The sequence below is a fragment of the Frigoribacterium sp. MEB024 genome, assembly GCF_000878135.1.
GTDB lineage: Bacteria > Actinomycetota > Actinomycetes > Actinomycetales > Microbacteriaceae > Frigoribacterium.
The window spans coordinates 173,015-230,685 of record NZ_JXQZ01000001.1; the positions used below are offsets into that span (position 1 = coordinate 173,015).

Below are 57,671 nucleotides of genomic sequence, written 5' to 3' on the forward strand. Positions count from 1 at the left end.
CGTCGGTCTCGCTCGAGCCGGGCGTCAAGCCCGCGTCCGTGATCTGGGCCTCGAGCTGGTCGAGTCCACTCGTGACCTGTCCGACCACGGTGTAACCGCCCGTCGAGCCGTCGAGGGTCGTGTCGCCGTAAGTGATGAAGATCTGCGTCGACTGCGAGTAGGGGTCGGTGCTGCGGGCCATGGCGATCGTCCCGGTCGGGTAGACGCCGTCCGAGGGGACGTTCTCGAGGGGGCCGAAGGTGAAGCCCGCGTCGCCCGTCCCGTCGCCGTTGGCGGAGCCGCACTGGATGAACTTCGCCGTCGCGGCATCGCTCATGCGGTGACAGGTCGTGCCCGTGTAGAAGCCCTTCTGGATGAGGTCGATGACGACGCTCGCCGCCTGGGGGGCCTTCGCCCCGTCCAGTTCGATCCCGAGGTCGACGCCGTCGTTGAGCGTCAGGCCGCCGGTCCAGGTGCGGCCCTCGGCGATCGACTCGCCGGGCACGTCGCCGACGTTCTCGCCTGCGGCGGGCGTCGAGGCGGCGCTGGGGGCGTCCGAAGGAGCCGCCACGGGCGCACCGGGCCCGCTCGTCGACCAGAAGACCTGCGACACGGCCGCGAGTCCCACCACGACCACGACGGCCGTCACGGCCAGGACGTTGTCCCGACGACGCCGAGCCACCTGCGTGGCGTGCACCTGTTGGCGAGCGGTGTACCTGCGGAGCCGGTCTCGGTTCTCACGGTCCGGATTCTTGCTCGGTGCCACGGGTCCTCCAGCTCGGTGATGTCCAGCCTGCACTGTATCGGAGGGCCGGTCTAGCATGGGTCACCATGAGCCCGCTCCCGCAGAGCTCGACCCCCCTCGCGGTCCGCATGCGTCCCACCACCCTCGACGAGGTCGCAGGCCAACGACACCTGCTGCGTCCTGGTTCGCCTCTGGTCACCTTGGCTTCCGACACGGGTGCCGACCAAGGTGCGGTCTCCGTCATCCTCTGGGGTCCGCCGGGCACGGGCAAGACCACGCTCGCGCAAGCCATCGCCCGCAGCTCGGGGCGACAGTTCATCGAGCTGTCCGCCGTGACGGCCGGCGTCAAGGACGTCCGTCAGGTGATGGAGAAGGCACTGTCGAACCGTGACCTCTACGGCACGACGACGGTGCTCTTCCTCGACGAGATCCACCGCTTCACCAAGGCGCAACAGGACGCCCTGCTGCCGGGCGTCGAGAACGGCTGGGTCATCCTCATCGCCGCCACGACCGAGAACCCCTCGTTCTCGGTCATCACGCCGTTGCTGTCCCGGTCGCTGCTGCTGACGCTCGAACAGCTCAGCGACGACGACCTGGCCCAGTTGGTGCAACGAGCGGTCGTCGACCCCCGCGGTCTCGACGGAGCCGTCCGGCTCGACGACGAGGCCCTGGCCACGATCGTCCGGCTGGCCTCGGGCGACGCACGACGTGCGCTCACGGCGCTCGAGGCGTCCGCCCAGTCGGCGTGGGCGACGAAGCTCGAGGCCGACGCCGTGCCGACCGCCTCGCCCGACGACGCGGCCGACGCCGACTTCGACCCCGACGCCGAGTACGACGAGAGCGATCCCGACGACGCCCGCCCCGCGATCACGTCCGAGATCGTCGCCCAGTCGGTCGACCGGGCACTGCTGCGGTACGACCGCAACGGCGACGAGCACTACGACGTCATCAGCGCCTTCATCAAGTCGATCCGGGGCTCCGACGTCGACGCGGCACTCCATTACCTCGCCCGGATGATCGAGGCCGGCGAGGACCCGCGCTTCATCTGTCGGCGGATCATCGTGTCGGCCGGCGAGGACATCGGCATGGCGGATCCCCACGCGCTGACCGTGGCGGTCTCGGCCGCCACCGCCGTGCAGATGATCGGCATGCCCGAGGGGCGCATACCCATGGCCGAGGCCGTGGTCTACCTGGCGACCGCCCCCAAGTCGAACCGGTCCTACTCCGCGCTCGACGCCGCCATCGCCGACGTCCGGGCCGGCAAGGCGGGCCGCGTGCCCAAGCACCTGCGCGACGCCCATTACCCCGGGGCCCGACGCCTCGGGCACGGGAAGGGCTACCGGTACGCCCACGACTCCGAGTTCGGGGTGGTCGAGCAGCAGTACCTCCCTGACGAACTCGTCGGACACGAGTACTACGACCCCACCGCCAACGGCAACGAGCGCGACGTGGCGGCGCGCCTCGAGAAGCTGCGCCGGATCACGCGGGGGCACTGACGGCACGATCGAACACCCGCTCGCATCGGTGCCCGGGCTCCTGTATGCTCGGGGGGTTGCCTGTTCTCGGGCGTCGACGCGCGGCTGCTGACGACGACCCGATCAAGGTGCGACGACCTGTAGCCGGTCGCCACCGCGGCACTCACCCCTCTTGTTACGCCGCCCGGCGCTCGCGCGCTGGGGCGGTCCATGACGAACGACCGACAAGAAAAAGGAACAAGTGTCCACCAAGTCACGTACCCGCAGCAAGACCCGTCTCTCGCGTGCCCTCGGCATCGCGCTGACCCCGAAGGCCGCTCGCTACCTCGAGAAGCGTCCCTACGCTCCCGGTGAGCACGGCCGCACCAAGCGCAAGACCGACAGCGACTACGCCGTCCGCCTGCGTGAGAAGCAGCGCCTGCGCGCCCAGTACGGCATCCGCGAGGCCCAGCTCAAGATCGTCTTCAACGAGGCCCGCAAGGCCTCGGGCCTGACCGGTGAGAACCTGGTCGAGCTCCTCGAGACCCGTCTCGACGCCCTCGTCCTGCGTGCCGGCTTCGCCCGCACGACGGCCCAGGCCCGTCAGATGGTCGTGCACCGTCACATCCTCGTCGACGGCAAGCTCGTCGACCGTCCCTCGTTCCGCGTCAAGCCGGGTCAGATGATCCACGTGAAAGAGCGCAGCGAGAAGACCGAGCCCTTCCAGGTCGCCGCGGCCGGCGGTCACGTCGACCTGCTGCCCAAGGTGCCCGGCTACCTCGAGGTCGAGATCGACAAGCTGCAGGCCCGCCTCGTGCGTCGCCCGAAGCGCGTCGAGGTCCCGGTGACCTGCGAGGTCCAGCTCGTCGTCGAGTACTACGCCGCGCGCTAGAACTCGTCACATCCGTCAGGAGCGGGCCACGGTCGTGGCCCGCTCCTTTCGTGTTCCCGGGGCCGGGTAAGCTGACGTGTCGTCGCGCTCGCACGTCGCGGCACCAGCCCCAAGAGGAGTCCCCGTGAAGAGCCTGTTCCTGCTCGCCGTCGGTGTCGTCGGCGGCTTCGCCGTCGCCCACCAGTTCAACAAGACACCCCGGGGTCGGCAGTTCTTCGGCGGTCTCGACGGCAACGTGAAGTCGTTCCGCGCCGCCGTGGTCGACGGCTACAAGGCCCGCGAGGCCGAACTGCGCACCGACCGCGACGAGTCCTGAGCGCCCGTCCGCGCCTCCTCGTCCTGACACACGACCCACCCACCCCCGGGAGAACCATGCAGACCGCCGAAATCCGCCGCCGTTGGCTCGACTACTTCGGCGATCGGGGCCACACCGTCGTCCCGTCCGCGTCCCTGGTCAGCGACGACCCGAGCCTCCTCTTCACCGTCGCGGGCATGGTCCCGTTCATCCCGTACCTCACCGGGCTCGTCCCGACGCCGTACCCGCGCGCCACGAGCGTCCAGAAGTGCATCCGCACCAACGACATCGAAGAGGTCGGCAAGACGCCGCGACACGGCACGTTCTTCCAGATGAACGGCAACTTCTCGTTCGGCGACTACTTCAAAGAAGAGGCGATCGGCTACGCCTGGGAGCTCTTGACCTCGAGCGAGGGCGACGGCGGCCTCGCGTTCTCGCCCGACGACCTGTGGGTGACGGTGTACGAAGAGGACGACGAGGCCATCGCCCTGTGGAAGAAGGTCGCCGGACTGCCCGACGAGCGCATCCAACGCCTCGGCAAGGACTCGAACTACTGGCACACCGGTCAGCCCGGACCCGCGGGGCCGTGCTCCGAGATCTTCTTCGACCGTGGACCCGCCTACGGCGCGGACGGCGGCCCCGCGACCGACGACGACCGCTACGTCGAGATCTGGAACCTCGTGTTCATGCAGTACCAGATCGAGAACGTGCGCTCGAAGGTCGACTTCGACATCGTCCGCGAGCTGCCGAACAAGAACATCGACACCGGCATGGGTCTCGAGCGCGTCGCCTTCCTCAAGCAGGGCGTCGACAACATGTACGAGATCGACCAGGTGCGCCCGGTCCTCGACAAGGCCGCCGAGCTGTCGGGACGGCGCTACGGCGCCGTCCACGACGACGACGTCCGCATGCGGGTCATCGCCGACCACGTCCGCAGCTCGCTCATGCTGATGTCCGACGGGGTCCGCCCGTCCAACGAAGGCCGCGGCTACATCCTCCGCCGCCTCCTGCGACGCACGGTCCGCTCGATGCGTCTCCTCGGCGTCGACGGCCCCACCTTCCCCGCGCTCTTCCCGGAGTCCCGCGACGCGATGAAGGCGGCCTATCCCGAGGTCGAGACGGACTACGAGCGCATCTCACGCCTGGCCTACGCCGAGGAAGAGACCTTCCTGCGCACCCTGGCCGCAGGGACGAACATCCTCGACATCGCCGTCGACGACACCAAGCAACGCGCTTCGGCCGGTACGACCCCGCAGCTGCAGGGCGACACGGCGTTCCTGCTGCACGACACCTTCGGGTTCCCCATCGACCTCACCCTCGAGATCGCGGAAGAAAGCGGCCTGACGGTCGACCGCGAGGCGTTCGACCGACTCATGTCCGAGCAGCGCGCCCGGGCGAAGGCCGACGCCAAGTCGCGGAAGGTGGCCCTGGCCGACCTGAGCGTCTACAGCGCGTTCCGCGCCCAGGGCGAGACGGTCTTCACGGGCTACGACGAGCTCGACACCGAGACCCGCGTGCTCGGCCTGATCGTCGACGGGGCCGACGTCGACCGAGCCGTGGCGGGCGACATCGCCGAGGTGATCCTCGCCGAGACCTCGCTGTACGCCGAGTCGGGCGGCCAGGAAGCCGACTCGGGCCGCATCGTCGGCGTGGGCTTCGACCTCGAGGTCCTCGACGTGCAGAAGCCGGTCAAGGGTCTCATCAGCCACCGCGTCCAGGTCACCTCCGGCGAGGTGGGGGTCGGCGACACGGCGACCAGCGTGGTCGACCCCGCCTACCGCCGGGGCGCGACACAGGCTCACTCCGCGACGCACCTGATCCACGCCGCACTCCGAGAGGTGCTCGGCCCCGAGGCGCACCAGGCCGGGTCCTACAACAAGGCCGGCTACATGCGGCTCGACTTCAACTGGAACCAGGCCCTGAGCCCGCAGACACGGTCCGAGATCGAGGAGATCGCCAACAACGCGATCCGCGACGACCTGCAGGTCGTCACCCGCGAGATGCCCCTCGACGATGCCCGCGCCCTGGGTGCCATGGCGCTGTTCGGCGAGAAGTACGGCGAGACCGTCCGCATGGTCGACATCGGCGGTCCGTGGTCGCGCGAGCTCTGCGCGGGCACCCACGTCTCGACCAGCTCGCAGGTCGGCCTCATCAACCTCGTCAGCGAGACCTCGGTGGGGTCGACCAACCGTCGCGTCGAGTCGCTCGTCGGCATGGACGCGTTCCGTGACTTCGCCGCCGAGCGTGCCCTCGTGTCCCAGTTGACCGCGTCGCTGAAGACACCGCGCGATCAGCTGGCCGATCGCGTCGGCGATCTCGTCACGAGCCTCCGCACGGCCGAGAAGAAGATCGCCGAGTTCGAATCCGCCCGCCTCGCCACGCGCGTCCCGTCGTTGGCCGAGACGGCGACCTCGATCGGCGACCTCACCGTCGTCGCCGAGTCGGTCGGGTCGCTCGGCTCGACCGACGACCTGCGGTCGCTCGCCCTGTCGGTGCGCGAACGCCTCGGCGCCTCCGGCGCGGTGGTCGTCGCCCTGGCAGCTGACGTCGCGGGCAAGCCCGCCGTGATCGTGGCCACCACCGACGGTGCGCGGAAGGCCGGAGTGAAAGCCGGCCGTCTCGCCAAGGGGGCCGCCTCGGCTCTCGGCGGCGGCGGCGGCGGCAAGGACGACCTCGCTCAGGGGGGCGGATCCGACGTCTCGGCGATTCCCACCGCCTTGGCCGGCATCGTCGCCGAACTCGGGGCCTGAGGGCTGCCGTGCGCCGCGGCGTCCGCATCGGCATCGACGTGGGCAAGGCCCGGGTCGGAGTCGCTCGCACCGACCCCGACGGTCTGCTCGCCACCCCGGTCGAGACGCTCGCGCGTTCCGCCGACGGTGTGGCCGACATCGGTGCCGTCCGCGACCTGGTCTCCGAACTCGATGCGCTCGAGGTGATCGTCGGACTGCCCATCGCCCTCTCGGGTCGCGACACGGCGTCGACGCAGGACGCGAGGGACTACGCCGCGGCGATCGCGCGGACCGTCACGGTGCCCGTCCGTCTCGTCGACGAGCGGCTCTCGACGGTCAGCGCCCAGGGTGCCCTCCGGGCCTCGGGCCGGAAGGGCAAGAGCCAACGGTCCGTGATCGACCAAGTGGCCGCTGTTATCATCGTCCAGCACGCGCTCGACCTCGAGCGCTCGAGCGGTCAGCCGCCCGGGCGGACGGTCGACGTGACCCGAGAGACGGGCGGCGACGTTGCCGTACCCGCCACCGACGAAAGACAGTGATTCGTGGCCGACGAACCCGATTGGGACGACATCTTCGCGTCCCAACCCCAGAACGACAGCCCCGCCGACACCTCCGGACGCCGCCGGCGCGAGTCCGTCGACGGACGACCGGGTGACGGCGACGGGACGCCACTCCGCCGCAGCACGCACGTCGACCCCCCTGGGCTGTCCCGCCGAGAACAGCGTGAGCGTGAACGCCAGGCCGAGCCCGTCGTCGTTCCACGCTCGGACGATGACCGGGATCGCTCCCGCGCACGGGCGATCCGCGAACCGCGCGAACGACGGTCCAAGAAGGGCCCGATCATCCTCGCATCGGTCCTCGTGCTCGTCCTGGCCGGAGGCACCGCCGGCGTCGCCGCCGCCTGGGGACAGGTGCAGCCCCTCATCGCCAAGTTCACGGGTGATGACGAACCCGCCGACTACGCCGGCAGCGGCAACGGCACGTCCGTCGAGTTCGCCATCGTTTCCGGGCAGGTCGGCTCCGACATCGCGCAGAACCTCGCGGACGCCGGCATCACGCAGAGCTACGAGTCGGCCTACTCGCTCCTGTTGTCCGACCCGTCGATGACCTTCCAGCCGGGCACGTACACCCTGCAGCAGCAGATGAGCGCGCAGTCGGCCCTCGACGCACTGCAGGACAGCGCCAACCGCATCACCAACAAGGTCGTCATCCCCGAGGGAACGGCTGCGGCGGACGTCTACGAACTCCTCGCCACCGCGACGTCGATCCCGATCGCCGACGTCCAGGCCGCGGCCGCGGACTACACGACGTTCGGCCTGCCCGTGGAGGCCACGAGCCTCGAGGGGTGGCTCTTCCCGGCGACCTACGAACTCGACCCGGGCAAGACGGCCCACGACTACCTGCAGGACATGGTGACGACCATGACCCAACACCTGCAGTCCGCCGGTGCACAACCGGCCGACTATCAGAAGACGATCGTCTTCGCGTCTCTCATCCAGAAAGAGGCCGGACTCGCCGACGACTACCCCAAGGTCGCGCGGGTGTTCCAGAACCGTCTCGACCAGGGCATGCTCCTGCAGTCGGACGCCACGGTCGCCTACGGCACCGGCAACACCCATCGGGTCACCACGACCGACGAAGAGCGGGGCGACGCGAACAACGCGTACAACACCTACGTCCACGAAGGTCTGCCCGTCGGGCCCATCTCGAATCCGGGCGACCTCGCCCTGAACGCGGCACTGAAACCGGCTGACGGCTCGTGGCTGTACTTCGTCACGGTCAACCTCGACACGGGCGAGACGGCCTTCTCGACCACGTACGCCGAGCACCAGGCCGCGGTGAAGCAGTGGCAGGCCTGGATGCGGGAACACCCCGAGTACCAGTGACCGAGCACGAGCCGGCTGCCGAGGACGCGAGCGCGTCCTGAGGGGCCGTCGACCGCCAGACGGTCGGTCGGCCCTTCTCTCTGTGGGAAGATCGACACCATGCTTCGTTGGTTGACCGCTGGAGAATCTCACGGGCCCGAGCTCGTCGCCGTCCTCGAGGGCTTGCCGGCCGGTGTGCCGGTCTCGCTCGACGCGATCCGTGCCGACCTCGCCCGCCGCAAGCTGGGTTACGGTCGCGGCTCCCGCATGAAGTTCGAGCAAGACGAACTGAACATCTCGGGCGGCGTCCGCCACGGCCTGACGATGGGCAGCCCCGTCGCCCTGCGCATCGGCAACACCGAGTGGCCGAAGTGGGTCGAGGTGATGAGCCCCGAGCCCGTCGAGGTGAGCGACGCCTCCAGAGGGCGAAGCGCGCCCCTCACCCGACCCCGCCCCGGCCACGCCGACCTGGTCGGCATGCAGAAGTACGACTTCGACGAGGCGCGGCCGATCCTCGAACGTGCGAGCGCCCGCGAGACGGCGGCCCGCGTCGCCCTCGGAGCCGTCGCCCGGTCCTTCCTCGCCGAGCTCGGCATCGAGCTCGTGAGCCACACGCTGTCCATCGGCCCCGTGCGCGTGCCCGACGGCAGCCCGGTGCCCGTGCCCTCGGACGTCGACCGTCTCGATGACGACCCCCTGCGCTGCTTCGACGAGGGCACCAGCGCCCTCATGGTCGACGAGGTCGAGGCCGCCAAGAAAGACGGTGACACCCTGGGCGGCGTCGTCGAGGTGCTCGCCTACGGCGTGCCGCCGGGGCTGGGGTCGCACGTCCAGTGGGACCGTCGTCTCGACTCGCAGTTGGCCGCCGCGTTGATGGGCATCCAAGCGATCAAGGGCGTCGAGGTCGGAGACGGCTTCGAGACCACCCGTAGGCGCGGCTCGGTCGCCCACGACGAGCTCCACCGCACGGGTGGGGTCATCTCGCGCGACACCGATCGCGCCGGAGGCACCGAGGGGGGCATGAGCACGGGCACCGTCCTCCGCGTGCGTGCGGGCATGAAGCCGATCGCCACGGTTCCCCGGGCCCTGGCCACGATCGACGTCACGAGCGGCGAAGAGAGCAAGGCGCACCACCAGCGCTCCGACGTCTGCGCGGTCCCGGCCGCCGGCGTCGTCGCCGAGTCGATGGTGGCCCTCGTCCTCGCGAACTCGATCCTCGAGAAGTTCGGCGGCGACTCCCTCGGCGAGACGGCTCGCAACCTGCGGGGCTACCTCGACGCGATCCCCGAGAACCTGCGGACTCAGCCGGCGTCCGCCGCCGAGTGACGACCACGCGACCGATCGTCCTGGTCGGGCCGATGGGAGCGGGCAAGACGAGCATCGGCAAGAAGCTGTCCCGTCGCCTGGGCGTGCCGTTCGTCGACAGCGACCGTCTCATCGTGCGGCGGCACGGACCCATCGCCGATCTGTTCGACCGCCACGGCGAGGCGCACTTCCGGTCGCTCGAACACGAGGCCGTGGTCGAGGCCCTGGCCGGTGACGGGGTGGTGTCGCTGGGCGGGGGAGCCGTCCTCGACGAACGCACGCGCGCCTCCTTGTCCGGGTTGCCCGTCGTCCTGCTCACGGTGACGGCCGAGGCCGTCGAGTCCCGGCTGGCCGGCAGCGCCCGGCCACTGCTGCAACGAGGGGGCATCGGCGCCTGGCGCGCCATCGCCGCCGAGCGTGATCCCGTCTACCGGGCGCTGGCGTCCGTCGTGTTCGACACGTCCCACCGGCCCGTCTCGACCGTCGTCGACGACATCGAGACCTGGCTCGACTCCGAGAGAGGCACCGCATGACCGACGAGACCGACACCACGACCATCCACGTCGGGGGAGACGCCCCCTACGACGTCCTGATCGGTCGGGGGCTCACCGGCCACCTTCCGGGCGTCCTCCACCCGCAGACCAAGAAGGTGCTGATCGTCCACGCGCCCACGCTGGGCCGCAAGGCGGGCGAGGTGCGCGACTCCCTGGTGGCGGCCGGCTACGAGGCGCTCATCGCCGAGGTGCCCGACGCAGAGGACGCCAAGCGCGTCGAGGTCGCCGCCTTCTGCTGGCAGGTGCTGGGTCAGGCCGACTTCACCCGCACCGACGCCGTCATCGGTCTCGGTGGCGGGGCCATCACCGACCTGGCCGGCTTCGTCGCGGGCACCTGGCTCCGCGGCGTCCCGCTGGTGCAGATGCCGACCAGCGTGCTGGGCCTCGTCGACGCGAGCGTCGGCGGCAAGACCGGCGTCAACACGGCCGAGGGGAAGAACCTCGTCGGCGTCTTCCACCCGCCGGTCGCCGTGCTGGCCGACCTCGACCACCTCGACACGTTGTCGAAGAACGAGATCCTCGCCGGCTTCGCCGAGGTCGTGAAGGTCGGGTTCATCGCCGAACCCGAGATCCTCGACATCGTCGAGGCCGACGTCGACCGGGCGACCGACCCGACGACGCCCGAGTTCCGCCGGGTGGTCGAGCTGGCCGTCGGGCTCAAGGCCCGCGTAGTCGGAGAAGACCTGACCGAGCAGGGTCTCCGCGAGATCCTCAACTACGGTCACACCCTCGGCCACGCCGTCGAGCACGCCGAGCGCTACCAGTGGCGCCACGGGGCCGCGGTCTCGGTGGGCATGGTCTTCGCCGCCGAGCTGGCCCGTCTGACCGGACGCCTGTCGGACGAGGCGGTCGACCGTCACCGGCGCATCCTCGAGTCGCTGACCCTGCCGGTCTCGTACCCCCTGGGCCGTTGGAACACCCTGCTGGCCACGATGCAGCGTGACAAGAAGGCCCGCGCGGGCCTGTTGCGGTTCATCGTCCTCGACGAGATCGGTCGACCGACCGTGCTGCAGGGGCCCGACCAGAGCCTGCTCTTCGCGGCCTACCAAGAGATCGGTTCGTAGCCCTTCGGCCCGTCAGGGCGTCCGCTACACTCGACGATGGCCGATTCCGGCCCACCTCCCACCACCCCGAACGGATCACTCGCGCATGGCGACTACCAACGACATCAAGAACGGTGCCGTCCTCAACCTCGACGGCCAACTCTGGAACGTCATCGAGTTCCAGCACGTCAAGCCGGGCAAGGGTGGAGCGTTCGTCCGCACCAAGATGAAGAACGTCATGTCGGGCAAGGTCGTCGACAAGACGTTCAACGCCGGCACCAAGATCGACTTCGCCAACGTCGACCGTCGCGAGTACACGTACCTCTACGCCGAGGCCGACGGCTACGTGTTCATGGACACGAGCGACTACGACCAGATCAACGTGCCCGCCACGATCGTCGGCGACGCGAAGAACTTCATGCTCGAGAACCAGAACGTCCAGATGGCGTTGCACGACGGCGACCCGCTGTACATCGAGTTGCCCGCCTCGGTCATCCTCGAGGTCACCTACACCGAGCCCGGCCTCCAAGGAGACCGGTCGACCGGCGGCACCAAGCCCGCCACCGTCGAGACCGGCTACGAGATCCAGGTGCCTCTCTTCCTCGAGACCGGCACCAAGGTCAAGGTCGACACGCGCGACGGCGGCTACCTCGGCCGCGTCAACGACTAGTCGGTGAGCGCACGCACCAAGGCGCGCAAGCGCGCCCTCGACGTCCTGTACGTCGCCGACATCCGTCAGATCAGCATGACCGACGCTCTGGTCGCCGAGACCCAGCGGGCCCTCGACCAGCCCGAGCGCGGGTCGAGCTGGGGCTACGCGCGCGACATCGTGCAGGGCGTCATCGACCACCGCGACGAGATCGACGAACTGATCGAGACGTACTCGCAGGGCTGGACCCTCGCGCGCATGCCCACCCTCGACCGCGGCATCATCCGCATCGGCATCTGGGAGCTCCGTCACAACGACGAGATCCCCGACGCCGTCGCGATCAGCGAGGCCGTCGAACTCGCACAGACGCTCAGCACCGATGACTCGGCCTCGTTCGTCAACGGTCTGCTCGGCCGCATCGCGACCGCCGACTGACGGTCGGAGGCTCGACCCGGTCGACCGATCGTCACCGGTCGACTCGTCGGTCGCGCGTCGGACCGATAAGGTGGAGCCACCCACAACGACATCCTTTAAGTTCCGTCCCGAGAGGCGGGGAAGGAGGTCCGATTGAGCACACGTACCGTGCTGAGTCAGGCTGACATCGCGCGTGCCCTCACGCGCATCTCGCACGAGATCCTCGAGTCCAACAAGGGTGCCGACGATCTGGTCGTCCTGGGCATCCCGACGCGTGGAGTCGTCCTCGCCGATCGGCTCGCCGCGACCCTGTCGTCGATCTCGGGCAGCACCGTTCCCGTGGGGTCCGTCGACGTGACGATGTACCGCGACGATCTCCGGCGCCAGCCCACCAGGTCGCCCCGCCCCACCTCGGTGCCCTCCGGCGGCATCGACGGCAAGACCGTCGTCCTCGTCGACGACGTCCTCTACTCGGGCCGCACCATCCGTGCCGCGCTGGACGCCCTGAGCTCGATCGGTCGACCGCGGGCCGTCCGCCTCGCGGTCCTCGTCGATCGGGGCCACCGAGAACTGCCCATCCGCGCCGACTTCGTGGGCAAGAACCTGCCCACCTCGACCGTCGAGCGCATCTTCGTGCGACTGCACGGCGTCGACGACGACGAGCTCGTTGCCATCGACGACGACACGACCGCAGGAGGCGCGGGTTCCGCCTCGGCGCCCGTCACCACCCCGGGTGCGAACCGATGAGGCACCTGCTCAGCACCTCCGACCTCTCGCGCGACGAGTCCATCCGCGTCCTCGACGTCGCGGAGGACATGGCCGACGTGGCCACCCGCGAGGTGCGCAAGCTGCCGACGCTGCGCGGCATCACGGTCGTCAACCTGTTCTACGAGGACAGCACCCGCACGCGCATCTCGTTCGAGGCCGCCGCCAAGCGGCTCAGCGCGGACGTCATCAACTTCGCCGCCAAGGGGTCGAGCGTCTCCAAGGGCGAGTCCCTGAAGGACACGGCCCAGACCCTCGCCGCCATGGGGGCCGACGGCATCGTGATCCGCCACCCGTCGAGCGGCGCCCCTCGTGTGCTGGCCGACAGCGGCTGGGTGGACGCGGGCATCGTCAACGCCGGCGACGGCACCCACGAACACCCCACGCAGGCCTTGCTCGACGCGTTCACGATCCGCCGTCGCGTCCACGGGGCGGCGAGCCGTGGGCGCGACCTCGACGGCGTCGAGGTGATGATCGTGGGCGACATCCTGCACTCGCGTGTGGCCCGCTCCAACGCCTGGTTGCTGCGGACGCTCGGGGCCCACGTCACGGTGGTCGCGCCTCCCACGCTGATCCCGGTCGACGTCAGCCGCTTCGGCGTCGACGTCCGCTACGACCTCGACGAGGCCCTGGCCGAGGTGAGACCGGACGTCGTCATGATGCTGCGCATCCAACAGGAACGCATGAACGACGCGTTCTTCCCCAATCCACGCGAGTACGCCCGGTCCTGGGGCCTGGGCGCGATGCGGTTCCGGTCGCTGCCCGAGTCGACCCTCGTCATGCACCCCGGCCCGATGAACCGCGGTCTCGAGATCAGCGACGAGGCCGCCGACTCGCCGCGGTCGACCGTCCGCGAGCAGGTCACGAACGGCGTGGCCGTCCGCATGGCCGTGCTCTACCTCACCCTGGCCGGCGACCGAGAGGACGCATCGTGACCACCACCCACCTCATCCGGGGCGCCGAGACCGTCGACGGCAACAAGACCGACGTCGTCGTCCGCGACGGTGTCGTCGTCGAGCTCGGCTCCGGGCTGACCTGCGCGGGCGCGACGGTCACCGACGCCGACGGCCTGCTCCTGCTGCCCGGCCTCGTCGATCTGCACACCCACCTGCGCGAGCCCGGGGGCGAGGGCAGCGAGACCGTCCTGACCGGGTCGCGCGCCGCGGCCGCCGGCGGGTACACCGCCGTCAACGCCATGGCGAACTCGTCGCCCGTGGCCGACACCGCGGGGGTCGTCGAGCAGGTGCAGGCGCTGGGGGAGCGCGCGGGCTTCGTGACCGTCCGCCCGATCGGCGCGGTCAGCCAGGGGCTGAAGGGCACCCACCTCTCCGAGATCGGCGCCATGGCCCGATCTCGCGCCGCCGTGCGGGTCTTCTCCGACGACGGGTCCTGCGTCGCCGACCCGTTGCTGATGCGTCGGGCCCTCGAATACATCAAGGGGTTCGGGGGAGTCCTCGCCCAGCACGCCCAAGAGCCCCGGCTGACGGAGGGCGCGCAGATGAACGAGGGTGCCCTGTCGGCCGAACTGGGCCTGGGCGGCTGGCCCGCGGTCGCCGAGGAGGCGATCATCGCCCGCGACGTCCTGCTCGCCGACCACGTCGGCGCCCGACTGCACGTCTGCCACGTGTCGACGGCGGGCAGCGTCGAGGTCATCCGCTGGGCAAAGTCGCGCGGCATCGAGGTCACGGCCGAGGTGACGCCGCACCACCTGCTGCTGACCGAGGACCTCGTGTCGGGTTACGACTCGCGGTACAAGGTCAACCCGCCGCTCCGCCGCTCGGAGGACGTCGACGCGCTGCGTGCCGCCCTGGCCGACGGGACGATCGACATCGTGGCGACCGACCACGCCCCGCACACCTCCGAGGCGAAGTGCTGCGAGTGGGACGCCGCCGCCAACGGCATGGTCGGTCTCGAGTCCGCCCTCTCGGTCGTACACCACACCATGGTCGACACGGGTCTGATCGGCTGGGCCGACGTGGCCAGGGTGATGTCGATCACCCCGGCCGCCATCGGCCAGGTGACCGGGCACGGTCGTCCCCTGGCCGTGGGCGAGCCCGCCGAGCTCACGCTCTACGATCGAGAGGTGACCCGCACGTTCTCGACCGAGCACCTCGCGGGCAAGAGCCGCAACTCGCCCTACCTCGGACGGGTCCTGCCCGGTCAGGTGCGGGCGACCTTCCACCAGGGCTACGCGACCGTGGTCGACGGTCGCGTCGTCGACAGCGACGACGTCGCCCACGCGGCCCGACTCGTCGACAGCGCCGCCGCCCTCGCCGCCTCCGAGGGGGCGTCCGCCCGATGAGCCAGTGGATCATCGCCTCGCTCATCCTCGTCGGCGTCGGGCTGCTGATCGGGCTGATGGCCCGGTCCTGGCGGGCCCGCGGGCGCCGTCAGTCCGACATCCCCGCCCCCGACCTCGCGACCGACGACCTGTCGGACCCGTTCGTGGCGGTCGATGCCCTCTACGTCGCGACGTCACGAGGCGGCGACCCGCTCGACCGCGTCGTGGTCCACGGCCTCGGGTTCCGCGGTCGGGCGATCGTGTCCGTCCACGCCGAGGGCGTGCGCCTCGAGATCGCGGGCGAACCCGCCGTGCTGATCCGCACCTCCTCGTTGCGAGGCGTCGACCGCGCGACCTGGACCATCGACCGTGTCGTCGAGCGCGACGGCCTCGTCCTCGTCGGCTGGCGCCTCGGCGACGTCGACCTCGACACCTACCTGCGCATCACCGACGATCCGAGCCCCGTCGTCGCCGCGATCCGCACCCTCGTCCCCACGGCCCCCGGGGCCGGCACCACCAAGGAGAAGACCATTGACTGACGCCTCCACCACCGACAGGGCCGTGCTGGTCCTCGCCGACGGCACCCGGTACACGGGTCGCGCCTACGGCGCCGTCGGACGCACCCTCGGCGAGGTCGTCTTCGCGACCGGCATGACCGGCTACCAGGAGACCCTCACCGACCCCTCGTACGCCGGCCAGATCGTGGTCATGACCGCCCCGCACATCGGCAACACGGGAGTGAACGACACCGACCCCGAGTCGCGCCGCATCTGGGTCGCCGGGTACGTCGTCCGAGACGCGAGCCGCGTGGTCTCGAACCACCGCGCACAGGGCAGCCTCGACGACCAGCTCGTCGCCGACGGCATCGTCGGCATCCGCGGCATCGACACCCGCGCCGTCACCCGCCGTCTGCGCGAGGTAGGCTCGATGAAGGGCGGGATCTTCAGCGGGCCCGACGCCGGGCTCGACCCCGACGAGCAGCTCGCCCTGGTCACCGCCGGGGCCGACATGCGCGGCCTCAACCTCTCGAGTCAGGTGTCGACGGTCGAGCCCTACGTGCTGCAGGCCGAGGGCGATCGCATCGGATCCGTCGCCGTCCTCGACCTGGGCGTGAAGACCTCGACGCTGCGCTACCTCGCGCAGCGCGGCTTCGAGGTCCACGTCCTGCCGCAGTCCACCACCCTCGACGAGCTCCGCGCCCTCGCCCCCGACGCCCTCTTCTACTCGAACGGCCCCGGTGACCCGGCGGCGAGCGACTCGCAGGTCGAACTCCTCCAGGGTGCCCTGCGCGACGGTCTGCCGTACTTCGGCATCTGCTTCGGCAACCAGCTGTTCGGCCGGGCCCTGGGCTTCGGCACGTACAAGCTGCCCTTCGGTCACCGCGGCATCAACCAGCCGGTGCTCGACAAGACGACGAACAAGGTCGAGATCACCAGCCAGAACCACGGGTTCGCGGTCGACGCGCCCATCGACGGCGTCCTCGACTCGCCGGCCGGCTTCGGCCGGGTGGAGGTCAGCCACTACAGCCTGAACGACCAGGTCGTCGAAGGCCTCCGCGCCCTCGACATCCCCGCGTTCTCGGTGCAGTACCACCCCGAGGCCGCCGCGGGCCCCCACGACAGCAACCACCTCTTCGACCGCTTCCGCGAGGCGGTCGTCGCCCGCACGAACGGCCAGGCCGTCGACTTCGGCTCCGACATCGAAAGCAGCAACTGATGCCCAAGCGTGACGACATCAACTCCGTCCTCGTGATCGGCTCCGGGCCGATCGTCATCGGCCAGGCGGCCGAGTTCGACTACTCGGGCACCCAGGCCTGCCGCGTGCTGCGCGAAGAGGGGGTGCGCGTCATCCTCGTGAACCCGAACCCTGCCACGATCATGACCGACCCCGACTTCGCCGACGCGACGTACATCGAGCCCATCACGTCCGAGGTGCTCGAGGCCATCATCGTGAAGGAGCGCCCCGACGCGATCCTGCCCACCCTCGGCGGGCAGACGGCCCTCAACGCCGCCATCGCCCTCGACGAAGAAGGCATCCTCGCCAAGCACGGCGTCGAGTTGATCGGCGCCAAGGTCGAGGCCATCCAGAAGGGCGAGGACCGCCAGCTCTTCAAGAAGCTCGTGCTCGAGTCCGGTGCCGACGTCGCCAAGTCGTACATCGCCACGACGGTCGACCAGGCCGTCGAGTACGCCGAAGACCTCGGGTACCCACTGGTCATCCGCCCCTCGTTCACGATGGGCGGGCTCGGGTCGGGATTCGCCTACACCCGTGACGAACTGGTCCGCATGGTCACCGACGGCCTGCACCAGAGCCCCACCACCGAGGTCCTCCTCGAAGAGAGCATCCTGGGCTGGAAAGAGTACGAACTCGAGATGATGCGCGACACGGCCGACAACACGGTCGTGGTCTGCTCGATCGAGAACGTCGACCCGGTGGGCGTCCACACCGGCGACTCGATCACCGTCGCGCCGGCGCTCACCCTGACCGACCGCGAGTACCAGAACCTGCGCGACATCAGCATCGACATCATCCGTCGCGTCGGTGTCGACACCGGTGGCTGCAACATCCAGTTCGCGGTGGACCCCGCCGATGGTCGCGTCATCGTCATCGAGATGAACCCCCGCGTGTCGCGCTCCAGCGCCCTCGCGTCGAAGGCCACGGGATTCCCGATCGCCAAGATCGCGGCGAAGCTGGCCCTCGGGTACCGTCTCGACGAGATCCCGAACGACATCACCAAGGTGACCCCCGCCTCCTTCGAACCGACGCTCGACTACGTCGTCGTCAAGGTGCCCCGGTTCGCGTTCGAGAAGTTCCCGGCGGCCGACACGACGCTCACCACGACGATGAAGAGCGTGGGCGAGGCCATGGCCCTCGGCCGCAACTTCACCCAGGCGCTGCAGAAGTCGCTCCGGTCGCTCGAGAAGCGCGGGTCGAGCTTCCACTGGCAGGGTGAAACCGGAGACCAGGAGGCGCTGCTCGCGTTGTCGGCGACGCCCACCGACGGCCGCATCGTCACCGTGCAGCAGGCCCTTCGGGCCGGTGCCACCGCCGAGCAGGTCTTCGACGCCACGAAGATCGACCCCTGGTTCATCGACCAGATCGTGTTGATCAACGAGGTCGCCGAGCAGGTCGCCGCGGCGGCCGAGCTCGACGCCGACACCCTCGTGCTCGCCAAGGACCACGGCTTCAGCGACGACCAGATCGGCCAGTTGCGTGGCCTCTCCGAGCAGCAGGTGCGCGATCACCGCCACGCGCTCGATGTCCGTCCCGTCTTCAAGACCGTCGACACCTGCGCGGGGGAGTTCCCCGCCCTGACGCCGTACCACTACTCGAGCTACGACACCGAGACCGAGGTCGTGGCCAGCGACCGCCGCAAGGTGATCATCCTCGGCTCGGGGCCGAACCGCATCGGTCAGGGCGTCGAGTTCGACTACTCGTGCGTCCACGCGAGCTTCGCCCTGAGCGACGCCGGCTTCGAGACGATCATGATCAACTGCAATCCCGAGACGGTCTCGACCGACTACGACACGAGCGACCGGTTGTACTTCGAGCCGCTCACCCTCGAGGACGTGCTCGAGGTCGTCCACGCCGAGAGCGCCAGCGGCGAGCTCGTCGGCGTCGTCGTGCAACTCGGCGGCCAGACCGCCCTCGGCCTGTCCAAGGGGCTCGAAGCGGCCGGCGTGCCCATCCTCGGCACGACACCCGACGCGATCGACTCGGCCGAAGAACGAGGCCTCTTCCAGGGCATCCTCGACGCCGCCGGCCTGCTCGCACCGCGCAACGGCACGGCGACCGACTACGACAGCGCGGTCGCCGTCGCCGAAGAGATCGGCTACCCGGTGCTGGTGCGCCCGTCGTACGTCCTCGGGGGCCGCGGCATGGAGATCGTCTACGACAGCCCGTCGCTCGCCGACTACTTCGAGCGGGTCGCGGACCAGGCCATCATCGGCCCCGAGGCGCCCTTGCTGGTCGACCGGTTCCTGGACGACGCCGTCGAGATCGACGTCGACGCGCTCTACGACGGCACCGAGCTCTACGTCGGCGGCATCATGGAGCACATCGAGGAGGCCGGCATCCACTCCGGCGACTCCAGCTGCACCCTGCCGCCCGTCACGCTCGGGAAGGGCGAGATCGACCGTGTCCGCGACGCGACCCTCGCGATCGCGAAGGGCATCGGCGTGTCCGGTCTGCTGAACGTGCAGTTCGCGATCGCGGCCGGCGTGCTCTACGTCATCGAGGCCAACCCCCGGGCGAGCCGGACGGTGCCCTTCGTCTCGAAGGCACTCGGCATCCCGCTGGCGAAGGCGGCTTCGCTGATCATGGTCGGGCACAGCGTGCGCGATCTCGTCGAGACCGGCCTGCTCCCCGTTCAGGACGGCTCGGACGTCCCCCTCGACTCGCCGATCTCGGTGAAGGAAGCCGTGCTGCCGTTCAAGCGGTTCCGTACGAAAGAGGGGCAGGTCGTCGACAGCGTCCTCAGCCCCGAGATGCGCTCGACCGGAGAGGTGATGGGCATCGACCGCGACTTCCCCCGGGCGTTCGCGAAGAGCCAGACGGCCGCCTACGGCGGGCTCCCGACGTCGGGCACCGTCTTCGTCAGCGTCGCCGACCGTGACAAGCGGGCGATCGTGTTGCCGGTGCTGCGCCTCCAGCAGCTCGGGTTCCGCATCCTGGCGACCGAGGGGACGGCCACCGTCCTCGTGCGCAACGGCATCCACGCCGACACGGTCGACAAGTTCAGCGCCGGGGGCCACTCGGTCGTCGACCTGATCAACGCCGACGAGGTCGACATCGTCATCAACACCCCGAGCGGGTCGAGCGCCCGGGCCGACGGCTACGAGATCCGTGCGGCGACCGTGGCGGCCGACAAGGCGCTCTTCACGACCATCGCGCAGCTCGGAGCCGCCGTCGCCTCGATCGAGGCCGTGCAGAGCGACCTCGAGGTCACGAGCCTCCAAGACTACGGTCTCGCCCGGGCGGCCCGACGGTGAGCTCGTCGTTCGGCGACCGGCTCGCGGCGGCGTTCGCCGCGACCGGTCCGCTCTGCGTCGGCATCGACCCCCACCCCTACCTCCTGGACCAGTGGGGCCTCTCGTCGGACGCCTCGGGCGTGCGCGAGTTCGGCCTGCGCGTCGTCGACGGCCTCGTCGGCTCGGCGTCGGTCGTCAAGCCGCAGGTCGCGTTCTTCGAACGCTGGGGCTCCGCGGGGTTCGCGGCCCTCGAGGACGTCCTCGAGGCCGGACGCGAGCGGGGCCTGCTGCAGATCGGTGACGCCAAGCGGGGCGACATCGGCTCGACGATGGACGGCTACGGTGACGCCTGGTTCGACGAGTCGTCGCCGTTGCGGGTCGACGCGCTGACCGTCTCGCCCTATCTCGGCTTCGATTCCCTGACCGGGCTGGTCACCCGCGCGCGGGCCGTCGGCGCCGGCGTGTTCGTGCTGGCCGCGACGTCCAACGTCGAGGCGCTGGCGACGCAGACGGCCATCCGGACCGACGTCCACGGCGCGGAGGGGACCGTCGCGAGCGGTATCGTCGACGACGTGCTCCTTGACAACCAGACGGCGGGCGACGCCCCGTTCGGCAGCGTCGGCCTCGTGCTCGGCGCGACCGTCGACCTCGACGACTACGGCATCGACGCCGCCCGGCTGACGACGACGCCGGTGCTCGCCCCGGGGTTCGGTCACCAGGGTGCGACCTACGCCGACCTTCCGCGACTCTTCGGACCCGCCGCCGGCGCCGTGCTGGTCTCCGCCTCCCGCGCCCTCCTCTCGGCGGGCCCGGCAGGGTTTCCGGACGCGGTCCGCCGAGATGCCGACGAGGTGCGTTCGTGCCTCGTCTGACCCCGCCTCCCGTCGACCGTGCCGCGGCTGCCCGCGCCGCCGTGGCGGCACGGCGAGGCCGCGCCGCCGTCAAGAACGCCGTCGCTTCGCGGACGCGCAGCGCCCTCGACGTCGCCGAGGCCGCCTGGGCCGGCGAACCCACGAGTCCCGAGGGGTCGCTCCGGGTCCGAGAGCTGCTCACCAGCATCCCCGGCATCGGACCGACCCGCGTCGCCCGCATCATGACCGACCTCGGAATCGCCGAGTCGAAACGGGTCGGGGGGCTCGGGGTCAGGCAACGCCGCATCCTCGGCGACTGGCTCGCCGTCCGCGAGGCCAAGGGGCGCCTGCGGTCCCGTCTGGTCGTCCTGGCCGGTCCCACGGCCGTGGGCAAGGGCACCGTCTCGACCTACATCCGCGAGAACTACCCCGACGTGCATCTCAGCGTGTCCGCGACGACACGAGCCCCACGACCCGGCGAGGTCGACGGGGTGCACTACTACTTCGTGGACGACGCCGAGTTCGACCGCATGATCCGCGATCGCGAACTGCTCGAGTACGCCACGGTCCACAATTCCTATCGCTACGGCACGCCTCGCCCCCCGCTGGACGCCGCCTTGAACGAGGGTCGCAGCGTCCTGCTCGAGATCGACCTGCAGGGCGCCCGTCTCGTCCGGGCCGCGATGCCCGAGGCCGTGCTCGTCTTCCTGCTGCCGCCCACCTGGGACGAACTGGTCCGTCGACTCATCGGTCGAGGCACCGAGGACGCCACCGAACAGCAGCGCCGACTCGAGACCGCGAAGGTCGAACTGGCCGCCCAGGACGAGTTCGACGCGCGTGTCGTGAACCACGACGTGGCCGAAGCGGCCCGTGAGGTCGTAGAATTGATGACTGCGCCCGAACCGGGCCGCACCCGCGCGTGACCCGCGCCCCGATCTTGGTGCCCACGCTCGTCCCGAGCGGTGCCGGCACCGACCCCCATCGACACGAGGAGCAACCAATGGCCGACAAGAACCAGGGCATCATCGATCCGCCCATCGACGAGCTGCTGTCGAAGGTCGAGTCGAAGTACGCACTCGTCATCTTCGCCTCCAAGCGCGCCCGTCAGATCAACGACTACTACGCCGACCTGCACGAGGGCAGCCTCTTCGACAACGTCGGCCCCCTCGTCGACAGCTCGATCGACGACAAGCCCCTCTCGGTCGCCATGCACGAGATCAACGAGGACAAGCTCGAGGTGAAGCCGCTCGCGGCTCCTGCCGAGTAGCGCGACGACACGACCGACCTCTCTGACGGTGGTCGGTCCTATCATCTGACGAGGCCCCCGGGAGTCCATCCCGCGGGGCCTCATCGCGTCCGCACCCCGATCGACACCCAGAGGAACACCGTGAGCCTGACCGACACGACGACCGACCCCGCCACGACGGCATCGACCTCCCTGCGACTGTTCACGTCCGAATCGGTCACCGAGGGCCACCCCGACAAGATCTGTGACCAGATCTCGGACGGCATCCTCGACGCCCTGCTCGCGGTCGACCCCGCCAGCCGGGTCGCGGTCGAGACCATGGTCACGACGGGGCTCGTGCACGTCGCCGGCGAGGTCACCACCAAGGGCTACGTCGACATCCCGACGATCGTGCGCGACCTCATCGTGGGCATCGGCTACGACTCGTCCGCCGTGAGCTTCGACGGTCGCACCTGCGGCGTCGAGGTCTCGATCGGGTCGCAGTCTCCCGACATCGCCCAGGGCGTCGATACCGCCCTGGAGGCGCGTGGCGGCGACGACGACCTGCTCAACCGTCAGGGTGCGGGCGACCAAGGCATCATGTTCGGCTACGCCACCAACGAGACGCCCCAGTTCATGCCTCTCCCGGTCTGGCTCGCCCACCGGCTGGCCGAGCGTCTCGCGGCCGTGCGCAAGTCGGGCACGCTCGACTACCTCCGGCCCGACGGCAAGACCCAGGTCACGGTCGGTTACGACGGGGTCGTACCGAAGACGGTCGACACCGTCGTCCTGTCGACGCAACACTCACCCGCCGTCTCGAGCGAACAGCTCGAGTCCGACGTCATCGAACACGTCATCCGCCCCGTCCTCGACGAGGCAGGGCTCTCGTCGGCCGACACGCGGTTCATCATCAATCCGACCGGCCGGTTCGAGATCGGGGGCCCACAGGGCGACGCCGGACTCACGGGCCGCAAGATCATCGTCGACACCTACGGCGGTGCGAGCCGTCACGGCGGGGGCGCGTTCTCGGGCAAGGATCCCTCGAAGGTCGACCGATCCGCCGCGTACGCGATGCGCTGGGTGGCCAAGAACGCCGTCGCCGCCGGCCTCGCCGACCGGCTCGAACTCCAGGTGGCCTACGCGATCGGACGCGCCGCACCCGTCGGTCTCTACGTCGAGACCTTCGGCACGGGGCACGTCGGCGACGACGTCATCACGGCCGCCATCGAGACGGTGTTCGACCTCCGCCCGGCGGCGATCATCCGCGACCTCGACCTGCTCCGGCCCATCTATTCGGCGACGTCGACCTACGGCCACTTCGGTCGCGACCTGCCCGACTTCACCTGGGAGGCGCTCGACCGCGTCGACGCCCTCCGGGCCGCCGCCGGGCTCTGACCGTGGCGGCGGTCGCCGAGGCCCTCGTCGAGGGCGGCCCGCGCGTCGTCCGGGTGATGGTCGAGTCACCGCTGCCGCAGCTCGACCGGTTGTTCGACTACGCCGTGCCCGAGCGGCTGCGCGACCGCGTCGCCCCGGGCATCCGCGTCAAGGTTCCCCTCCGTTCGGCCGGACGCATCGCCGACGGGTTCGTCGTCGAGGTCGCGTCGTCGTCCGAGCACGGCGGTGACCTCTCCGAGATCGAGGATGTCGTGTCCACCGTGTCGGTCCTTGCACCCGAGGTGTGGCGCTTGGCGCGTGCCGTGGCCGACCGGGCCGGCGGATCGGCCAGCGACGTCGTGCGGCTCGCGGTCCCTCCGCGTCAGGTCCGGGTCGAGAAGGCGTACCTGGCGGCCGCTGAGAACCCGTCCTCGCCGCCACCGGAACCCACCGACGCGACTTCGTCACCCGCCGACACCGCGCCTCCATCAGCGGACGCCGCGCCGCCCGTCGGGGATCGCGATCGCACCCCGGTCGTCGTCGGTTACCGGTCGACCGACCTCGCCGGGCTCGTGGCGTCCCGCGGTCGCGCGGCGGTCGACGCCGTGCCGTTGCTGGTCGAGTTGCCCGACGGTGCATGGGTGGGTCATTGGGCGCTGACGGCCGCCCAACTCGCCGCGGTCGCCGTCGCGGCGGGCGACAACGCCGTGGTCGCGGTCCCCGATTACCGCGACGAAGAGCACGTCCTCCAGGCCCTCAGGGCCGTCCTGCCGCCCGACCGCGTCGTGCGGCTCGACTCCCGACAGTCCAACGCCGACCGGTACCGCGCGTTGCTCCGGGCCCGGGGCGACGAGCCCGTGGTCGTCGTCGGCAACCGGTCCGTCCTGCTCGCACCCTCGGCCAGGCTCGGTCTGGTCCTGGTGTTCGACGACGGCGACCCGTCCTTCGGTGAGCCGCTCGCCCCCTACGTGCACGCCCGCGACACCGCCCTGCTCCGACAGGCGCAACAGGACACCGCCCTGGTGTTCCTCGGCCACTCCCGCAGCACCGACGTCCAGCGCCTGGTCGAGATCGGCTTCCTGGCCGAGGTGCGTCCCGATCCGCGCTACCAGCCCCGGGTCGTGCCGACCGTGCGTCAGGCCGCCACGGACGGCTTCGCCGCGCAGGCCCGCATCCCCTCCTCGGCCTACGCCGAGGCGCGGGCCGCGGTCGAGCACGGACCGGTGCTGATCCAGGTCGCCTCGCCGGGCTACTCGCCTCGCCTGGCCTGCGTCGACTGCGGCGACACGGCGCGCTGCCTGCGCTGCAACGGCCCCCTCCAGCAGCGCGAGCGCGGGGTGACCCCGGCCTGCGCCTGGTGCGGCGCCCTCGCCGTCTCGTGGCACTGCCGCACCTGTGAGGGCACCCGCATGCGAGCAGTCGGCACCGGCGCCTCACGGACCGCCGATGAGCTCGGCAAGGCGTTCCCGGGGGTCCGCATCATCGTGTCGGACGGCACCCGGGCCCTGACGCACGTCGACGCCGACCCGGCCATCGTCGTCGCGACCCGCGGGGCCGAGCCGGTCGCCCCGGGTGGCTACCGGGCCGTCCTGCTGCTCGACGGCGAACGCATGCTCGCGCGCGAGAGCCTCCGCGTCGCCGAGGACTGCCTCCGCTGGTGGGCCAACGCCACGGCCCTCGCCGCACGACGCGCCCCTGTGGTGCTGGTCGGGGTGGGCGGGGCGATCGCCTCCGCCCTGGCCACGTGGGAGCTCGCCCGATTCGTCTCCGCCGAGCTCGCCGATCGCCGTGTCCTGCGTTTCCCACCGGCCGTCCGCGTGGCCACCGTGACCGGCACGGTCGACACCGTCGCACGCGCGCTCGACGACCTGCCCGACGAGGTCCGTGCCGAGACCCTCGGTCCGGTGGACGTCGAGTCCGCCGGGGTCCGCGCGATCGTCCGCTTCGACTACTCCCGAGGTCACGACGTGGCCCAGGCCCTCCGCTCCCAGGTCATCCGTGCCGCGACGGACCGACGCAAGGCGCTCGGTCAGAAGCGCACGCGGGCCGTCCCTACACTCAGAGTGCGGTTCGACGACGTCGAGCCGTTCGCCGACTGACCCGCCAGGAACCCCATGCGCCTCGTCTTCGCCGGCAGCCCCGCCGCTGCCGTGCCCTCGCTCACCGCCCTCGCCGACGGCCCTCACGAGGTCGTCGCCGTGCTGACGCGCGACGACACCCCCCAGGGACGCCGACGCGTCCTGACCCCCACGCCCGTCGCCGTCGAGGCCGACCGCCTCGGTCTCCGCGTCGTGAAGGCCCGACGCATCACGCCCGAGGTCACGGCCGAGCTCGCGGCGCTCGATCCCGACCTCGGCGTCGTCGTGGCCTACGGCGCCCTGCTCCGCGAGCCCCTGCTCGGTGCGCCCCGCCTCGGCTGGGTCAACCTGCACTTCTCCCTGCTGCCCTCCTGGCGCGGTGCGGCCCCCGTCCAGCGGTCGCTCATGGCGGGCGACGTCGTGACGGGCGCCGCGGTGTTCCAGCTCGTCCCCGAGCTCGACGCAGGCGATGTCTACGGCACCCTCGAACGCCGACTCGACGGCGCCGAGACCGCGGGGGTGCTCCTCACCGAGCTCGCGCGGTCCGGGTCCGACCTGCTGGTCGACGTCGTCGACCGCCTCGCCGACGGCACGGCCGTGGCCACACCCCAGACCGGCGAGGTCACCCTCGCCCCCAAGCTGACCCTCGCGGACGGAGTCCTCGACGCCTCGCGTCCGGCGACCGAGCTGATCGACCGCTTCCGAGGCGTGACGCCCGAACCGGGAGCCCGCGTCGACCTCGACGGCACCGCCCTCAAGATCACGGAGGCGCGGGTGACGTCGGACGTCGAGGCACCGCTCGAGGCCGGTCGCCTCGAGTCCCGGGGCCGCCGTGTGCTGCTGGGCACCGCCTCCTCACCCGTCGAGCTGGTCCGGGTGCAACCGGCGGGCAAGAAAGAGATGTCGGCAGCCGACTGGTGGCGTGGACTGCCCGGCGGGATCGACCGTCGCGTCACCCCGCCCACCTCGACCGCCCCGGCCGCCCCGGCCGACATCGCACCAGACCCCGCCCTCGACACGAAGAGCGCCTCATGAGCCGAGTCCAGCCCGCCCGCCAGGTCGCCCTCGACGTCCTCCGGGCCGTCGAACAGGACGACGCCTACGCGAACCTCCTGCTCCCGCAACGCATCGTCCGCGCCCGCCTCGGAGCACAGGACGCAGGGCTCGCGACCGAACTCACCTACGGCACCCTGCGCCTCCGGGGGTACTACGACCGCGTCATCGCGCTGGCCGCCCGCCGGGGCACCGACGCGATCGACCCGGCGCTCCTCGACGTCCTGCGACTCGGTACGCACCAGCTGCTCTCGACGCGGGTCGCGGTCCACGCAGCCGTCGACGAGAGCGTCGAGCTCGCGCGTCAGGTGGGCAGCCGGTCGGGCACCGGTTTCGTGAACGGCGTGCTCCGGACCATCTCGCGGTCGACTCCCGACGAGTGGCGCGCGCGCGTCCTGGCCGGCACGACCGGGGACGACGACCGTCTGGCGGCGGAGTGGTCGCACCCCGCCTGGGTGGTGCGGGCGTTCCGTCGCTCGCTGGCCGCCGAGGGCCGCGAGGACGAACTCGTCGACCTGCTGTCGGCCGACAACGACGCCCCGAAGGTCAGTCTCGTCGCACTGCCCGGGCTCGCCGAGGTCTCCGAACTCGGTGCCCCGAGCGGGCGCCTCTCGCCGCTCGCCGCGACGAGCGGCGGGGGAGACCCGGCGCAACAGACGGCCGTGCGCGAGGGGCGCGCCCGCGTGCAGGACGAAGGCTCACAGCTCGCGGCACTGCTGCTCAGCCGCCACCGGCCCGCCGAGTCGGGAGAACGCTGGCTCGACATGTGCGCCGGCCCCGGTGGCAAGGCCGCCCTGCTGGGCGCCGAAGCTGCCCGCGCAGGCGCCCACCTCGTCGCCAACGAGCTCGTCCCGGCCCGGGCCGGTCTCGTCCGACAGGCCCTCGAGGCGGTCCCTGGCGACGTCGAGGTGCTCGAGGGTGACGCCACACGGTTCGGGGCGGAACAGCCCGGAGGCTTCGACCGCATCCTGCTCGACGCGCCCTGCACGGGTCTCGGGGCCCTGCGACGTCGACCCGAGGCCCGGTGGCGCAAGCAACCGGCCGACGTCGGACAGCTCACGGCCCTGCAGTCGCGCCTGTTCGCCAGCGCCCTGGACGCCCTCGCGCCCGGGGGAGTCCTGGCGTACGTGACCTGCTCGCCGCACACGGCCGAGACCCGCGGCGTCGTCGAGGCCGGGCTCCGGGGCCGCGACGACGACCTCGTGCTGCTCGACGCGACGGCGGGCGTCGAGCGCATCGCCGGCCGGTCGGTCGACCTGGCGTCGGCACCGTTCGTCCAGCTCTGGCCGCACCGTCACGGCACGGACGCCATGTTCGTGGCCCTGATCGAGAAACGTGCCGGACGGTAGTCTCGTCTCGTGTCGATCCGCATCAGCCCCAGCATCCTCTCGGCCGACTTCGCCAACCTCGAACGCGACCTCCAGCGCATCTCGTCCGCCGACCTCGTGCACGTCGACGTCATGGACGGCCACTTCGTGCCCAACCTCACCCTGGGGCTGCCCGTCGTGCAGCGTCTCGGCGAGGTCAGCCCGGTGCCGCTCGACCTGCACCTCATGATCGACGACGCCGACCGCTGGGCGCCCCGCTACGCCGAGACGGGTGCCTTCTCGGTCACCTTCTCCGCCGAGGCCGCGACCGACCCGGTGTCCACGGCACGCGCCATCCGCAGCAACGGGGCCCGCGCATCCGTCGCGGTGAAGCCGGGCACCGACCTCGAGCCCTATCTCCAGACCCTCGACGCGTACGACATGATCCTCGTCATGACCGTCGAGCCCGGCTTCGGCGGGCAGTCCTTCATGCCCGAGACGATGGCCAAGCTGACGCGCGCCAGGGCCGCCGTGAGCGCCTCCGGGCTCGACGTCTGGCTCGAGGTCGACGGCGGCATCACGACCGAGACCATCGTCACGGCCGTCGAGAACGGTGCCGACACGGTGGTCGCCGGGTCCGCCGTCTACGGCGGGTCGCCCGTCGACAACATCGCTGCACTCCGAGCGGCCGCCGCGACGGTAGCCTTGACGTCGTGAAATCCTTCGACGACCTGTACCTCGAGCTCAGCGACAAGGCCCGCGACCGGCCCGAGGGGTCGGGCACCGTGGCCGAACTCGACGCCGGTGTGCACCAGATCGGCAAGAAGATCGTCGAAGAGGCCGCCGAGGTCTGGATGGCCGCCGAGTACGAGGGCGACGTCGCGACCGCCGAAGAGATCTCCCAGCTGCTCTACCACCTGCAGGTCATGATGATCGCCAAGGGCATCACCCCGGCCGACGTCTACCGACATCTCTGAGTCGGCCTCCGCCACCCCCGTTCGTCACGCCGCTCGCGCGGCACCCCAGCAGACAGAGAAACCCATGCTTCGCGTCGCAGTGCCCAACAAGGGATCGCTCAGCGAGACCGCATCCGCCATGCTCGCCGAGGCCGGCTACACCGGTCGCCGCGACCCCAAGACCCTCCACGTCGAGGACCCGCGCAACGGCGTCGAGTTCTTCTACCTCCGTCCGCGCGACATCGCGACCTACGTGGGGTCGGGCGCGCTCGACGTCGGCATCACGGGCCGCGACCTGCTGCTCGACTCGCACTCGCCGGCCCACGAGGTCGCTCCCCTCGACTTCGGTGGCTCGACCTTCCGCTTCGCGGGCCCTCCCGGCCGTTTCGCCGATCTCCGCCAGCTCCAGGGCACCCGGGTCGCCACCAGCTACGCCGGCCTCGTCGGCTCCTTCCTCGAGAGCCACGGAGTCACCGCGACCCTCGTGCCGCTCGACGGCGCCGTCGAGAGCGCGGTGCAGCTGGGCGTCGCCGACGCCGTGGCCGACGTCGTCTCGACCGGTGCCACCCTGCGTGCGGCGGGCCTCGAGATCTTCGGGCCGGTCATCCTCGAATCGACCGCCGTCCTCATCTCGTCCGATGCCGACGTCGACGGCCTGGCGGTCCTCCACCGCCGCCTGCAGGGCGTGCTCGTGGCCCGGCAGTACGTCCTCATGGACTACGACGTCCCGGTCGCCAAGCTCGACGCCGCGACCGCCGTCGCCGGCGGCATGGAGTCGCCGACCGTGTCCCCGCTGCACGATCGCGACTGGGCCGCCGTCCGCGTGATGGTCCCGCGGTCCGACACGAACCAGGTCATGGACGCCCTCTACGACCTCGGTGCCCGGGCCATCCTGGTCAGCCCGATCCACGCCGCGAGGCTGTAGCCGTGCCCGCCGACGACGCGGTCGCCACCGGCGGGGTCGCCGCGGACGCGTCCCTCGCCGTCCGGGTCATCCCGTGCCTCGACGTGGCGGCGGGCCGCGTGGTGAAGGGTGTCAACTTCCTCGACCTTCGGGATGCGGGCGACCCGGTCGAGCTGGCCCGCACCTACTACGAGCAGGGCGCCGACGAGATCACCTTCCTCGACGTCACGGCCACGGTCGACGCACGGTCGACCACGTACGACGTCGTCCGGGCGACGGCCGAGCAGGTCTTCATCCCGTTGACGGTCGGCGGCGGCGTGCGAACCACCGACGACGTCGCGCGGTTGCAGGCGGCCGGCGCGGACAAGATCGGTGTGAACAGTGCCGCCATCGCCCGGCCCGACCTCATCGGCGAGATCGCCGACCGGTTCGGAGCTCAGGCGGTCGTCCTCTCGCTCGACGTCAAGCGGTCGATGGGCACCCCGTCGGGCTTCGTCGTGACGACCCACGGCGGCCGCACCGAGACGACGCTCGACGCGCTCGCCTGGGCCCGTGAGGCCATCGAACGCGGGGCGGGCGAACTACTCGTCAACTCGATCGACGCCGACGGCACCAAGCAGGGCTTCGACCTCGAACTCGTCCGCGCCATGCGCGAACTCAGCCGGGTGCCGGTCGTCGCGTCCGGAGGGGCGGGTCGGCTCGAGCACTTCGCCCCCGCCATCGAGGCGGGCGCCGATGCCGTGCTCGCGGCCTCGGTTTTCCACAACGGCGAACTCACCGTCGGCCAGGTCAAGGACGAACTGGCGCGGTCCGGGGCGATCGTCCGCTGAGGCGGGCCGTCACTCCTCAGAACCCGCACCCGACCCCGCGACACCGCACCGCACCGCACCGCACCGCACCGAGGAGCACATCATGACCGACCAGCTGACGCGTGAGACGGTCGAGCCCGTCGTCGCCCGCGCCCGGTTCGACGCGTCGGGCCTGCTGCCCGCGATCATCCAGCAGGAGGGCACGAAGGACGTGCTGATGATGGGCTGGATGGATGCCGAAGCCCTCCGCCGCACGCTCACGGAGGGGCGCGTCACCTTCTGGTCCCGGTCTCGTCACGAGTACTGGCGGAAGGGCGACACGTCCGGTCACGCGCAGTTCGTCCGTGCCGCCGCCCTCGACTGCGACGACGACGTGCTTCTCGTCACGGTCGAGCAGATCGGCGCTGCCTGCCACACGGGTTCCCACTCCTGTTTCGAGGTCGACCCGCTCGAGCCGGCCACCGTCTCGTCGTCCCTGCCGTCCGGCGACACCGACCCCACCGGAGGTCCCCGTGGCTGACGCCCCGATCCGCACGTCGACGACCCGGGCCCAGTTCGACGCCCGGCTCGCCGGCCATCGGGTCGTCCCGGTCGTGCGCGACCTCTTCGCCGACGGCGAGACCCCGGTCGGGGTGTACCGCAAACTGGCGGACGGTCGGCCCGGCAGCTTCCTGCTCGAATCGGCGGCCCAGGGCGGCATCTGGTCCCGGTGGTCCTTCGTGGGCGTCTCGTCGTTCGGAGTCCTCACGACCGACGAGGGCGAGGCCCGGTGGATCGACTACGGCATCGACCGCGGGCGGGCTCTGGGTGACGCCACCGGCCGCCCGCTCGAGGTGCTGTCCGCCCTGCACCACCGGTGGGCCACCCCGCGCATCGACGGGATGCCGCCCCTCACCGGGGGCCTGGTCGGTTTCGTCGGCTGGGAGGCCGTGCGCGAGCTCGAGCACCTGCCCGACGTGCCACCGGCCGAGTTCACCGTGCCCTCGCAGGCGCTCAGCTTCGTCTCCGAGCTCGTGGCCCTCGACCACCGCACGGGTGCCGTCCTGCTCGTCGCGACCGTGTTGAACGACGGCACCGACGGCCCCGACGTCCTGTGGGACGACGCGCAATCGCGTCTCGACGACCTGCAATCCCGGCTCGCGGCCCCGAGCGAGACGTTCCTGTCCGACGTCGACCTGACGATCGAAGCGACACCCACCCGGCGTTCCACCGACGACGAGTACGCGCACGCCATCGAGCGGTCGAAGCAGTTCATCCACGACGGGGACGTCTTCCAGGTCGTCATCTCCCAGCGCTTCGACCACGAGGTCACGGCCGAACCGCTCGACGTCTACCGGGTGCTGCGGACGCTCAACCCGAGCCCGTACATGTACCTCGTGACGCTCGACGACGTGCAGGGTCGGCCGTACACCATCGTCGGTTCGTCGCCCGAGGCGCTGGTCAAGGTCGACGGCCGCCGGGCCTACACGCATCCCATAGCCGGGTCGAAGCCCCGGGGCGCGTCGCCCGACGAGGACCAGCGCTACGCCGACGAGCTCGCCTCGGACGACAAAGAACGCGCGGAGCACCTCATGCTGGTCGACCTGGCCCGCAACGACCTGCTCAAGGTCTGCACCCCGGGCAGCGTCGAGGTCACCGAGTTCATGCAGGTCGAACGGTTCAGCCACATCATGCACCTCGTGTCCAGCGTCGAGGGCGACCTGGCGCCCGGCAAGGATGCCATCGACGCGTTCCGGGCCACCTTCCCGGCCGGAACGCTGTCGGGTGCCCCCAAGCCCCGGGCCCTCGAGATCATCGACGAGCTCGAGCCGGCCCAACGGGGCGTCTACGGCGGAGTGGTCGGTTACTTCGACTTCGCCGGCTCGGCCGACGTCGCGATCGCGATCCGCACCGTCCTGCTCCAGGACGGCGTGGCCCGCGTCCAGGCGGGTGCCGGACTCGTCGCCGACAGCGACCCGGTCGCCGAGAACCAGGAGGCGCGCAACAAGGCCGCGGCCCCCTTGCGTGCCGTCGCGGTCGCCAACGCCATGACACGGCTGCGCTGATGCCCGCTCGACGCCTGAAGCTCACGACGATCCTGGCGGGCATCCTGCTCGCGGGGCTCGCCCTGCTGTCCTGGACACAGGACTGGTTCCACGTCGTCGTGGCGTCACCCCAGGGTGGAGACCTGCCCCTCGACGTCGCCGGCGACGTCGCCGGTGCGCCGTTGTCCGCCCTCTCGCTGGCCAGCCTGGCACTCTTCGGGGCGCTCACGATCGCCGGTCGGGTGTTCCGCGTCGTCCTGGGGGTGCTGCAGGTGGCGCTGGGGGTCAGCGTCGTCGTCACGACGGCGACGGCCCTGGCCGACCCCGTGCGCGCGTCGGGCAGCGCCGTGACGACGGCCACGGGCGTCGACGGCACCGACTCGATCCGGGGCATCGTCTCGTCGGTCGAGCCGACGGCCTGGCCCTGGCTCGGGCTCGTGGCCGGCGTGCTGGCCGCCCTCCTCGGCGTCGCCACCGTGCTCCTCGCGGGCGCCTGGCCCCAGGCCACCCGCAAGTACTCCGCGACGCGACTCGTCGCCGCGGATCCTGCGGCCGACCCCGCGGCCGCCTGGGACGCGCTCTCGGGCGGCGACGACCCGACCGACGCCCCCTCGCACCTCGACGAGGGCGGGTCGAGCCCCACCGAGCCGGGCCGTACCCGGTAGACTCGGCCCCCGAACCGACCTGATCCAAGGAGCACTGTGAGCACGAACACGACGAGCACCCCCTCCGGTGGCGACGCGCCCCTGAAGAACGCCCCGGCGAAGGTCGACTCCGGCTCGAAGGGCCGCGACACCGAGACGGCCGACGACCTCGGGCACGGCAACTCGCCCGCGGCCTGGACCGCCGTGGTCATCATGTTGGTCGGCTTCGCCATCGGCACCCTGGCGTTCTTCCTCGACGTCCCGTGGATCGTCTGGGCCTCCGCCGGCCTGGTCGTCGTCGGACTCGTCGTGGGTCTCGTGCTCAAGAAGGCCGGCTACGGCGTCGGCGGCCACCGCTACGTGCCGAAGGCCCACAACTAGGTGCTCGACGACCTGTACGCGGGTGCCGTGGCCGACGCTGCAGCACGCCGTGAGTCCCTTCCGTTCGCCGCCGTCGAGGCGGCGGCTCTCTCGCGCGACCCCGCGCTCGACGCCCGCTACGCCCTCGCCCCGGCCGACCGCGTCAAGGTCATCGCCGAGGTCAAGCGCGCGAGCCCGTCTCGAGGCCATCTCTCGGCGATCGCCGATCCGGCGTCGTTGGCCCTGTCCTACGCGGCCGGGGGAGCGAGCGCGATCAGCGTCCTCACCGAGGGCCGCAAGTTCAAGGGCTCCCTCGCCGATCTCGAAGCGGTCCGCGCCGCCGTCGACGTCCCCGTCCTCCGCAAGGACTTCATCGCCGACGCCTACCAGGTCTTCGAGGCCAGGGCAGCCGGCGCCGACCTCGTCCTGCTGATCGTGGCCGGGCTCGAGCAGCGCCGTCTCGTCGAGTTGCACGACCTCGTCCGGCAGCTGGGCATGACGGCCCTGATCGAGGCGCACTCCGCCGACGAGGTGTCGCGAGGCCTCGATGCCGGCGCCACCGTCCTCGGCGTCAACGCTCGCGACCTGACGACCTTCGAACTCGACCGGGACCTGTTCGGCCGCTTGTCCGGATCGATCCCGGCGGGCGTCACCCGCGTCGCCGAGTCGGCCGTCTCGTCTCCCGACGACGTCGCCCACTACCGTCGCTCGGGCGCCGACGTCGTGCTCGTGGGTGAAGCCCTCGTGACCCACGGCGACCCCGCCGACGCCATCACCCGCTTCCTGGAGGTCTGACCATGGCATTACGCGACGAGACGGGCCCGTACTTCGGTTCGTTCGGTGGGCGCTTCGTGCCCGAGTCCCTCGTGGCCGCTCTCGACGAGCTCGACGCGGCGTACAAGGCCGCCGCCGTCGACCCCGAGTTCGCTGCCGAGTTGACGGCTCTGCACGCCACCTACACGGGTCGGCCGTCGATCATCACCGAGGTGCCGCGCTTCGCCCAGCACGCGGGCGGCGCCCGCATCATCCTCAAACGCGAAGACCTCAACCACACGGGGTCGCACAAGATCAACAACGTGCTCGGTCAGGCCTTGCTGGCCCGCAAGCTCGGCAAGACCCGTCTGATCGCCGAGACCGGGGCGGGTCAGCACGGCGTCGCCACGGCCACCGCAGCCGCGCTCTTCGGCATGGAGTGCGTCGTCTACATGGGCCAGGTCGACACCGAGCGCCAGGCGCTCAACGTCGCACGGATGCGCTTGCTCGGGGCCGAGGTCGTCTCGGTCACGACCGGCTCCCGCACCCTCAAGGACGCCATCAACGACGCCATGCGCGACTGGGTGGCCAGCGTCGACACCACGCACTACGTGCTGGGCACCGTCGCCGGCCCGCACCCGTTCCCCGCCATGGTGCGCGACTTCCACAAGATCATCGGCGAAGAGGCCCGCCAGCAGGTCCTCGACCTCACCGGTGCCCTGCCCGACGCCGTCACGGCCTGCGTCGGCGGCGGCTCGAACGCCATGGGCATCTTCCACGCGTTCCTCGACGATCCCTCGGTCCGGCTGTTCGGCTTCGAGGCTGGCGGCGACGGCGTCGAGACGGGCCGTCACGCGGCCTCGATCACGCTCGGCCGCATCGGCAACCTGCAGGGCACCAAGTCCTACCTCATGCAAGACGAGGACGGTCAGACCCTCGAGAGCCACTCCATCTCGGCAGGTCTCGACTACCCGAGTGTCGGCCCCGAGCACGCCTGGCTGTCCGAGACGGGACGAGCCGAGTACCAGCCGATCACCGACGACGAGGCCATGCAGGCCTTCCGTCTCCTCTCGCAGACCGAGGGCATCATGCCCGCCATCGAGTCGGCACACGCACTGGCGGGCACGATCAAGCTCGGCCTGGAGCACCCCGACTGGACGATCCTGGTCTCTCTCAGCGGGCGTGGCGACAAGGACGTCTCGACCGCGAGCCGGTACTTCGGCGTCCTCGACGAGAAGGCACAGCAGCTGTGACCGCCGCGGTTCCGGGCGGAACGAGCAAGGTCGGCGACGCGATCCGGGCTCGGCGAGAAGCCGGGAGCGGTGCCGTCGTGGGATACCTGCCGGTCGGGTTCCCCGATCTCGACACGAGCATCGAGGCCGCGGTGGCGATGGCCGAGAACGGCATCGACGTCATCGAACTCGGCATCCCCTACTCCGACCCCGTGATGGACGGGCCGGTGATCCAGGCCGCGACGCAGCGATCGCTCGCCGAGGGGTTCCGTGTACGCGACGTCTTCACGGCGATCCGCGAGATCACTTCGCGCGTCGACGCGCCCGTCATCCCGATGACCTACTGGAATCCGGTCGAGCAGTACGGCGTCCAGCGTTTCGCCGACGACCTCGCGGCCGCGGGCGGCGCCGGGCTCATCACCCCGGACCTCATCCCCGACGAGGCCGACGCATGGGTGACCGCCGCCGCAGCGGCGGACCTCGACCGGGTCTTCCTGGCCGCTCCGTCGTCCAGTGAATCGCGCCTCCGACAGGCCGTCGCGAGCAGTCGCGGCTTCGTGTACACCGTCTCGACGATGGGCATCACCGGCGCCCGCACCGACGTGGACGCAGCGGCGAGCACCCTCGTCGCCCGCCTCCGCGAGGTGGGCGTCGAGAACGCCTGCGTGGGTCTCGGCATCTCCACCGCCCAGCAGGTCCGCGAAGTACTCGAATACGCCGACGGTGCCATCATCGGTTCGGCCTTCGTCCGAGCCCTCGCCGACGGAGGGGTCGAACGTCTCGCCGAGGTCTCCGCCGACCTGGCGTCCGGCGCGGCCCCTTCCGCCTCCTGACCCTCTCGGGTCCGACGCCCCCGCGCTAGAGTCGTCACCCGTCGGGTGACCGACGCTCCGCATCCCTCCGAAAGGCACCACGCCCGTGTTCGTTCCCCTGAGCATCCCGAGCCCGTCGGCCGCCTGGCAGTACTTCGACGTCACCGCCTGGTTGAACTCGACCTTCGGGGCCTCGCTGCCCGGCTCGCTGCGCATCCACGCCTACGCCATCTGCATCCTCGTCGGCATCGTCGCGGCGGTCGTCATCACGAACCACCGCCTCAACCGGCAGGGGGCCGAGAAGGGCATCGTCATCGACGTGGCCATCTGGGCCGTGGTCTTCGGCATCGCGGGGGGACGCCTCTTCCACGTCATCACCCACCCCGCGGACTACTTCTCCTCGCCCGACCAGTACATCCACGTCCTGTTCGTGTGGGAAGGCGGCCTCGCCATCTACGGAGCACTCCTGTTGGGTGCCGTGGGCGTCTGGCTCGGCTGTCGCTTCACCGGTCTGCGGTTCACGGTGTTCGCGGACGCCCTCGCCCCCGGGCTGCTCGTCGCACAGGCGTTCGGACGCCTCGGCAACTGGTTCAACCACGAGCTCTTCGGCATGCCGACCGACCTGCCCTGGGGCCTCGAGATCGAATCGACGAACGCCGCCTACCCGACGGGCCTGCCCGAGGGCACGCTCTTCCACCCCACGTTCCTGTACGAGATCGTCTGGATGCTCGCGGGGGTCGCGATCCTGTTGCTCCTCGAGAAGAAGGCTCCGATGCAGTGGGGCCGGTCGTTGGCCTTCTACCTGGTCTGGTACGGCATCGGCCGTGCCTGGTTCGAGTCGATCCGCACCGACCCCAGCCTGCTGTTCTTCGGCATCCGGACGAACGTCTGGATGAGCTTCTTCGCCATCGTCCTCGGCATCGTCCTCTTCGTCGTCGCCGCACGTCGTCACACCGGCACCGTCCCCGGCCCCTACGTTCCCGGTCGCGCGCCGAGCGAGCGAACGTCTGCTGTAGACTCCGACGACACGTACACGGAGAACGACGAACCCGAGTTGGTCACCGTCAGCGCATCGGACGACAACACCGATCGCTCACCGCGTCCCTAGGTCGTCCACTCCACGACGACCGCGGGCCCGGCGCCCCATCGTCGTGGCGCCCGATCCTCTCCACCCCATCCCGGTGCGAACGATCCGCCCGCGACACGGTTCTGTGCACGCACCCGCGCCTCGTAAGATCGAGCGCAGTCGGCCCTCCTGCCGGCGTGCACGCCCACGGTCGCCACGAGCCGACCTCTCCCGCTGACTCGGGGCCGCCCACAGACCGCGGTTCCGTGAGGCTCCTCGGGCCGACGTCGTCCCACCCCCTGTCGGATCTCTTCGTGAGGACGGATTCCATGGCTCTCACGCCAGCACACCAGCAGTTCAGCACGGTTCCCGAGGCCAGCGGCCTCTACGACCCGCGCAACGAGAAGGATGCCTGTGGTCTCGCCATGGTCGCGACCCTCCGCGGAACCCCTGGCCACGACATCGTCGACACAGCCCTTCGAGCCCTCCGGAACCTCGAGCACCGAGGTGCCGTCGGCTCCGACGCCGGCACCGGCGACGGTGCGGGCATCCTCTGCCAGGTGCCCGACGAGTTCCTCCGTCACGAGGTCGACTTCGACCTGCCGCCGGCAGGCCGGTACGCGGTGGGCATCGCCTACTTGCCCCTCGACGAGCAGGAGCGCTCCGAGCTCAAGACGGGCATCGAGCGCATCGCCGACCTCGAGCACCTCGACGTGCTCGGCTGGCGCGAGGTCCCCGTGCGACCCGACGAGCTGGGCACCCTCGCGCGCAACGCCATGCCCGCCTTCGAGCAGCTCTTCGTCGCCAGCAGGCACCACGACGCCGACGGCGTCCCGCTCGCCGGTGTCGCGCTGGACCGCCAGGCGTTCCGGCTGCGCAAACGTGCCGAGCGCAAACTCTCGGCCTACTTCACCTCGCTGAGCAGCCGGACCATGGTTTACAAGGGCATGGTCACCACACTGCAGCTGGAGCCCTTCTACCCCGACCTGAGCGACGAGCGCTTCGCGTCGAAGCTCGCCATCGTGCACTCGCGCTACTCGACGAACACGTTCCCGTCGTGGCCGCTGGCGCAACCGTTCCGCATGATCGCGCACAACGGCGAGATCAACACGGTCCGGGGCAACCGCAACTGGATGCGCGCCCGTCAGTCCCAGCTCGAGAACGAGCTGATCGGTGACCTCAAGCCCATCCTTCCGATCGTCAGCCCGGGGGCGAGTGACTCGGCGTCGTTCGACGAGGTCGTCGAGCTGCTCAGTCTGACCGGCCGGTCGTTGCCGCACGCGGTCATGATGATGGTGCCCGAGGCCTGGGAGAACCAGGTCGACATCGACCCGACCCTGCGCGACTTCTACGAGTACCACTCCATGCTCATGGAGGCGTGGGACGGCCCGGCCGCCATCACGTTCACCGACGGCACGCACGTCGGTGCCACCCTCGATCGGAACGGCCTGCGACCGGGCCGCTACCTCGTCACCGACGACGGCCTCGTGGTCCTCGCGAGCGAGATCGGCGTCATCGACGTCGACCCCGCCAAGGTGGTCCGCAAGGGCCGGCTCCGCCCCGGCAAGATGTTCCTGGTCGACACCGAGGCCGGGCGCATCGTCGAGGACGACGAGATCAAGCGCGATCTCGCCACGGCGGCGCCGTACGGCGAGTGGCTCGCCGAGGGGCGCATCCACCTCTCCGAGCTGCCCGAGCGCGAGCACATCGTGCACACCCCTGCGTCGGTCACCCGCCGTCAGCGCACCTTCGGGTACACCGAAGAAGAGGTCCGCATCCTGCTGACCCCGATGGCGAAGACCGGTGCGGAGCCCCTGGGGGCCATGGGAAGCGACACGCCGATCGCCGTCCTGTCGGAGCGTCCGCGCCTCCTGTTCGACTACTTCACACAGCAGTTCGCCCAGGTGACGAACCCACCGCTCGACTCGATCCGCGAGTCGGTGGTCACGTCGCTCAAGCTCGGCCTCGGCCCCGAGCGGAACCTGCTCGCCGCGACGCCCGAGCACGCCCGTCAGGTGATCCTGGACTTCCCGGTGATCGACAACGACGAGCTCGCGAAGATCCAGCACATCGACCCGAGCCCCGGCTCCCGCAAGACGTCGACCATCCGTGGGCTGTACCGGGCGGACAAGGGCCCACGGGCGCTCGAGAAGCGCATCGCCGCCATGTGCAACGAAGTGGACGACGCCATCGAGGCCGGCGCCGAGTTCATCGTGCTCTCCGACCGCGACTCGAACGCCGACTTCGCCCCCGTGCCGTCCCTGCTCATGATCGCCGCGGTCCACCACCATCTGATCCGCACCGAGAACCGCATGAAGGTCGGCCTGATCGTCGAGGCCGGCGACGTGCGCGAGGTGCACCACGTGGCCACCCTGATCGGCTACGGCGCGTCCGCGGTCAACCCGTACCTCGCGATGGAGACCTGCGAGAACCTCGTACGCGCGGGCATGATCACCGGGTTGAGCCCCGAGGACGCCGTACACAACCTGATCAAGGCGCTCGGCAAAGGCGTGCTCAAGATCATGTCGAAGATGGGCATCTCGACGGTGTCGAGCTACGCCGCGGCACAGGCGTTCGAGGCCGTGGGCCTCAGCCAGGAGTTCGTCGACACCTACTTCACCGGCACCTCGTCGATGCTCGGCGGCGTCGGAATCGACGTCATCGCTGCCGAGAACAAGCAGCGTCACACGAGTGCCTACCCGAGCGACGGCTCCGTCATCGCCCACGAGCGGCTTGCCACCGGTGGCGAGTACCAGTGGCGCCGCGAGGGACCCCGGCACCTCTTCAACCCCGACACCGTGTTCCGGCTCCAGCACGCCACGCGCACGCGCCGCTACGACATCTTCCGCGAGTACACCAAGCTGGTCGACGACCAGGCCGAGCAGCTGATGACGCTGCGCGGGCTGTTCCGGATCAAGCACGGCGTGCGACCACCCGTGCCGCTCGCCGAGGTCGAGCCCATCGAGGCGATCGTCAAGCGGTTCTCGACAGGAGCCATGAGCTACGGCTCGATCTCGCGAGAGGCCCACGAGACCCTCGCGATCGCGATGAACCGCCTCGGCGGGAAGTCCAACACCGGCGAAGGCGGTGAGGACGTCGACCGGCTGCTCGACCCCGAGCGCCGCAGTGCCGTCAAGCAGGTGGCCTCCGGCCGGTTCGGCGTCACGAGCATGTACCTGACGCACGCCACCGACATCCAGCTCAAGATGGCGCAGGGCGCCAAGCCCGGCGAAGGTGGTCAGCTGCCGCCGACCAAGGTCTACCCGTGGGTCGCGCGCACCCGGCACGCCACGGCGGGCGTCGGCCTCATCTCCCCGCCGCCGCACCACGACATCTACTCGATCGAAGACCTGAAGCAGCTCATCTTCGACGTCAAGCGTGCCAACCCCAAGGCACGCGTCCACGTCAAGCTCGTGAGCCAGTCGGGCATCGGCGCGGTCGCGGCGGGGGTCACGAAGGCCCTGGCCGACGTCGTGCTCGTGTCCGGTCACGACGGGGGCACCGGCGCCAGTCCACTGAACTCGCTGAAGCACGCGGGTACGCCCTGGGAGATCGGCCTGGCCGAGACCCAGCAGACCCTGATGCTCAACGGCATGCGCGACCGTGTGGTCGTGCAGGTGGACGGTCAGATGAAGACCGGTCGTGACGTCCTCATCGCCGCCCTGCTCGGCGGAGAGGAGTTCGGTTTCGCGACGGCGCCGCTCATCGTCGAGGGCTGCATCATGATGCGGGTCTGTCACCTCGACACCTGCCCGGTGGGCGTGGCGACGCAGAACCCCGAGCTCCGTGCCCGTTTCTCGGGCAAACCGGAGTTCGTCGTCAACTTCTTCGAGTTCCTCGCCCAGGAGGTGCGCGAGTACCTGGCCGCCCTGGGTTTCCGCAGCCTCGACGAGGCCATCGGCCGGACGGACGTCCTCGACGTCGACCGCGCCGTCGACCACTGGAAGGCATCGGGTCTCGACCTGGCGCCGGTGTTGGTCGGGCCGACCTTCGCCGACGACGAGCCCCGTCGCAACCACACCACGCAGGACCACGGTCTCGACGAGCACTTCGACGTTCAGTTGATCGAGCGCAGCGCGGACGTGCTCGAGAACGGCGGACACGTCGAGATCACGCTGCCCGTCCGCAACACCGAGCGCGCGGTCGGCACCATGCTCGGGCACGAGGTCACCCTGCGACACGGCGAGCACGGGTTGCCCGACGGCAGCATCGAGATCAACCTCAGCGGCTCGGCCGGTCAGTCGCTCGGAGCCTTCCTGCCATCCGGCATCACGCTGCGACTCGAAGGCGACAGCAACGACTACGTGGGCAAGGGGCTCTCCGGCGGCAACGTCGTCGTACGCCCTCCCCGCGGCAGCGCCTTCGCCGCCGAGGAGAACGTCATCGCCGGCAACGTCATCGGTTACGGCGCCACCCAGGGCAGCATGTTCCTGCGCGGCATCGTGGGGGAGCGCTTCCTGGTCCGCAACTCCGGGGCCAGCGCGGTCGCCGAGGGCGTGGGTGACCACGCGCTCGAGTACATGACGGGCGGCCTCGCCGTCATCCTCGGCGACACGGGCCGCAACCTCGGCGCGGGCATGTCGGGCGGCACGGCCTACGTGCACCGACTCAAGCCCGAACGGGTCAACGCCGAGGCGCTCGCGTCCGGTGAACTCGAACTCCACCCGCTCGGCAGCGCCGACGTCGAGATCCTCACCGATCTGCTGCAGCGGCACCTCGCCGAGACCGGATCGCCCGTGGCTCAGCGCATGCTCGACGACCTCGACGCCACGACGGCCGAGTTCGTCAAGGTGCTGCCCCGCGACTACGCCGCCGTCCTCGCCACCCGGCAGACGGCCGTCGACGAGGGTCTCGACCCCGATGGCGACGAAACCTGGAAGAGAATCCTGGAGGTGACCGGTGGCTGACCCCAAAGGCTTCCTGAAGACGCAGTCCCGCGAGCTACCCAAGCGCCGCCCCGTGTCGGTCAGGCTCATGGACTGGAAAGAGGTCTACGAGCAACAGGAGAGCGGCGAGCTCCGTCGCCAGGCGGGCCGCTGCATGGACTGTGGCGTGCCGTTCTGCCATCAGGGCTGCCCGTTGGGCAACCTGATCCCCGAGTGGAACGACCTCATGTGGCGCGGCGAGGGCCGCCAGGCCATCGAGCGCCTTCACGCGACCAACAACTTCCCCGAGTTCACGGGCCGTCTCTGCCCCGCGCCGTGCGAGTCGTCGTGCGTCCTGGGGATCAACCAGCCTCCGGTGACCATCAAGCAGGTCGAGGTCTCGATCATCGACCAGGCCTTCGCCAACGGCTGGGTGACCCCGCACCCGCCCGAGCGCCTGACCGGCAAGACGGTCGCGGTGGTCGGTTCGGGCCCCGCCGGACTCGCGGCCGCCCAGCAGCTCACCCGCGCGGGCCACACGGTCGCCGTGTACGAGCGCGAGGACCGCATCGGCGGTCTCCTGCGCTACGGCATCCCCGACTTCAAGATGGAGAAGAAGCAACTCGAGCAGCGCATCGCCCAGATGCAGGCCGAGGGCACGCGCTTCCGCGCCCGGGTCGAGATCGGCCGCGACATCGCCTGGGACGACCTCAGGGCCCGCTACGACGCCGTCGTCGTCGCGACGGGGGCCACCGTTCCTCGTGACCTGCCGATCCCGGGACGCGACCTGTCCGGCATCCACTTCGCCATGGACTACCTCGTGCAGCAGAACAAGGCCGGAGCGGGCGACACGGTGGCCGACCAGATCACGGCCGAGGGCAAGCACGTCGTCGTCCTGGGTGGTGGCGACACCGGTGCCGACTGCATCGGCACCGCACACCGTCAGGGTGCCCTGTCGGTGACCAACCTCGCGATCGGTCAGCAGCCGCCCGACGAGCGCCCCGAGGCCCAGCCGTGGCCGATGTTCCCCACGTTGTTCGAGGTGTCCAGCGCCCACGAAGAGGGCGGCGAGCGGGTCTACCTGGCCTCGACCGTCGAGTTCCTGACGAACGAGGTCGGTGAGGTGCGGGCCATCCGCGTCGCCGAGACCGAGTACGTCGACGGCCGACGGGTCCCCAAGGCGGGCACCGAGCGCGAGGTCCCCGCCGACCTCGTCCTCCTCGCGCTCGGATTCACCGGGCCCGAGCGCGACACCATCGAGGGACAGCTGCGGCTCACCTTCGACGGTCACGGATCACTCGAGCGTGGCGCGACGTACGAGACCGGCGAGCCCGGCGTCTTCGTGACCGGTGACGCAGGTCGAGGTCAGTCGCTCATCGTCTGGGCCATCGCCGAGGGGCGGGCCACGGCCTCGGCCGTCGACGCCTACCTCGAGGGCGAGACCGTGCTGCCCTTCCCGGTGAAGCCCACCGATCGGTCCATCTCGGTCTGATCCCGCCTTCCGACGGGAATAGGGTGGGAGTCGGGCTGTAGTCGTCCCTCCCCCCTTTCCCCCCACACGAACGGAACACATGAGACGCGCAAAGATCGTCGCCACCCTCGGGCCGGCGACGTCGAGCTACGACGACATCCGGGCGATCATCGACGCCGGCGTCGACGTCGCCCGCATGAACCTCAGCCACGGAAGCTACGACGTCCACGAGGGCGTCTACGCGAACGTCCGCCAGGCGTCCGCCGACTCGGGCCGCGCCGTCGCGGTCCTCGTCGACCTGCAGGGCCCCAAGATCCGCCTCGGCAAGTTCGCCGACGGTCCGCACGACCTCGAGGTCGGCGACGTGTTCAAGATCACCACGGACGAGATCCTGGGTTCGAAAGAGATCTGCGGCACGACGTTCAAGGGCCTGCCCGACGACGTCAAGGCGGGCGATCCACTCCTGATCGACGACGGTCGCGTCAAGCTGCGCGTCCTCGAGACCGACGGGACCGTCGTCACGACCGAGGTCGTCGTGGCCGGGACCGTCTCGAACAACAAGGGCATCAACCTCCCGGGCGTGGCCGTCAACGTCCCCGCTCTGTCCGACAAGGACGAGGCCGACCTGCGTTGGGGTCTCCAGCTCGGTGCCGACCTGATCGCCCTCTCGTTCGTGCGTGACGCGGACGACGTCGTGCGCGTGCACGAGATCATGGCCGAAGAGGGCCGGAAGGTCCCCGTCTACGCCAAGATCGAGAAGCCCCAAGCGGTCGACAACCTCGAGGCGATCATCGACGCGTTCGACGGCATCATGGTCGCCCGCGGTGACCTCGGCGTCGAGCTGCCCCTCGAGGCCGTGCCCATCGTGCAGAAGCACGCGGTCGAGCTCTCGCGTCGCATGGCCAAGCCGGTCATCGTCGCCACGCAGATGCTCGAGTCGATGATCTCGAGCCCGATCCCCACGCGAGCCGAGACCTCCGACGTCGCGAACGCCGTCCTCGACGGCACGGACGCGGTCATGCTCTCGGGCGAGACGAGCGTCGGCGAGTACCCCGTCATCACGGTGCAGACGATGGCGCGCATCGTCGCCTCCACCGAAGAGCACGGTCTCGAGCGCATCCCCCCGCTGGGCACCCGTCCCCGCACCCAGGGCGGCGCCATCACGCTGGCCGCGGCCGACGTCGCCGAGTTCGTCCAGGCGAAGTTCCTCTGCGTCTTCACCGAGTCGGGTGACTCGGTCCGTCGCATGTCGCGTCTCCGCCACGCGATCCCCATCCTGGCCTTCACGCCCAACGAGGCCATCCGTCGCCGCATGGCCATCAGCTGGGGCGTGCAGTCCTACCTGGTCGAGACCGTCACGCACACCGACGCGATGTTCGCGCAGGTCGACGACATCCTGCTCGGCAACGATCTCGCCGAGTCGGGTGACAAGGTCATCGTGATCGCCGGGTCCCCTCCCGGAATCGCGGGTTCGACGAACGACCTCCGGGTGCACCGTGTGGGCGACGCCCACGGCGAGGCCGCCCCGGCCTACGCATCGCAGCCCTGACACACCGCGACACTCCTGGCGAAGCCGGGGCGATCCCACCGGATCGTCCCGGCTTCGTCGTGGCGGCGGGGCGTACGCTCACCGCATGTCCGTGGACGCCCGACACCCCTCGTGCTTCGAATTCGAGGCCCGCTTGTACGTCGTGCCGTCGTGGAGCGGTCACGGCGTGGCCGAGACCCGACGCAGCCTCGGTCCCCAGATGCCGGAGACCGGCCGAGGAGGCGCGGGGCCGGGCCGGTGGGCGACCCTCGGTGCCGTCGTCGGCGGTTCGTTCCTCGGGGGAGTAGCCGCGACGGTCTGGCGGGTCGACGGGCTCTGGGCCCTGTCGCTCATCGTCGTCCTGGGGGCCGTGGTGGGTGCCGTTCTCGCCATCGGCACGCGGACGATCTTTCGTGAGGGAACCGACGACCAGGTGCCTGCTGCCGATGCGACGAGCCCGTCGGACGGCCCCCTTCCGGTCGTCGAGGTTCCCTGGGACGTGGCCCGCGCGGCTCCCGAGGACTCCACCGGGGACGAACTCGTCCTCTGGTCGACCCTCACCAGCCGGTATCGCGACGCCCGTGAAGCCCTGGTCGCCGGCGGCGGTGACGACGACCGGTTCACCGATCCCCGCGAGGCCGGAGCACGGATCGCCGAGTGGGAGTCCGCCTACCGGACGGCCAGCCAGGACTACGAACCGGTGGCGCGCCTCCTCGGCTTTCCGCTTCCGTGAGATTCCGCCCTCTCTCGTCCCACGAGCCGGAGACGGAGAAAGCCCCGACCCGCGTGAGCGGATCGGGGCTTTCGGTTCAGTGGCGGGCGAACCCGCCGACTGACGGCGTCACGAGGACGCCACCGAGTCAGATGACGCGGATGTTCTCGGCCTGGAGGCCCTTGTTGCCCTGAGCCGTGTCGAACTCGACCTTCTGGTTCTCTTCCAGGTTGCGGTAGCCGTCGCCGGCGATCGCGGAGAAGTGCGCGAAGACGTCAGTGGTTCCGTCGTCGGGGGTGATGAAGCCGAAGCCCTTTTCGGAGTTGAACCACTTAACGGTGCCTGTTGCCATTTTTCTATTTCCTTCAATCAGAGTTGTCGATCTCGATTTCGAGATCGCTCGTCGCGGTGCCTTTTTGTCCGCTCCCTCTGAGAACGACGCCACCGTCGGAACCCCTCTCGGTGAGAGGAGGCCTTCGGCACGTCGCGAGATACAAATGCGTAACACAACAACCAGTGTCATCAGCGTAGTGCACGGATGCCTACGGGCACACCCTCTGGGCGGAACTCGTGTCGGCGTGTCGTCTCGAAGGCCGGACGAGGCAAGGAGAGCCACATCTCGTCGGCCTGGTTCTCGACGGGGCTGGTGCCGGATGTGGGACTCGAACCCACACGCCCTCACGGACAGAGCATTTTGAGTGCTCCGCGTCTGCCATTCCGCCAATCCGGCGCACAACAACCAGGTCGACAATACCGTAGGCTTCACGTCGTGAGTGACCAGGAAGCAACCCCAGCAGCACCCCGTCGCGTCGTCGTGGCCGAAGATGAGTCCCTCATCCGCCTCGACATCGTCGAGATCCTCCGCGACAACGGTTTCGAGGTGGTGGGCGAAGCCGGAGACGGCGAGACTGCGGTCGCCCTTGCGACCGAGCTGCGCCCCGACCTCGTCATCATGGACGTCAAGATGCCCCAGCTGGACGGCATCTCGGCCGCCGAGCGGCTCTCGAAGGCGCACATCGCGCCCGTCGTCCTGTTGACGGCCTTCAGCCAGAAAGAACTCGTCGAACGGGCGAGCGAAGCCGGCGCCCTCGCCTACGTCGTGAAGCCCTTCACGCCCAACGACCTGCTGCCCGCGATCGAGATCGCCCTCTCGCGGTACGCACAGATCATCACCCTCGAGGCCGAGGTCGCCGACCTGGTCGAGCGGTTCGAGACCCGCAAACTCGTCGACCGGGCCAAGGGCCTCCTCAACGAGAAGATGGGTCTCACCGAGCCCGAGGCCTTCCGCTGGATCCAGAAGGCGTCGATGGATCGACGCCTGACGATGCACGACGTGGCCCAGGCGATCATCGAACAGCTGAGCGCCAAGAAGTAGTCGTCCGCGACGAGAGAAGGCCCGCCCCGACGACCGGAGCGGGCCTTCTCCCGTCGGTGGCCTAGTCGCGAGCGTCCGTGAGGAAGTTCGTGATCCGCACCGTCGACAGGAGACGACCTCGATCGTCGGTCATGACGACCTGGTGCGTGGTGAGCGTGGAGCCGAGGTGCAGGGCCGTGCAGGTGCCCGTCACCCACCCCGTCGCCGCCGACCGACTGTGACTGGCGTTCAGTTCGATGCCCATGGCGACTCGGCCGGGTCCGGCGTGGACGTTCGCGGCCACCGACCCCAGGGTCTCCGCCAGGACGACGTGCGCGCCACCGTGCAGGATGCCGACCGGCTGCGTGTTGCCCTCCACGGGCATCCGGCCCACGGCCCGCTCGGCGCTCATCTCGTCGATGACGATGCCCATCTTCTCGGCCAGCGCGCCGACACCTCGACGGCGGAACAGCTCGACGGCGGCGTCGCTCAGGGACGCGTCCGAGGAGACGGTCCTCTCGGCGTCGTTCGGGACGGCGGACGGACTGCTCATGGCTCTCCGGGTGATCGGACCGAGGCGCCCGGCGACGGTGTCGGGGGTGCCCGCTAGGCTGACGTGGTGACGGACGACACGAAGCCTACCCTCCTGGTCATCGACGGCCATTCCCTTGCTTTCCGGGCGTTCTACGCCCTGCCGGTCGACAGTTTCGTGAATCGCGAAGGCCAGCACACCAACGCCATCCACGGCTTCATCTCGATGCTGCTCAGCCTGCTCAAGGCCGAGAAACCGACGCATCTCGCCGTCGCGTTCGACATCTCGCGTTTCTCCTTCCGCACCCGTGAGTACCCCGAGTACAAGGGCACTCGCTCAGAGACACCGCCCGAGTTCGTCGGCCAGATCCCGCTCCTGCAAGAGGCGCTGCACGCCATGGGCATCACCACGATCACCAAAGAGGACTTCGAGGCCGACGACATCCTCGCGACCCTCGCCTCCCGCGGTCGCGACGACGGGTACCGGGTGTTGGTGGTCTCCGGCGACCGTGACGCCATCCAGATGGTCAACGACGACGTCACGCTCCTCTACCCCTCGGCCCGCGGTGTCAGCGAGCTCACGCGGTACGACCGCGACAAGGTCTTCGAGCGGTACGGCATCGAGCCCCACCAGTACCCCGAGGTCGCCGCCCTGGTCGGCGAGACGAGCGACAACCTCATCGGCATCGACAAGGTGGGGGAGAAGACAGCCGTCAAGTGGATAAACCTCTACGGCGGTCTCGACGAGATCATCGCGCGGGCCGACGAGATCAAGGGCGTCGTCGGGCAGAAGCTCCGCGAGCAGAAAGAGAACGCCGTCCGCAACCGCCGACTGAACCGCCTCGTCACCGACGTCGACCTCCCGGTGGGCCCCGGCGACCTCGAACGCCGGGGCATCGACGAGGCCGCCGTTCGCGAGCTGTTCGACAAGCTGCAGTTCCGAACGCTGCTCGACCGCGTCCTGGCCTTGTCCGAGTCGGGCGACCCGTCGACGGCGAACGCGGGTGAGGCATCGGTGACAGCGGCCCCCGAGGGCCTCCCGGTCGTCCGGACCCTCATCGACGAAGAACTCGCCTTCTGGCTGAAGAAACACGCGTCCGACCCCGAGAAGCCCGTCGGCCTGACGGTCGAGTACGGGACGGACGGCATCGTCGGGCTCGGCATCTCGTCCCTCGACGAGTCGGCGTACGTGCCGTGGGCCGCCGGACGCGGCGACTACGTCGCCCTCGAGGCCTGGCTCGACGACGCCACACCCAAGGTGGTCCACGACGCGAAGCGGGCCTACAAGGCTCTCTCGCGCGCCGGCCTGACGCTGACCGGCATCGTCGGCGACCCCCGGGTCGCCGCCTGGCTGCTGCGCCCGGGCCGCACATCGTTCGCACTATCCGACCTCGTCTACGAGCAGCTGGGCGAGACCCTGCCCGTCGGTGACCCCAACCAGCTCGTGTCGGCCGACGACGACGTCAACGTGGCATCCGAGGCCTGGTACGTCCTCCGGCTCTCCGAGTCGTTCGTGGCCGCCCTCGACGAAGGCTCCCGACGAGTGCTCACCGAGATCGAACTGCCGCTCGTGCCGGTGCTCGGCGACATGGAGCTCACGGGCGTCGCGGCGGACCGCGACACCCTCAAGGCACTCTCGCTGCGTCTGGGTGAACGGGCCGGCGAGCTGGCCACGGCGGCCTTCGCCGAGATCGGCCGCGAGGTCAACCTCGGCTCACCCAAGCAGCTGCAAGAGGTACTGTTCGAACAGCTCGAGATGCCCAAGACCCGGGCGACCAAGACGGGCTACTCGACCGACGCCGCCTCCTTGGCCGATCTGCAAGAGAAGCACCCGCACCCCTTCCTCGACCTGCTGTTGAAGCACCGCGACGCGACGAAGCTGCGCCAGATCATCGAGACCCTCGAGAAGTCGATCGCCGACGACGCCCGCATCCACACGACCTACGACCAGACGGGCACGACGACCGGGCGCATCTCGTCCGTCGACCCCAACCTCCAGAACATCCCGGTCAAGGCCGCCGTCGGGCGAGAGATCCGCGCCGCGTTCGTGCACGGGCCCGACTACGAGACGCTCCTCACGGCCGACTACTCGCAGATCGAGATGCGCATCATGGCGCACCTCTCGGGTGACGAGGGGCTGATCCAGGCGTTCAACGAGGGCGAGGACTTGCACCGGTTCGTCGGTGCCCGCATCTTCGGGGTGGAACCCGCCGACGTCAGCCCTGCCATGCGCACCAAGGTCAAGGCCATGTCCTACGGCCTCGCCTACGGGCTCAGCGCCTTCGGCCTGTCGAAGCAGCTGCGCATCGAGACGGCAGAGGCACGCCAGCTCATGACCGACTACTTCGCCCGTTTCGGTGCCGTACGCGATTACCTCCGCAACGTCGTCGAGCAGGCTCGCGAAGACGGCTACACCGAGACCATCTACGGTCGGCGCCGCCCGTTCGCCGACCTCAAGTCCCCCAACCGCGTCCTGCGCGAGAACGCCGAGCGGGCCGCGTTGAACGCGCCGATCCAGGGCTCGGCGGCCGACATCATGAAGATCGCGATGCTCGGCGTCCGGTCCGAACTCGACGAGCGAGAGATGGGCTCGCGCGTCCTGCTGCAGGTGCACGACGAACTCATCGTCGAGGTCGCACCGGGCGAGGTCGACGACGTGCAAGAGATCGTCAGCCGACGCATGAGCAGCGCGGCCGACCTGCGTGTGCCGCTCGACGTCAGCGTCGGCCTCGGCGAGAGCTGGGACGCAGCAGCCCACTGACCAGACGACGTCCGTACCCGAGAGGCCGACCACCCGAGGTCGCCTCCAGGCCGTGGTCGGCGACGGCGGGCCGGCTGGTCCTGCGGTTCCGAACCCGCGCCTCCTCGTGTCCCTCCGCTCAGGCCCCCGCTCGGGCACGTGATGCCCGTTCCTCGGGTCATCGGCTGCCCATCGGGCAGTGAAACACCCTCGACCCGGGCACAAACGGACACGACACGCGGCACAGACTTGACCGGGCCACACAAACGGACTTATATAAGCGCAGATCAACAGCAGTTGAACTCCTTCCGCACTTCCGCACCACCGGTCAGCTCCTCGAGGCTGCCGTGCAGTCCGACGACGAGGTCTCTCATGTACGCACCGGAGCGTCACCAGCAGATCCTCGACACCGCCCTGTCCCGGGGCCGCGTCGAGGTCGCCGGTCTCGCACGAGAGCTCTCGGTCGCGCCCGAGACCGTGCGCCGCGATCTGACCGCCCTCGAGCGCCGGGGAGTCCTCCGCCGCGTGCACGGAGGCGCCATCGCCGTCGAGCGCCTCGGCATCGAGCCGCCCGTGGTCGACCGAGAGGGCACGGCCGCGTCCGAGAAGGAGCGCATCGCCCGGGCTGCCCTCGACGAGCTGCCCGACGGCGGCTCGATCATCGTCGACGCCGGCACCTCCACCATCCGTCTCGCCGAACTGCTGCCCCTCGATCGCGAGCTGACCGTGGTCACGCACTCCCTCGCCGTCGCCACCATCCTGATCAGCCGACCGAACGTCACCCTGCACCTCCTCGGTGGTCTCATCCGGACGCGCACGTACTCGGCGGTGGGGGACTGGACGCGGGCCCAGATCGCCGACGTCTTCGCCGACGTCTCGTTCATCGGCACCAACGGCGTCTCGGTCGAGCGCGGCATCAGCACCCCCGATCTGGCGGAGGCGCGGGTCAAGCGCGCACTCATCGCCGCGTCACGGCGGACCGTCGTCCTCGCCGACCACACCAAGTTCGGTCGCGAGGACTTCGCCAAGGTCGCTCCGCTCACCGACGTCGACACCGTCATCACCGACTCCGGCGTGGACGCCGAGTTGGCCGACGACGTCGAACAGGCCGGCCCCAGGGTCGTGATCGCATGACGCGAGTCCGACCGGCCACCCCCGAACCCCTCCGACGCACCACAGCACCTCACACCCCCTCCACCACCCCACATCCCTCTCGTCGCCGAGAGCAACAAGGAGAAGTCCTCACCATGTCCGAATTCACCCCCACCGTCACCGGTACGGGAGCCCGAGCACGCGTCCAGCGCTTCGGTGGCTTCCTGGCCGGCATGATCATGCCGAACATCGGCGCCTTCATCGCCTGGGGCCTCATCACGGCCCTCTTCATCCAGACCGGTTGGACGCCGGTTCCCCAGCTCGGCGGCTTCGGCGAGATGTCGGACGGCACGCCGTGGCCCGGTCTCGTCGGCCCGATCATCAAGTACCTCCTGCCGATCCTGATCGCCTACACGGGTGGTCGCATGGTCCACGGTCAGCGCGGTGCCGTCATCGGCGCCGTCGCCGTCATGGGCGTCATCGTCGCGACCGACGTGCCGCAGTTCCTCGGCGCGATGATCGTCGGCCCGCTCGCCGCCTGGGTCCTGAAGCAGTTCGACAAGCTCGTCGACGGCCGCATCAAGTCCGGCTTCGAGATGCTCGTCAACAACTTCTCGCTCGGCATCATCGGTGGCGCCATGGGCGTCCTGGCCTTCTTCGGCCTGGCCCCGGTCACCACGGCGATCACGAACGTCTTCGGTGGCGCCGTCGGGTTCCTCGTCGACCGCGGCCTCCTGCCCCTGGCGTCGATCATCATCGAGCCCGCCAAGGTGCTGTTCCTCAACAACGCCATCAACCAGGGCATCCTGACCCCGCTCGGTGGCACGCAGGTGCAAGAGGCCGGCAAGTCGATCCTCTTCATGCTCGAGTCGAACCCCGGCCCGGGCCTCGGCATCCTCCTCGCGTACCTCTTCTTCGGTCCCCGTGCCATCCGCCCCTCGGCGCCGGCCGCGATCATCGTCCACTTCTTCGGTGGCATCCACGAGATCTACTTCCCGTACGTGCTCATGAAGCCGATCCTGCTCGTCGCCGCCGTCCTCGGTGGTGCGACCGGCATCGCGACCTTCGCGCTCTTCAACGTCGGCCTCGTCGGTCCCGCCTCGCCCGGCAGCATCATCGCCTACACGCTCGTCGCCGCCCGCGGGGACCTTCTCCCGATCTACCTGGGTATCCTGCTCTCGGCGGCCGTCTCGTTCGTCGTCTCGTCCCTCCTGATGGGCTTCGGCCGCAAGGAGAACCGCGAGGCCCGTGCCGAGGACACCGCCGCACAAGAGCAGGCTCTCGCCGACGCCCAGGCCGCCACCGCGGCCAACAAGGCCACCAGCAAGGGCACCGCGGCACCCACCGCCTAGCCCGCTCGCACCACCAGTCAGCACCACCACCACACAAGGAGAAGGTCATGGCAACCCTCGACGGTTCCAGCATCAAGAAACTCATCGTCGCGTGCGACGCGGGCATGGGCAGCAGCGTCATGCTGGCGTCCACGCTCAAGAAGCAGCTGAAGAAGAGCGGTGTCACCGTCGAGCACTCGCCCGTCGCGTCGATCCCGTCGGATGCCGACGTCGTCGTCACCCAGAACAACCTGGCCGAGCGCGCCCGCGGTGTCGTGCCGAACGTGCCCGTCGTGCCGTTCCAGCTGTTCATGGGAGACCCCAACGTCGCCAAGATCGTCAAGGCGATCCAGGACGGCTCGACGGTCGAGGTCTGACGATGACCGACCAGCAGGCACCCGAGCTCTCGGCGCTCCTCGCCGAGTCGTCCATCCGACTCGACGAGGTCGCCGCCTCGCGTGACGAGGCCATCCGCAAGACGGGTCAGGCGCTCATCGACGCGGGCGCGATCGACGAGACGTACGTCGACGCGATGTTCGAGCGTGAGAACTCGGTGTCCACCTACGTCGGCGAGGGTGTGGCGATCCCGCACGGCACCCTCGCCGGCAAGGACTCGGTCAAAGAGGACGCCCTCGTCGTCCTGCGGTTCCCGACCCCGGTCGACTGGGACGGCAACGAGGTCTCGGTCACGGTCGGCATCGCCGCCAAGGGCAACGGCCACATCGCGATCCTCAGCCAGCTGGCCAGCATCCTGATGGACCCCGACAAGGCCGCCGCCCTGCGCGGGTCGACCACGACCGCCGAGGTCTACGAGTTGCTCGCGTCGACCGACGACGACGACTGACCCCCACCCCCTCCAGAGGAGAAGACATGCCAGAACGTTCCGTCACCATCGCCTCGAGCGTCGGGCTGCACGCCCGTCCCGCCTCGTTGTTCAGCCAGGCCGCCGGCAAGACCGGCGCCAAGGTCACGTTGACCTCCGCAGCCGGCAAGAGCGTCAACGCCGCGAGCATCCTCGGCGTGCTCTCGCTGGGCATCGGCCACGGTGAAGAGGTCGTCGTCGCGACCGAGGGCGACAACGCCGAGGCCGCCCTCGACGAGCTCGTCGCGCTCCTCGCGACCGACCTCGATAAAGAGTAGGCACCAGCACCGACACGGGACGCCCGCCGACGAGAGTCGGCGGGCGTCCCGTTCGTCGTGGGAGCCGAGGAGGCGCGGTGCGGGGCCCCCTGCACCGCGCCTCCTGCGTCACTAGGCTCGTCGGCATGACCGATGCCGCGACGACGCCGACCCCTCGCACACCGACCCCCGTGGACGGGGTCGCCGAACGATGGGTGGACACCCTCTGCGAGCTCGACCCCACGACCGCCACCTGGATCGGTCGTGAGGGCCGGACGGGTGAGTACGGCGACTACTCGCCCGACGGTCATGCCCGACGCGTCGAGGCCGTCCGGGCCACGTTGGCCGAACTGCGGTCCACCACTCCCGTGGACGACGTCGACCGGGTCACCCGGGACGACCTGACGAACGAGCTCGAGCTCGAGCTGCTCTACGCCGAACAGCGACTCGAGTTGCGCGACCTCAGCGTGATCGCGTCGCCGGCCCAGGGCATCCGCGACGTGTTCGACCTCATGCCCACTGCATCCGAGGGCGACTGGGGCGACGTCGCGACCCGTCTCGGTCGGGTCCGGACCGCCGTCGACCAGTACGTCGAGACGTTGCGCGCGGGCATCGCCGGGGGAGTCACCCCCGCCCGGCGCCAGGTCGAGAAGGTGGCCGAGCAGTGTGCTCGCATCGGTGCCGGAGACGGCTTCTTCGCCGAGTTCGTGCGGGGCGCCCGGCTCGGTGACGGCACCGAACCCGGAAGGGCGCTCGGCAGGGACCTCACGTCGGGCGCCTCCTCGGCGGCGGAGGCCTACGTCGGCCTCCGACGCTTCCTGCTCGACGAGCTGCTCCCCGCGGCGACCGCCGACGACGCCGTCGGGCGCGACGCCTACGCTCTCCACTCGCGACGCTTCCTCGGAGCGACGGTCGACCTCGACGAGACCTACGAGTGGGGGATCGACGAGCTCGCCCGGATGACGGCCGAACAAGAAGAGGTCGCCCGGCAGATCGAACCCGGGGCGTCGGTCTCCCGGGCCATCGAGCTGCTCGACGCCGACCCCGCGCGCCAGCTCGACGGCACCGACGCGCTCCGCGCCTGGATGCAGGAACTCAGCGACCGCGCGGTCGCCGAGCTGGGCCGAGACCAGTTCGACATCCCCGAGCCCGTCCGCCGGCTCGAGTGCCGCATCGCACCGACTAAGGACGGCGGCATCTACTACACGAGCCCCAGCGACGACTTCTCGCGTCCCGGACGCATGTGGTGGTCCGTGCCCGAGGGGGTCACTCGCTTCGGCACGTGGCGCGAGACGACGACGGTCTTCCACGAGGGGGTCCCCGGCCACCATCTCCAACTCGGTCAGGCCGTCCACAACCGGGCCACGCTGAACACGTGGCGTCGACAGCTGGCCGGCACCTCGGGGCACGCCGAGGGCTGGGCCCTGTACGCGGAACGGCTCATGGACGAGCTCGGTTGGCTGGGCGACCCGGGCGACCGGCTGGGCATGCTCGACGGTCAGCGCATGCGTGCCGCGCGTGTGGTGCTCGACATCGGGGTCCACCTCGGCAAGCCGTTCCCCGGCGGCGGCGGGTCGTGGGACGCGACGAACGCCTTCGCCTTCATGTCGGACAACGTCAACATGGACACCGAGTTCGTGCGCTTCGAGGTCGACAGATACCTCGGCTGGCCGGGGCAGGCGCCGTCGTACAAGGTCGGTCAGCGCATCTGGGAAGACCTCCGCGCCGAACGCGCCCGTCGAGACGGCGCGGCCTTCGACGTCAAGGCCTTCCACCGGGACGCCCTGGGGCTGGGCGGGGTCGGGCTCGACACGCTGCGGCGGGCGCTGCTGTCCTGAGTCGTCGCGACCGCCGACACGCCGTTGCCCGCACCTGCGGCACCGCGCTAAGATCATCGAGCGCTATCTGCGTCGATCTTTCCGCACGCCGCGTTCGACACACCCTCCCGAACACCGTTCGAGGGGCGAACACGGCCCGATTCATGCCCGTACTGGAGCACTAACTACATGACAACCGTAACGACCAAGGCACCCAAGCAGGTCGCCATCAACGACATCGGATCCGCTGATGACTTCCTGGCCGCGGTCGAGAAGACCCTGAAGTTCTTCAACGACGGCGACCTCATCGAGGGCACCGTCGTGAAGATCGACCGCGACGAGGTCCTCCTCGACGTCGGCTACAAGACCGAGGGCGTCATCCCCTCGCGCGAACTCTCGATCAAGCACGACGTCGACCCCACCGAGGTCGTCGAGGTCGGCGACACGGTCGAAGCCCTCGTCCTCCAGAAGGAAGACAAAGAAGGCCGTCTGATCCTGTCCAAGAAGCGCGCTCAGTACGAGCGTGCCTGGGGCGACGTGGAGAAGATCAAGGACGCCGACGGCGTCGTCACCGGTACGGTCATCGAGGTCGTCAAGGGTGGCCTCATCGTCGACATCGGCCTCCGCGGCTTCCTCCCCGCATCGCTCATCGAGTTGCGCCGTGTCCGCGACCTCACGCCCTACCTGGGCCAAGAGATCGAGGCCAAGATCCTCGAGCTCGACAAGAACCGCAACAACGTGGTCCTGTCGCGCCGTGCCCTGCTCGAGCAGACGCAGTCCGAGAGCCGCACGACCTTCCTCAACAACCTCCACAAGGGCCAGGTCCGCAAGGGCGTCGTCTCGTCGATCGTCAACTTCGGTGCGTTCGTCGACCTGGGCGGCGTGGACGGCCTCGTCCACGTCTCCGAGCTCAGCTGGAAGCACATCGAGCACGCCAGCGAGGTCGTCGAGGTGGGCCAGGAGGTCACCGTCGAGATCCTCGAGGTCGACCTCGACCGTGAGCGCGTGTCGCTCTCGCTCAAGGCCACCCAGGAAGACCCGTGGCAGGTGTTCGCCCGTACGCACGCGATCGGTCAGGTCGCTCCGGGCAAGGTCACCAAGCTCGTCCCCTTCGGTGCGTTCGTCCGCGTGGCCGACGGCATCGAGGGTCTCGTGCACATCTCCGAGCTGTCGGCGAAGCACGTCGAGCTGGCCGAGCAGGTCGTCGCCGTCGGCGACGAGGTGTTCGTCAAGGTCATCGACATCGATCTCGACCGCCGTCGCATCTCGCTGAGCCTCAAGCAGGCCAACGAGGGCGTCGACCCCGAAGGCACCGAGTTCGACCCGGCGCTCTACGGCATGCTCACCGAGTACGACGACCAGGGCAACTACAAGTACCCCGAGGGCTTCGACCCCGAGACGAACGAGTGGCGCGAAGGCTTCGACTCGCAGCGCGAGAAGTGGGAGCAGGACTACGCTGCCGCCCAGGCGCGCTGGGAAGCCCACAAGAAGCAGGTCGCTGCCTCGCTCGTCGAAGAGACGACGTTCGACGCTCCCACGGGTTCGTCGTTCTCGGCCGAGTCCGCTTCGGGCGCCGGCACCCTCGCCGACGACGAGTCGCTCGCCGCTCTGCGCGAGAAGCTGTCGAACAACAACTGAGTCCGTCCGGTCTCGACCAGAAGGCGGTTCCCCCTCGGGGGAGCCGCCTTCCGGCGTTTCCGGCGTAGTCTCGACGTCGTGTTCG

The 57,671-nt window shown here is 69.9% G+C and carries 53 protein-coding genes and 1 tRNA gene (2 of these 54 running past the window's edge); 50 read left to right on the plus strand and 4 right to left on the minus strand.

All coding sequences use genetic code 11. The features are described 5' to 3' along the window. Nucleotides 1-628, minus strand: the 5' portion of a protein-coding gene (locus SZ60_RS00770) for a peptidylprolyl isomerase (RefSeq protein WP_231567010.1). 47 nt of this gene lie to the left of the window's left edge; only the first 628 of its 675 coding nucleotides appear in the window; it begins with the start codon at nucleotides 626-628; its stop codon lies beyond the left edge, outside the window. Nucleotides 629-810: 182 nt separating this feature from the next. Here SZ60_RS00770 and SZ60_RS00775 point away from each other — a divergent pair, with 182 nt between their 5' ends. The 40 genes from SZ60_RS00775 to SZ60_RS00970 all read left to right on the plus strand — a co-directional run bounded on the left by SZ60_RS00775 (nucleotide 811) and on the right by SZ60_RS00970 (nucleotide 45,985). Continuing rightward, nucleotides 811-2,220: a replication-associated recombination protein A gene (locus SZ60_RS00775; RefSeq protein ID WP_082059746.1), complete on the plus strand. Its 1,410-nt coding sequence runs from the start codon at nucleotides 811-813 to the stop codon at nucleotides 2,218-2,220. A 220-nt stretch (nucleotides 2,221-2,440) separates the two neighbouring features. Then, the gene (gene rpsD, locus SZ60_RS00780) at nucleotides 2,441-3,070 is read left to right on the plus strand and encodes a 30S ribosomal protein S4 (RefSeq protein ID WP_043592736.1); all 630 of its coding nucleotides are present in this window, start codon (nucleotides 2,441-2,443) and stop codon (nucleotides 3,068-3,070) included. A gap of 124 nt (nucleotides 3,071-3,194) precedes the next feature. Beyond that, nucleotides 3,195-3,386, plus strand: coding sequence for a hypothetical protein (locus SZ60_RS00785; RefSeq protein WP_043592737.1), 192 nt, complete (start codon nucleotides 3,195-3,197; stop codon nucleotides 3,384-3,386). Between the two features lie 56 nt (nucleotides 3,387-3,442). Beyond that, complete coding sequence (gene alaS / locus SZ60_RS00790) at nucleotides 3,443-6,115, plus strand: alanine--tRNA ligase (RefSeq protein WP_043592739.1); 2,673 nt, start codon at nucleotides 3,443-3,445, stop codon at nucleotides 6,113-6,115. 8 nt (nucleotides 6,116-6,123) lie between these two features. Next, on the plus strand, nucleotides 6,124-6,633 hold the full coding sequence (gene ruvX, locus SZ60_RS00795) for a Holliday junction resolvase RuvX (RefSeq protein ID WP_043592741.1): 510 nt from the start codon (nucleotides 6,124-6,126) through the stop codon (nucleotides 6,631-6,633). A 3-nt stretch (nucleotides 6,634-6,636) separates the two neighbouring features. Continuing rightward, nucleotides 6,637-7,980 (plus strand): endolytic transglycosylase MltG, encoded by a 1,344-nt coding sequence (gene mltG, locus SZ60_RS00800; protein ID WP_137846561.1) that lies wholly within the window; start codon nucleotides 6,637-6,639, stop codon nucleotides 7,978-7,980. Nucleotides 7,981-8,079: 99 nt separating this feature from the next. Continuing rightward, nucleotides 8,080-9,285: a chorismate synthase gene (gene aroC, locus SZ60_RS00805; protein WP_043592743.1), complete on the plus strand. Its 1,206-nt coding sequence runs from the start codon at nucleotides 8,080-8,082 to the stop codon at nucleotides 9,283-9,285. Between the two features lie 32 nt (nucleotides 9,286-9,317). Beyond that, complete coding sequence (locus tag SZ60_RS00810) at nucleotides 9,318-9,797, plus strand: shikimate kinase (RefSeq protein ID WP_043592877.1); 480 nt, start codon at nucleotides 9,318-9,320, stop codon at nucleotides 9,795-9,797. Then, on the plus strand, nucleotides 9,794-10,882 hold the full coding sequence (gene aroB, locus SZ60_RS00815; RefSeq protein WP_043592744.1) for a 3-dehydroquinate synthase: 1,089 nt from the start codon (nucleotides 9,794-9,796) through the stop codon (nucleotides 10,880-10,882). Before SZ60_RS00810 ends, aroB begins: the two co-directional genes overlap by 4 nt. A gap of 85 nt (nucleotides 10,883-10,967) precedes the next feature. Continuing rightward, nucleotides 10,968-11,531: an elongation factor P gene (efp, locus tag SZ60_RS00820; RefSeq protein WP_043592746.1), complete on the plus strand. Its 564-nt coding sequence runs from the start codon at nucleotides 10,968-10,970 to the stop codon at nucleotides 11,529-11,531. Between the two features lie 3 nt (nucleotides 11,532-11,534). Beyond that, nucleotides 11,535-11,945: a transcription antitermination factor NusB gene (nusB, locus tag SZ60_RS00825; RefSeq protein ID WP_043592748.1), complete on the plus strand. Its 411-nt coding sequence runs from the start codon at nucleotides 11,535-11,537 to the stop codon at nucleotides 11,943-11,945. Nucleotides 11,946-12,077: 132 nt separating this feature from the next. Beyond that, nucleotides 12,078-12,671, plus strand: coding sequence for a bifunctional pyr operon transcriptional regulator/uracil phosphoribosyltransferase PyrR (gene pyrR / locus SZ60_RS00830; RefSeq protein ID WP_043592749.1), 594 nt, complete (start codon nucleotides 12,078-12,080; stop codon nucleotides 12,669-12,671). Beyond that, nucleotides 12,668-13,624: an aspartate carbamoyltransferase catalytic subunit gene (locus SZ60_RS00835; RefSeq protein ID WP_043592751.1), complete on the plus strand. Its 957-nt coding sequence runs from the start codon at nucleotides 12,668-12,670 to the stop codon at nucleotides 13,622-13,624. Before pyrR ends, SZ60_RS00835 begins: the two co-directional genes overlap by 4 nt. Continuing rightward, the gene (locus SZ60_RS00840; RefSeq protein WP_043592752.1) at nucleotides 13,621-14,991 is read left to right on the plus strand and encodes a dihydroorotase; all 1,371 of its coding nucleotides are present in this window, start codon (nucleotides 13,621-13,623) and stop codon (nucleotides 14,989-14,991) included. The genes SZ60_RS00835 and SZ60_RS00840 overlap by 4 nt, the downstream gene beginning before the upstream one ends. Beyond that, nucleotides 14,988-15,509: a hypothetical protein gene (locus SZ60_RS00845; protein ID WP_043592754.1), complete on the plus strand. Its 522-nt coding sequence runs from the start codon at nucleotides 14,988-14,990 to the stop codon at nucleotides 15,507-15,509. Before SZ60_RS00840 ends, SZ60_RS00845 begins: the two co-directional genes overlap by 4 nt. Further along, nucleotides 15,502-16,686 (plus strand): glutamine-hydrolyzing carbamoyl-phosphate synthase small subunit, encoded by a 1,185-nt coding sequence (gene carA, locus SZ60_RS00850; RefSeq protein ID WP_043592756.1) that lies wholly within the window; start codon nucleotides 15,502-15,504, stop codon nucleotides 16,684-16,686. Before SZ60_RS00845 ends, carA begins: the two co-directional genes overlap by 8 nt. After that, the gene (gene carB, locus SZ60_RS00855) at nucleotides 16,686-19,961 is read left to right on the plus strand and encodes a carbamoyl-phosphate synthase large subunit (RefSeq protein WP_043592758.1); all 3,276 of its coding nucleotides are present in this window, start codon (nucleotides 16,686-16,688) and stop codon (nucleotides 19,959-19,961) included. Before carA ends, carB begins: the two co-directional genes overlap by 1 nt. Beyond that, entirely contained in the window at nucleotides 19,958-20,812 is an 855-nt protein-coding gene (gene pyrF / locus SZ60_RS00860; RefSeq protein ID WP_043592760.1) for an orotidine-5'-phosphate decarboxylase, read from the plus strand. Before carB ends, pyrF begins: the two co-directional genes overlap by 4 nt. Next, on the plus strand, nucleotides 20,800-21,714 hold the full coding sequence (gene gmk, locus SZ60_RS00865) for a guanylate kinase (RefSeq protein WP_043592762.1): 915 nt from the start codon (nucleotides 20,800-20,802) through the stop codon (nucleotides 21,712-21,714). Before pyrF ends, gmk begins: the two co-directional genes overlap by 13 nt. Nucleotides 21,715-21,791: 77 nt before the next feature. Further along, complete coding sequence (rpoZ, locus tag SZ60_RS00870) at nucleotides 21,792-22,058, plus strand: DNA-directed RNA polymerase subunit omega (protein WP_043592764.1); 267 nt, start codon at nucleotides 21,792-21,794, stop codon at nucleotides 22,056-22,058. A gap of 126 nt (nucleotides 22,059-22,184) precedes the next feature. Next, nucleotides 22,185-23,411 (plus strand): methionine adenosyltransferase, encoded by a 1,227-nt coding sequence (gene metK, locus SZ60_RS00875; protein ID WP_043592879.1) that lies wholly within the window; start codon nucleotides 22,185-22,187, stop codon nucleotides 23,409-23,411. Between the two features lie 2 nt (nucleotides 23,412-23,413). Next, the gene (locus tag SZ60_RS00880; RefSeq protein ID WP_231567011.1) at nucleotides 23,414-25,489 is read left to right on the plus strand and encodes a primosomal protein N'; all 2,076 of its coding nucleotides are present in this window, start codon (nucleotides 23,414-23,416) and stop codon (nucleotides 25,487-25,489) included. Nucleotides 25,490-25,504: 15 nt separating this feature from the next. Then, on the plus strand, nucleotides 25,505-26,503 hold the full coding sequence (fmt, locus tag SZ60_RS00885) for a methionyl-tRNA formyltransferase (protein WP_082059747.1): 999 nt from the start codon (nucleotides 25,505-25,507) through the stop codon (nucleotides 26,501-26,503). After that, entirely contained in the window at nucleotides 26,500-27,870 is a 1,371-nt protein-coding gene (locus SZ60_RS00890) for an RsmB/NOP family class I SAM-dependent RNA methyltransferase (RefSeq protein WP_043592766.1), read from the plus strand. The genes fmt and SZ60_RS00890 overlap by 4 nt, the downstream gene beginning before the upstream one ends. Nucleotides 27,871-27,879: 9 nt before the next feature. Then, on the plus strand, nucleotides 27,880-28,545 hold the full coding sequence (gene rpe, locus SZ60_RS00895) for a ribulose-phosphate 3-epimerase (protein ID WP_043592767.1): 666 nt from the start codon (nucleotides 27,880-27,882) through the stop codon (nucleotides 28,543-28,545). Continuing rightward, the gene (locus SZ60_RS00900) at nucleotides 28,542-28,805 is read left to right on the plus strand and encodes a phosphoribosyl-ATP diphosphatase (protein WP_043592769.1); all 264 of its coding nucleotides are present in this window, start codon (nucleotides 28,542-28,544) and stop codon (nucleotides 28,803-28,805) included. Before rpe ends, SZ60_RS00900 begins: the two co-directional genes overlap by 4 nt. 64 nt (nucleotides 28,806-28,869) lie before the next feature. Further along, nucleotides 28,870-29,709 (plus strand): ATP phosphoribosyltransferase, encoded by an 840-nt coding sequence (gene hisG, locus SZ60_RS00905; RefSeq protein WP_043592771.1) that lies wholly within the window; start codon nucleotides 28,870-28,872, stop codon nucleotides 29,707-29,709. 2 nt (nucleotides 29,710-29,711) lie between these two features. Beyond that, nucleotides 29,712-30,518: an imidazole glycerol phosphate synthase subunit HisF gene (hisF, locus tag SZ60_RS00910; RefSeq protein ID WP_043592773.1), complete on the plus strand. Its 807-nt coding sequence runs from the start codon at nucleotides 29,712-29,714 to the stop codon at nucleotides 30,516-30,518. 82 nt (nucleotides 30,519-30,600) lie between these two features. Continuing rightward, the gene (hisI, locus tag SZ60_RS17025) at nucleotides 30,601-31,017 is read left to right on the plus strand and encodes a phosphoribosyl-AMP cyclohydrolase (protein ID WP_043592775.1); all 417 of its coding nucleotides are present in this window, start codon (nucleotides 30,601-30,603) and stop codon (nucleotides 31,015-31,017) included. Further along, nucleotides 31,010-32,542 carry an anthranilate synthase component I gene (locus tag SZ60_RS00920; protein ID WP_369700674.1) on the plus strand — a complete coding sequence of 511 codons (1,533 nt, stop codon included), beginning with the start codon at nucleotides 31,010-31,012 and terminating at the stop codon, nucleotides 32,540-32,542. The genes hisI and SZ60_RS00920 overlap by 8 nt, the downstream gene beginning before the upstream one ends. After that, nucleotides 32,542-33,186 (plus strand): Trp biosynthesis-associated membrane protein, encoded by a 645-nt coding sequence (locus SZ60_RS00925; RefSeq protein ID WP_043592777.1) that lies wholly within the window; start codon nucleotides 32,542-32,544, stop codon nucleotides 33,184-33,186. The genes SZ60_RS00920 and SZ60_RS00925 overlap by 1 nt, the downstream gene beginning before the upstream one ends. Before the next feature lie 81 nt (nucleotides 33,187-33,267). Next, on the plus strand, nucleotides 33,268-33,546 hold the full coding sequence (locus SZ60_RS00930) for a DUF6704 family protein (RefSeq protein ID WP_043592886.1): 279 nt from the start codon (nucleotides 33,268-33,270) through the stop codon (nucleotides 33,544-33,546). After that, the gene (gene trpC, locus SZ60_RS00935; RefSeq protein WP_043592779.1) at nucleotides 33,547-34,320 is read left to right on the plus strand and encodes an indole-3-glycerol phosphate synthase TrpC; all 774 of its coding nucleotides are present in this window, start codon (nucleotides 33,547-33,549) and stop codon (nucleotides 34,318-34,320) included. A gap of 2 nt (nucleotides 34,321-34,322) precedes the next feature. Beyond that, the gene (gene trpB / locus SZ60_RS00940) at nucleotides 34,323-35,531 is read left to right on the plus strand and encodes a tryptophan synthase subunit beta (protein WP_043592780.1); all 1,209 of its coding nucleotides are present in this window, start codon (nucleotides 34,323-34,325) and stop codon (nucleotides 35,529-35,531) included. Beyond that, nucleotides 35,528-36,343 (plus strand): tryptophan synthase subunit alpha, encoded by an 816-nt coding sequence (gene trpA / locus SZ60_RS00945; protein WP_043592782.1) that lies wholly within the window; start codon nucleotides 35,528-35,530, stop codon nucleotides 36,341-36,343. Before trpB ends, trpA begins: the two co-directional genes overlap by 4 nt. A gap of 85 nt (nucleotides 36,344-36,428) precedes the next feature. Beyond that, on the plus strand, nucleotides 36,429-37,430 hold the full coding sequence (gene lgt / locus SZ60_RS00950; protein WP_052505061.1) for a prolipoprotein diacylglyceryl transferase: 1,002 nt from the start codon (nucleotides 36,429-36,431) through the stop codon (nucleotides 37,428-37,430). Nucleotides 37,431-37,717: 287 nt separating this feature from the next. After that, the gene (gltB, locus tag SZ60_RS00955; RefSeq protein ID WP_043592784.1) at nucleotides 37,718-42,295 is read left to right on the plus strand and encodes a glutamate synthase large subunit; all 4,578 of its coding nucleotides are present in this window, start codon (nucleotides 37,718-37,720) and stop codon (nucleotides 42,293-42,295) included. After that, nucleotides 42,288-43,745 carry a glutamate synthase subunit beta gene (locus SZ60_RS00960; RefSeq protein ID WP_043592786.1) on the plus strand — a complete coding sequence of 486 codons (1,458 nt, stop codon included), beginning with the start codon at nucleotides 42,288-42,290 and terminating at the stop codon, nucleotides 43,743-43,745. The genes gltB and SZ60_RS00960 overlap by 8 nt, the downstream gene beginning before the upstream one ends. A 79-nt stretch (nucleotides 43,746-43,824) precedes the next feature. Continuing rightward, nucleotides 43,825-45,273, plus strand: coding sequence for a pyruvate kinase (pyk, locus tag SZ60_RS00965; protein WP_043592789.1), 1,449 nt, complete (start codon nucleotides 43,825-43,827; stop codon nucleotides 45,271-45,273). 85 nt (nucleotides 45,274-45,358) lie between these two features. Then, nucleotides 45,359-45,985 (plus strand): hypothetical protein, encoded by a 627-nt coding sequence (locus SZ60_RS00970; protein ID WP_043592791.1) that lies wholly within the window; start codon nucleotides 45,359-45,361, stop codon nucleotides 45,983-45,985. 127 nt (nucleotides 45,986-46,112) lie between these two features. Here the strand turns inward: SZ60_RS00970 and SZ60_RS00975 are convergent, their stop codons facing one another. After that, the gene (locus SZ60_RS00975; protein WP_043592793.1) at nucleotides 46,113-46,316 is read right to left on the minus strand and encodes a cold-shock protein; all 204 of its coding nucleotides are present in this window, start codon (nucleotides 46,314-46,316) and stop codon (nucleotides 46,113-46,115) included. A 292-nt stretch (nucleotides 46,317-46,608) separates the two neighbouring features. Then, nucleotides 46,609-46,694, minus strand: a tRNA-Leu gene (locus SZ60_RS00980). A 39-nt stretch (nucleotides 46,695-46,733) separates the two neighbouring features. Here SZ60_RS00980 and SZ60_RS00985 point away from each other — a divergent pair. Next, on the plus strand, nucleotides 46,734-47,339 hold the full coding sequence (locus tag SZ60_RS00985; RefSeq protein ID WP_043592796.1) for an ANTAR domain-containing response regulator: 606 nt from the start codon (nucleotides 46,734-46,736) through the stop codon (nucleotides 47,337-47,339). A gap of 61 nt (nucleotides 47,340-47,400) precedes the next feature. Here SZ60_RS00985 and SZ60_RS00990 read toward each other — a convergent pair whose 3' ends face one another. Beyond that, nucleotides 47,401-47,751 carry a PaaI family thioesterase gene (locus tag SZ60_RS00990; RefSeq protein ID WP_231567018.1) on the minus strand — a complete coding sequence of 117 codons (351 nt, stop codon included), beginning with the start codon at nucleotides 47,749-47,751 and terminating at the stop codon, nucleotides 47,401-47,403. A 186-nt stretch (nucleotides 47,752-47,937) separates the two neighbouring features. Here SZ60_RS00990 and polA point away from each other — a divergent pair, with 186 nt between their 5' ends. The 9 genes from polA to coaE all read left to right on the plus strand — a co-directional run. Further along, on the plus strand, nucleotides 47,938-50,610 hold the full coding sequence (polA, locus tag SZ60_RS00995) for a DNA polymerase I (RefSeq protein WP_043592797.1): 2,673 nt from the start codon (nucleotides 47,938-47,940) through the stop codon (nucleotides 50,608-50,610). Nucleotides 50,611-50,961: 351 nt separating this feature from the next. Next, nucleotides 50,962-51,723: a DeoR/GlpR family DNA-binding transcription regulator gene (locus SZ60_RS01000; RefSeq protein ID WP_043592798.1), complete on the plus strand. Its 762-nt coding sequence runs from the start codon at nucleotides 50,962-50,964 to the stop codon at nucleotides 51,721-51,723. A gap of 113 nt (nucleotides 51,724-51,836) precedes the next feature. After that, nucleotides 51,837-53,033, plus strand: a complete 1,197-nt coding sequence (locus tag SZ60_RS17625; protein WP_052505062.1) for a PTS mannitol transporter subunit IICB — start codon at nucleotides 51,837-51,839, stop codon at nucleotides 53,031-53,033. Nucleotides 53,034-53,080: 47 nt separating this feature from the next. Beyond that, nucleotides 53,081-53,389 carry a PTS lactose transporter subunit IIB gene (locus tag SZ60_RS17630; RefSeq protein ID WP_043592799.1) on the plus strand — a complete coding sequence of 103 codons (309 nt, stop codon included), beginning with the start codon at nucleotides 53,081-53,083 and terminating at the stop codon, nucleotides 53,387-53,389. Between the two features lie 2 nt (nucleotides 53,390-53,391). Further along, on the plus strand, nucleotides 53,392-53,856 hold the full coding sequence (locus tag SZ60_RS17635) for a PTS sugar transporter subunit IIA (RefSeq protein WP_043592800.1): 465 nt from the start codon (nucleotides 53,392-53,394) through the stop codon (nucleotides 53,854-53,856). A gap of 26 nt (nucleotides 53,857-53,882) precedes the next feature. Then, nucleotides 53,883-54,152: an HPr family phosphocarrier protein gene (locus tag SZ60_RS01020; protein ID WP_043592801.1), complete on the plus strand. Its 270-nt coding sequence runs from the start codon at nucleotides 53,883-53,885 to the stop codon at nucleotides 54,150-54,152. A gap of 125 nt (nucleotides 54,153-54,277) precedes the next feature. Continuing rightward, the gene (locus tag SZ60_RS01025; RefSeq protein ID WP_043592803.1) at nucleotides 54,278-55,969 is read left to right on the plus strand and encodes a DUF885 domain-containing protein; all 1,692 of its coding nucleotides are present in this window, start codon (nucleotides 54,278-54,280) and stop codon (nucleotides 55,967-55,969) included. A gap of 168 nt (nucleotides 55,970-56,137) precedes the next feature. Then, on the plus strand, nucleotides 56,138-57,586 hold the full coding sequence (gene rpsA / locus SZ60_RS01030; protein WP_043592805.1) for a 30S ribosomal protein S1: 1,449 nt from the start codon (nucleotides 56,138-56,140) through the stop codon (nucleotides 57,584-57,586). Nucleotides 57,587-57,664: 78 nt separating this feature from the next. Beyond that, nucleotides 57,665-57,671 carry the start of a dephospho-CoA kinase gene (gene coaE, locus SZ60_RS01035; protein ID WP_043592807.1) on the plus strand. 644 nt of this gene lie beyond the right edge of the window, so 7 of the gene's 651 nt are visible here — the first part of the coding sequence; the start codon lies at nucleotides 57,665-57,667; the stop codon falls past the right edge of the window.

Excerpts from the sequence above, each read along its gene's own strand:
- SZ60_RS00845 (WP_043592754.1), top strand. The coding sequence starts at position 14,988 with ATGAGCCAGTGGATCATCGCCTCGCTCATCCTCGTCGGCGTCGGGCTG.
- alaS (WP_043592739.1), top strand. The coding sequence starts at position 3,443 with ATGCAGACCGCCGAAATCCGCCGCCGTTGGCTCGACTACTTCGGCGAT.
- hisI (WP_043592775.1), top strand. The coding sequence starts at position 30,601 with ATGACCGACCAGCTGACGCGTGAGACGGTCGAGCCCGTCGTCGCCCGC.
- SZ60_RS01025 (WP_043592803.1), top strand. The coding sequence starts at position 54,278 with ATGACCGATGCCGCGACGACGCCGACCCCTCGCACACCGACCCCCGTG.
- SZ60_RS00970 (WP_043592791.1), top strand. The coding sequence starts at position 45,359 with ATGTCCGTGGACGCCCGACACCCCTCGTGCTTCGAATTCGAGGCCCGC.
- SZ60_RS17635 (WP_043592800.1), top strand. The coding sequence starts at position 53,392 with ATGACCGACCAGCAGGCACCCGAGCTCTCGGCGCTCCTCGCCGAGTCG.
- pyk (WP_043592789.1), top strand. The coding sequence starts at position 43,825 with ATGAGACGCGCAAAGATCGTCGCCACCCTCGGGCCGGCGACGTCGAGC.
- efp (WP_043592746.1), top strand. The coding sequence starts at position 10,968 with ATGGCGACTACCAACGACATCAAGAACGGTGCCGTCCTCAACCTCGAC.
- SZ60_RS01000 (WP_043592798.1), top strand. The coding sequence starts at position 50,962 with ATGTACGCACCGGAGCGTCACCAGCAGATCCTCGACACCGCCCTGTCC.
- aroC (WP_043592743.1), top strand. The coding sequence starts at position 8,080 with ATGCTTCGTTGGTTGACCGCTGGAGAATCTCACGGGCCCGAGCTCGTC.
- SZ60_RS00975 (WP_043592793.1), bottom strand. The coding sequence starts at position 46,316 with ATGGCAACAGGCACCGTTAAGTGGTTCAACTCCGAAAAGGGCTTCGGC.
- SZ60_RS17630 (WP_043592799.1), top strand. The coding sequence starts at position 53,081 with ATGGCAACCCTCGACGGTTCCAGCATCAAGAAACTCATCGTCGCGTGC.
- rpsA (WP_043592805.1), top strand. The coding sequence starts at position 56,138 with ATGACAACCGTAACGACCAAGGCACCCAAGCAGGTCGCCATCAACGAC.
- carB (WP_043592758.1), top strand. The coding sequence starts at position 16,686 with ATGCCCAAGCGTGACGACATCAACTCCGTCCTCGTGATCGGCTCCGGG.
- SZ60_RS00775 (WP_082059746.1), top strand. The coding sequence starts at position 811 with ATGAGCCCGCTCCCGCAGAGCTCGACCCCCCTCGCGGTCCGCATGCGT.
- SZ60_RS00890 (WP_043592766.1), top strand. The coding sequence starts at position 26,500 with ATGAGCCGAGTCCAGCCCGCCCGCCAGGTCGCCCTCGACGTCCTCCGG.
- hisG (WP_043592771.1), top strand. The coding sequence starts at position 28,870 with ATGCTTCGCGTCGCAGTGCCCAACAAGGGATCGCTCAGCGAGACCGCA.
- SZ60_RS17625 (WP_052505062.1), top strand. The coding sequence starts at position 51,837 with ATGTCCGAATTCACCCCCACCGTCACCGGTACGGGAGCCCGAGCACGC.
- SZ60_RS00810 (WP_043592877.1), top strand. The coding sequence starts at position 9,318 with ATGGGAGCGGGCAAGACGAGCATCGGCAAGAAGCTGTCCCGTCGCCTG.
- SZ60_RS00835 (WP_043592751.1), top strand. The coding sequence starts at position 12,668 with ATGAGGCACCTGCTCAGCACCTCCGACCTCTCGCGCGACGAGTCCATC.
- SZ60_RS00925 (WP_043592777.1), top strand. The coding sequence starts at position 32,542 with ATGCCCGCTCGACGCCTGAAGCTCACGACGATCCTGGCGGGCATCCTG.
- SZ60_RS01020 (WP_043592801.1), top strand. The coding sequence starts at position 53,883 with ATGCCAGAACGTTCCGTCACCATCGCCTCGAGCGTCGGGCTGCACGCC.
- SZ60_RS00990 (WP_231567018.1), bottom strand. The coding sequence starts at position 47,751 with ATGGGCATCGTCATCGACGAGATGAGCGCCGAGCGGGCCGTGGGCCGG.
- fmt (WP_082059747.1), top strand. The coding sequence starts at position 25,505 with ATGCGCCTCGTCTTCGCCGGCAGCCCCGCCGCTGCCGTGCCCTCGCTC.
- gltB (WP_043592784.1), top strand. The coding sequence starts at position 37,718 with ATGGCTCTCACGCCAGCACACCAGCAGTTCAGCACGGTTCCCGAGGCC.
- aroB (WP_043592744.1), top strand. The coding sequence starts at position 9,794 with ATGACCGACGAGACCGACACCACGACCATCCACGTCGGGGGAGACGCC.
- rpoZ (WP_043592764.1), top strand. The coding sequence starts at position 21,792 with ATGGCCGACAAGAACCAGGGCATCATCGATCCGCCCATCGACGAGCTG.
- trpB (WP_043592780.1), top strand. The coding sequence starts at position 34,323 with ATGGCATTACGCGACGAGACGGGCCCGTACTTCGGTTCGTTCGGTGGG.